This is a genomic window from Bradyrhizobium sp. Crot121 (genome assembly GCF_059512385.1).
The window spans coordinates 1-43937 of sequence record NZ_JCAMOR010000067.1 but is presented as its reverse complement, the minus strand read 5'-3'; the positions used below and the strand labels follow the sequence as shown (position 1 = coordinate 43937).

The window sequence follows — 43937 nt, the reverse complement described above, 5'->3', positions numbered from 1 at the left end:
AGCATCGCCCTGCCGTGCATCTGGACCGCGTGCCGGATCGTAGGGCTCCGGTTGAAAGCGGCGCGAAATCGCGACGCCGGGATTCGCGAGGCGGTGCCCGCTGCACGAACGACCGCGGTAGTGGCCGAAGGTGACGACCCGAGCACCGAAAGAAGGCCAAGTGCCCCCTCGCGCCCGACTACGGCGGTGTCGACCGTCCGCCCGTCCGCCATGTCGATCATCAGCGAGATGGCGCCGCTGCGAGGGAAGAAGACATAGTCGATCTCGTCCCCCGCTCGCGCAAGGATCGCGTCCTGATCGAGCGCGACCGTCTCCAGCGCGGGCCGCAACAGATCGAGATCCGATCCCGGAAGTGTTGCCAGGAGACGGTTAGGCATTCCGCCTGGACGCGTCACTGCAGATGACCCGCGGTGAGGCACTTCATTCCGGGCGGTGCGAATCTGCTGTCGCTACTCGCGCTGAGATCCAACTCACTTGCAAATTCGAATATTCCAACTGGATGTCGGCTCAAGCGTGAGTCCTCATCGACACGAACGGATCAATTTTAGGGGCTTGCGCCGCGACATGAGCACGGCGAGTAAGGGAAGAGAGTCAGTGCAAACGGCAGTCTCGATGCAGTTGCAGCGCGAAAGTACGCAAGCTGCAAAAGGTGCTCTTCTCCACCCGCGCTGCGTAGCACCGATCTTCGGTTCCACCCATGTCGAATATGAAGGTGAGCTGGCCTTCGGCGCATTCCGCGTGTCATACAATTGTTATAATTGGACCGGTGCGTCGATCGATAGGGACGGGCGAATAGTGCTGACGGGTGGTGGACTAGCCCGCTCCCCGCATTGGCACGATGGCGTTCTGATCGCCAAGAGGTAACAGATTTAGCGGCTTCCGGTTATGGGCCCTTGGCTGCCATCACGACCGCCGAAGAGTAGGTCAGCTACCGGGTGGAAAGCGGTCCAAAATGCGCTGGCCCGCCAATTCCGAATCTGGACCCGGAGCGGACTTATAGGGAGGCTCGCCGCCTCAAGCAAATCCAGCAATGAGAACAACGATGCCTGCAAGTACGAGCGAACGCGCCGGTATTCCCAATATGAGCGCATCAATGGCCGTGCGTTGAGGCGGCACCCAGTGGGGAGAACTGCCGAGGTTTGTATACTTCAGCCCGACATCCATTTGGACGATGAAGCATACGATGCCGCTCGCAATAATCAGGACACCAAAAATCCTAATCGTTCTCGACCATCGCTTCATCATCGACCAGCCTCATCAACTCCCGCTTGGCGATCCGACTATACCATTGAAATTTGATGTGTCGCTTATTGGCCCATCGCGACACATTGCGATGCCGCACGAACTTGGTCGTCATAGAGGCAAAGCTGACGTAGTCTTCGTGCATCACGCGGCCGGTTTTATGGGTACAAGGCCATGACAGCGCGCTATCGATGATGAATAAGCTGCACGACGGCCAGATCAACCACCACATCGGGCTCCAGCACGTCGCAGCGAGCCTCGCCAGGCAGGCGCTGGCCAGGATCGATGCGCACGACCACCGCATCGTGATGGAGCTTGGCAAGTTCGCGGCATCCGCGATGGAGCGAATTCCGGTCCAGCACCGCGACGCGGCGATCAAGACCATCGGCCAGATCAACGCCGAGGCCTATGCCGAGCTGATGGAAAGCCTGTGGCGGGAGCTGTTGGCGGTGGCGGAATACGAGGTCGAGTTCTGTACACGGATTCTGGGTGAGAGCGGCATCGAGGCTAAGGCGGGGTTCGATCCGGATGCCTTGAAAGGCCGGCGCTTCATTCGTGGTCAGACTGTGCATCAAGCGTTCGAGAGCCAGCGCGACAACAAGTTCCGTTTCTTGCGCAAGGTGATCGTCGCAGAAGTCGAACCGATGGTCTTGATCCGGAAAGTGCGCGGCACCGAGGCGCGGTGCTTCAAGGACGGCGCGCTGGCGATGGCGCGTCATGCGACTGCCCATCTGGTGCGCTCGGCGGTCAACCACACCGCCAATGCGTCAAGGATGATGCTGTGGCGAGAACTCGGTTGATGGTGACGGCGACGCTGGATTCCGACACCTGCGTCGAATGCGGTGCAAAGGACGGCATCTTCGTCGAGACCGAGGATGATGGGCCGCCGTTCCACAACGGCTGCCGCTGCGCTCTTCTGTTTCTGCTGCCGGGCGAAAAGCCATATCGGCAGACCTTCCGGCAGTGGCTCAAGGCCCAGGATGCTGCGACCCAGGACAAGCTGCTCGGGAAGGCCAAGGGCAAGCTCTATCGCGCCGGCAAGGTCAGCGTGTCCGGCTTTGTCGATGTCCGCGGCAACGAACTCACCCTGGACCAGCTGAAACGCAGGGAGCGACGCAAACCTAAATGACGATCCAGATCGAATCCGACGGCACCCAGCATGGCACCCGGATCAACGTGGGTGATGCCGACATCTCGCCGATCGTCACCTCGATCACGTGGTCGCACGGCGGCGGCGACGGCCCGGTAGCCACCGTGCGCCTCGGCATTCTCGATGCCGCAAGCCTGGGCGCCAGTCAGGTCAAGTACGTCGCCGCCGATGGCCGCAAGATCGTCTCGATCGCCTTTGAGGACGGCCTGTCTTTGATCTCCACCTTCGATCCGCGTGATGTCAGCGCGGTCAAGGTCGAGAAAGACCACATCGAACTGCTCGCGCCGGGGCCGCTCAGGCTGGACGAGGCCGCCGCGATGGCATTGTCGCGACGGCTGTATGCGGCGGCCACGGAGCTTGCGATCCGCAACGACGAGAACCTGTCGAAGTAGGAGAGGTCATGGCCAAGAAGCAACCGAAGTCGGCGGCCACCGTCGTGATCCGCGACGCCTCGGACATGACTGAGCGTGGCCGCAGAGAGGTGGCGCTGTGGCTGCGTCGGCAGGCCCGCTTCCTCGAGAAGCACGCCGACAGCCTGTCACGCCGCTACCGCGCCCGGTATCTGTACCGCTGAAGGGAGGCCCATACGATGGCATTGCTAGGAAAGCCGCGCGAGAGGCGCAGGCGGCGACAGGATGGGCAGGTGAGCGGCGTCTGGCCTGCAGCTCGGTTCGAACTGCTCTATGGCGAGGACGAACAGGACCATGGCGCGCCGCCTCCATCTGCGCCTCCGCGTCCCTTGCTGACCCTCAATTCCCGTTGGGTGGCCGAGGGCGACAGCATCACCGCTGGCTCCAACGGTCCGCAGTGGGCCACCTATGCCGACATCGGCTCGCGCGGCCGCTTCTTCCGCCCGCTCAATTGGAATCAGGCGACCGGCGGCCAGACCGCGGCGCAGATGGCGACGCAGATTGCTCAGGTCACCGCGCTGAACCCGAAGGTCGTCACGTTCCTGGCTGGCACCAACGACCTTGGCAGCACCTCGGACACGCCTGCGGCCATCTACGGCAACATCCGCAGTTGCGTGAAAGGCTACCTCGACGGTGGCGCTCAGTACGTCGTCGTGTCGCGCGTGCTACCGCGCAGTGACACCACGTGGACAAACCTCGGCACGCAGCCGCAGCGCGAGGCCGATCGGAAGGCGCTCAACACGCTGATCGAAGGCCTGCCCGGTGATCCCGCGCTGTCGGCTTACAGTCGCCGGGTGATCGTCACGCCGAGCCTTGAGGCCACATGGAATCCGGCGACCGATACTATCGAAGGCCTGCATCCGAACTATCTCGGTGCGATCAAGCTCGGCAACTCGTTCGCGACCGCGCTCAACAGCATCAGCGACACCTCGCTGTTCTCGGATCTGTATCTGGACCCCAGCAACGCGCTGCTTGCGGCCGACAACCCGCAACTCGCTGGCACCACAGGCGTCTTGACCGGCGCGACTGGAGAGGTCGCCACCGGATGGACCGTGTCGCAGAACGACACCATGACGGTGGCCGCCTCCAAGACCACCATGGGCGCTGCAGCTGCGCAGCGCATCCAGGTTTCGGGCACCAATGCCACCGCAGGCCGCGTGGTCAACTTCTCCAATCCGTGCCAGATCGCCGGCGCGATCGGTGACAGCTTTGAGGCGTGCATCGACTTCATCCTGGCTGCCGGCTCGAAGAATCTGCGTGGCCTCACGCTCGGTTGCGGCTCCACAGGCCTGACGCCGCTTCCCAGTTCGCCTCCGCTGTACGATGGTGCGCCCGCTCTGAACGGCACCCTTCGTACCCCTGTGATCGCCACCTTGGCGGCCGCGGTGACCTCGGTGACCGTGCAGGCAACCCTCACATTCGCTGCCGGCACGGTGGCTGCCGATGTCACCTGGTCTCGCCCGTACTTCCGCAAGGTGCCGGCCGGTTCAGTGAGATAGGAGGAAAGGGGGAGGGAAATCTCCTTCTTCCATGCAGGTGTTGGCCGGATAGAATCGATCCTCGTTGTTTTCTTCGAGGACCACATGACCCATCCGGCGATCTTGAGACAAGAAACGGCGCAGGTGTATCGCGCGCTGCGATTGCGGCCACTTACGGTGAACAGCATCGTGCTGATGACCCGCCTGCATGAGATCAAGGTGATGCGGGCCTTGGTCAGGCTGTTGGAGGATGAGAGCATCACCAGCATCCATGGGCTGTATATTGCCAGCCGCGAGGAGCCGGCCTGGCAGGTACACTGAAGCCCCCCGCCACCTTAAGCCCAACAAATCAAGCCGCCTTCGGGCGGCTTTTTCTTTGAATTGCGTCCGGCTCAATCGGGGCCGGGCGAACGAAGCGGCATGTCCGCAAAAAGCAAAGGCCGTCAATGACGGCACCGGCAATGCCGGACAACGGAGACCACCATGGCACTTAAGGCACTTCTGGAAACCCTCGATGATGTCGCAGAGGTGTTCCACTCGGAATACAAGCAGGTCAAGGTCAAGGGACCGGACGGTCAGGAAAAGGAGATGTTCGCGCTCGACATCGTCGAGCCACAGGCCCATCCCGATGTCCTCGCCCTCAAGACCGCGTTCGATCGGGTCAAGAACGACAAGCAGCGTCTCAACACCGAATTGACCGAGGCGCGCAGGCGGCTCGAGAAAATTCCCGAAGACTTCGATCCGGATGAATATCAGCGACTGCTCGATGAAGAGGTCGAGCGCCAGAAGGACCCCAACTACAAGAAGACCGACGACGAGAAGCTGCAAGCAGCCCGCAATATGTACGAACAGCGCATCAAGACGCTGGAGACCAAGGCCGCGAACGATCTCAAGTCGAAGGACGAAATCCTCGCCAAGAAGGACAAGTTCATCAACGCCCTCCTGGTCGATGACGGCCTGACCCAGGCGCTGGTGGCTGCCGGTGTCGACAAGGCCTACCTCAAGGCGGCCAAGGCGATGCTGCGCGACAACGTCAAGGTCAAGAACGAGGGCGACAAGTATGAGGCCGTGGTCGAAACCGATCTCGGCGAGCAGGACATTCCGAAGTTCGTCATGAAGTGGGTGCAGTCCGATGAGGGCAAGGCCTTCGTGACCAAGCCCTCGGGCGGCGGTGCCAATGGCAACGATTCACGCACTCTCGGCGACAACCCTTGGGACACCAAGGGCGGCAAGGTGAAGCCGAACCTCACCAAACAGCAAGAGCTGATCCGAACCAACCCGGAAAAGGCAAGGCAGCTGGCACAAGCCGCTGGCGTGACCCCGGCCTGGTAAGCCCCAAGCCAACGGCAAGGCGAGCCGATTTTTCCCTCAAGAATGAAAGGACAATCCGATGGCGGTTACTCGCCTTACCGATGTCATCTATGGGCCGTTATTTCTGCCCACCGTGATCCAGCGCATCCAGACCCTGACCACGATCCGCACCTCGGGCATTGCGTCGTCCGACCCGCAAATTCAGACCTTTGCCAATGGTCCCGGCGACATCGTGCAGCTGCCGTTCTGGAACGACCTCACCGGACCGTCCAACGTCTCCAGTGACGATCCGGCGCAGAACGCGACCCCGAACAAGCTGAACCAGGGCCAGGACATCGCCCGCAAGATCCGCCGCAACTACGGTGTCTCGGCGGCCAATCTGGTGTCCGCACTTCTGGCGGAAGATCCGCTCGACGTGGTGGCGCAGCTGATCGCGGAATACTGGGTACGTGAGGAGCAGATCATCCTCGGCTACCAGCTGAACGGCGTGTTCGCATCGCCCTCGATGGCCGATCACGTCCTCCCAGTCGCCTCGGAAGATGCTGCAGGAAGCGGCGTGCTGCTCGATGCCGACGTCTCCTCGAACGCCCACGCACTGCTGGGGGATCAGGGCCAAAGCCTGGTCGCGGCGATGATGCACTCCCGCGTCTATTGGAATCTGCGTGCGCAGCGGGCGATCTACTTCAAGAAGGACCCGGTCACCGGGCTCGACTTCGAGTTCTGGGACGACAAGCGCATCATCGTCAACGACGCCTGCCCGCGCGTTCCCGGCACCACCAACGGCTACAAGTACTCCACGTATTTGTTTGCGCTCGGTGCGCTGGCCTATGCGGAGGCGACCGGTGGCGGTGGTCCGGCCATTCCGATCGAGTTCGACTCGGCACCCGCCGCCGGCAACGGCGAAGGCGTGCAGACCGTCTGGTATCGCAGGCACTGGGTGATGCACCCCCGCGGGGTCAAGTTCACCTCGGCCAGCATCGCCGGCGAAAGCGCCACCAACGATGAACTGGCCAATGGCGCCAACTGGTCGCGGGTCTACGACCCCAAACTGGTGCGCGTCGTCGCGGTGATCACCAACGGCTGAGGGCTGCCCGGCTAAGCCGAGCGCCCTTTCGGGTTCAACAAACAGGAGAAGTCTGATGGCTAGGAAAGCCAAGCCCCTCGATCCGCAGGCTCTGCATGAGCGTATCCGTGATGCCGAGCAGGCCTCGCGTGCCGCCGAATCCCTCGCCAACGCGCTGGGCGATCGCCAGATCCCGGACGGTGCAGTCGAGCGCTCCAAGGAGAAGGGCGATCAATTGAAGAAGCTGATGGAGTTGTCGGCGGTGGTCGACCGCGCCGGCACGCCGCCGCCGCTCGCCGGCGAGATCGACAGCGACGAGAGCGACGAGGAAGAGCCGACCAAGGAAGAGCCGGTCAAGGAAAAGGCGGCCGAAAAGGCCCGCAAGTGACGAAAGCTGCCCGGTCTTGAACTGGGCAGGTTTCTTTTGAGAGGGCCGAGCATGGCGACCGACGAGGAACTGGCGCAATTCCGCCTGCGCTTCAAGGCAATCACCGCCGACATGGCCGATGACGACGAGGTCAGGATGTACATCGACGATGCCCATCGCGTGGTCGATGACGACAGCGCTTGGCGCGAGGCCGATCGTCCGATCGGCGTGCTGTATATGGCAGCCCATCTGGTGATGATGGCGCGTGCTGCCGACACCCAAGCCAAGCAGGGCGGCGTCCAGACCGGCGCGGTGACGTCCATCACGGTGGCCGATCGCACGGTGCAGTTCGACACTTCTTCCCAAGAGACGACCAGCGGCAGCGGTCTTTCGCAGACCATCTACGGTCAGCAGTACCTGATGATGCTGCGGCGCAATCCGGTCTTCATCATGAGGGCGTGATGCCGGGCTTCGATGATTATGCGCTGGTGCTGGAGAACGCGATCGACGGCTTCTACGGCGAGGACATCGAGCTTCGGCCCATGATCACCGGCAGCTATCTGTCGCAGCCGATCGTCGACTCTTCACGCGCGATCGTGCCGGCCAGGGGCGTTGTGGTCTCCAAGGGCGCAATGCTGCGGTCGGACTCCGGCTTCATCGCCAAGCGCCTTGAATCCGATCTGCTCTTGGAGGTGCAACCGAGCTATATGGCGGGCATTCGGGAGGGCGATCGGGTGCTGCTCAAGAAGACCGGTGGCCTGTTCGAGATCTCCTTCATCGAGCCTGCGCATTATGGCCGCCCGGTGCTGCACCTGCTCACGGTGAAAGACAACCCGTGAGCCTGATCCGCATGGTGTCGCGGATGTGTGCGGTTGCCGCCTTGATGGACCGCACCTTCGCCGAAAAACGGGTGTACGATTCCGACAACACCCCGCTGCTCGATGCGATTCAGAACGAGCGCAAGCCGTACATCACGGTCTTCACCGACAACGACACCACGGAAGGCATCTTCGGCCGCGACATCTATTGCGGCGATCACCGTATGTCGGTGGTGTTCGAGTTCGGCATCGCTAGCGCCGCAACGGTCAAGAACAAGGGTACCGTCCTCAACATTCCGCAGACTGATCAGGCGATGGAGGCCTTGGTCGACATTCTGGAAAGCCAGATTGTCGCTGCGGTCGTCTCCGATCCCACTTCGCCGTTCGGCGAGGTGTTCCGGCAGCTGGTCAACAAGATCATTCGCACTCCCTCGGTGCGCGGCGGCTCGCATGACCGCGGCACCCGCTGGGCGGCGCGGCAGTTGACGTTGATCTGTGACACCATTGCTGCTCCCGCGCCGGGCGTGGTGCTGGACGACGATCATCCGATCCGCCAGTTCATCGCCTTCGCACGCCGCGACGAGTTTGCCGCGCTCGGCATGAAGGAGGCGGCCGATCTGGTCGAGCGGGTCCTGAACGAGACCGCTTCGCCCGACTGGCGGCAGCAGCAGGCTTGGCTGGGCCTCACCGAGGCCGGCATTCGCGGCACCGGTGTTGCGCCGATGCCGGATGGCGACGAGGCGGGGCATCCCCTGACTTTGGCAGAGCCGGCGTTCGATGCCGACCTGACCTTCTTTCCGCCGCTTGAGCCGGACGATGGTTAAATGGCCATCAACGTCAGGATCGACAGCGCCGACCTCGTCAAGTTCATGCAGAACACCGAGAAGGCGCCGCAAAACATCAAGGGCATCGCTGCCAGGGCCTTGAACAAGCTCGGCGATCAGCTTCTGGATGACGTGGTCGAGGTGGTCGCGGCACAGACCGGCATGGACGATCGGGTGCTGCGCCGGGACATCGTGGTCACCAGAGCCTCTCCCGGCAACCTGTATTACTCAATCGACGCATCGGCCGCGCTGATCGAGGCGCCGGCCACGCGACCGATGCCGGGCGCCAGACGGTTCAACCGCCGTCCCGACGATTACTTTCACGCCGAGGAATTGGTCAACATCGTCACGATGGGCGACGAGGAGGTCTGCAAGATCTGCGAGGCCTTGGAGGAGGGCGGTCCCTACACGATCGAGGAAGCACGGACCTTGCTTCCTGCCCATCCGCACTGCCGCTGCGTGGTGCAGCCCTATCGCTCACGGCGGGAATTGCCGGTGGCATTTCGGAAGGGCCAGAGCGTCGAGCTCGCCAGCGCGACCTTGGAGCGGCTGAGGGAACGGCTCCGAAACGAGATCAAGTTCAGCTTGCGGGTGTTGTGACATGGCCGCCAATGATGCCATCGACAAGATGATGGCCGAAATTGCCTCGCTGCGTCGCATCGTCGGCAACATGATCCGCCCGGCCACCGTGCATGAGGTCAAGGGCGACAAGATGCGCATGGTGCTGGGCCAGGACAAGAACGGGCAGGATGTGTTCGGGCCGTGGCTGGACACCATCAATCACCGCGGCGGCGCGCGTGAACGGCGCTTCTACAAGAAGGGGCAGAACCTGACGCTGTTCTGCCCCAACGGCGACATGAGCCAGGCGATCGTCGCGCCGTTTGCCCCGAACAAGAATTTCGAGCATCCGGACCACGCCAACAAGTCGGGGCAGAACGAGGAGACCTATCAGCAGGACACCATCCGCTCCAAGACCAAGCCGGATGCGCAGGAGTTCTGGATCGCGCCGGAATCGACCGACGACGATGAGCAGCAAAGCGGATCGGCCTCGACTTCGCAGCAGAAGCAGAAAAAGCAGTTCGACCCGGACAAGGATGCCTTGGTGCTGGTGCGCGCCGGCGAAATCCAGAAGGACGATGATTCCGAGGAGCAGGGCTCCCAGGCTGGGCAGCAGAAGTATCAGTCCAAGCCGAAGGGCATGTACCACGTCCGGGTCAAGAAGAAAGGCGGCCAGCTCTCCGAGGACAAGCCGCAGGAAGGCCACATCCTGTTCGAGGCCTCCGACCAGATCACCTTCAAGGTCGGCAATTCGACCATCACCATGCTCGGCAACAAGATCACCCTGACGTCGGACGAGATCGTCACCGACGGCAAGACCCTGCTCGGCGACCCGGAAGCCGACAAGCTGATCTCGGGCAAGGGCACCAAGGATACCGGCGGCTACGAGGATCAGGGTCCTGTGTCGAAGAACGTCTACATCAAATTCGGGGAATAGCTTGATGAGCATGAAAACCCGGCTCTACTTACGGTTCGCAGCCCGCATCAACATGGTCTTGAGGCCGCTCGGGCTGTTGCTCATGGCGACCTTCGAGGGTGATCCGCCGGAGCCGGTCGAAGTCGTCAGGCTGCATCTGCGCCGTAGCGGGCGCTTGTATCGTTACTAGGGCGTGTACTCATAAACGCCTTGCGTCTGCTTTGAGGCGCAAACCGGAACACATTTGCTCGGTCTGAACCTTACCGCTTTTGACCCGAAGCGGTCCTAATTCGGGATGCCTGCCGAAGTTGCATAGCCGTACTGAGAGCACCCCAATATGTTCATCCGGGGTTTCACGCGCCCAACGGAGGACATGATGAGGGCCACTCACCCTAAATCGTTTGGTGCGGCAATCCTGCTCGTATCGATTGCCTTCGTCGTCTCCGCCCAGGCGCAATCATCGCGCTACAACGAACTGGCCAACGCGCCGTTTACCAACGGTTATCTCTCCAAGGAAGCCATCGCATCGTTGAACGACGAGTTGGTCTTTCAGCGCGCTGTGCAGTCATACTTGTGGGCGCTCCCGGCGCTCAACATGTACGGCATGAAGGACGGCTCGGAAAAAGTGTTCGGCAAGGGCTACAACGTGCTGCCGATCTGGAAGGACAGGCTCAACGCCAGGACGCTGGTCACCACGCCAAATTCCGACGTGATCTACGCGATGGGATATCTCGACCTCAAGGACGATGGGCCGATCGTCATCGAAGCGCCGCCGGGCCTCCAAGGTATTCTCGACGACTTCTTCCAGCGGCCAATTTGTTCAGAAGGCGAAATCGATGGCCGCGTCTGGTGCGGCGACGTGGGACTTCCAGGACCCGACCGGGGCAAGGGCGGCAAGTACCTGCTCTTGCCGCCCGACTACAAGGGCACGCCGCCGGCCGGATACTTCACCCTGCGGTCGCGCACCTACGGAGTGTTTGTCTTTTGGCGTGGCTTCTTCAAGGACCCGAAGCACCTCGAAGAACCCGTCCGCGTCATGGAGCAGACGCGCATCTATCCGCTCGGCAAGGAGGACAGCGCGAAGCCGATGCAGTTTCCGAATGCCTCGGCCGTTCCCGCCAACATGCTGTATGCGACCGACGGCAGCGCCTTCGATGTGATCGCGCGTTTCATCGAGCACGAATATGTCGATCCCTCCGACATGGAAATGCGCGGCATGCTGGCGACGCTCGGTATCGAAAAAGGAAAGCCCTTCAATCCCGACCAGCACCTGCGCGAATTGCTCGACCTGGGCGCGAAAACCGCGTTTCGCATCGGCCATGTGGATGCCTATGAACGTTTCGGGCTCTATTACAAGGACCGCCGGTGGCGCAACGTCTTTCCAGAAAACGCAACATTCACCGCTGCCACATTCAATTATAGCGACTTTCGCGAGGCCTTTTTCACAGTCGCTTATTCAACGAGCCCGGGCATGGCGGTCAACATGGTCAACGTCGGCGCAAAATATCCGACGACTTTCGTTGATGCGAACGGCGATTTCCTGCGTGGCGCAGCCAGCTACAGGCTCCATCTCCCGAAAGACATTCCGGCCGCGCTGTTCTGGTCAGCAACTGTGTATGATTCGGTCACAGCTTCCGGCCTCGACAACGGACAACCGTTCCCGTCGATCAACGCGATGGACAAGCCCGCCACGAATGCCGACGGTTCGACCGACATCTATTTCGGTCCGACCACACCAGGTGACGGCAAGAACTGGCTGAGAACGCTGCCGGAAAAGGGCTTCTTCGTGGTCTTGCGCATCTACGGTCCGACGCAGGCATTCTTCGACCAGACATGGAAACCGGGGGACGTCGAGAAGATCAACTGAATTAAGGAGGCGACGCTATGCCATGCAGCTGCGATAGAAGCATGCGCTCTTTGGTCTCGTTCGTAGTAGTGGCACTTGCCATGCTGCTCGGAGAGGCCCAGGCGCAGCAGGTCCCGCTTCCAAAATCCTCCGCCGAAGTGCCGGGCCCGGCGCCAGGCACAGCGATGACCAAAGCCTACGTGCAGACGGTGGGCCGCATGGCTTACCTGTGGGGGTGGACGCTGGTCAACACGACCAATCGCGCCGCAGCCTTCGCCAAAGCGTCCGAACCGGCCCTGCTGGGCGGCGTGCTGCCGGTCGCCTACAACCGAATAGCGATGCTGACCGGCTACATCGCACCGGACCAGAGCTTCATCGCTTGCCCGAACCAGGATGTGGTGTACGGCGCCGGATTTTTCGGGCTGGACAAGGAGCCTATCGTCATTCAGGTCCCGGACTTCGGCGAACGCTTCTGGATTTATGCGCTCTGGGACGCGCGCACCGACGAGGTCTCGAAGATCGGGAAGCCATATGGCACCAAGCCCGGCTTCTATCTGTTGGTCGGTCCGAATTGGACCGGCAGTCCGCCGACCGGCATCAATGCGGTCGTGCGCTCGTCCACGAACGCGGTGTTTGCCGTCCCGCGCATCTTCATGGACGACACGCCGGAGGATCACCAGGCCGTCCAGCCGCTACTCCGCCAGATCAGCTTCTACCCGCTGTCTCAGTTCGATGGGAAAACGAAGACGACCGATTGGAGCAAGCTGCCGCACATCCCGGCTCCGCCCTCCAGTGGCAAGGGCGAGACCGCGTGGGTGAACCCGGACACATTCTTCGACGAGTTGCCGGCCGTAATGAAGCAGGTGCCGCCGCTGCCGGGCGAGGAATCCCTTTATAACTGGATAGGTAGCGTGCTGGACGCCGCCGCAAAGGACCCGGAAATCAAACAGACGCTGAAGGAAACCGCAGTCGCGGCCGAGAGCGAAATGATCACGCCGCTGTTTCAGTGGCGCTACAACGGGCGAAGCGCTGGCAACGGCTGGAACTCGCCAGTGAACAATGGCGAATGGGGCACGGACTACCTCAATCGCACCGGCACCGCCAAGACGAACATGTATGACAACAGGCCCGAGGAAACCAAATACATCTACACCGACGACGACAGCCAGGGCCAACAACTCAACGGCCAGAACACCTACATGATCACCTTTGCCAAGGGCCAGGTGCCGCCGGTCAAGGGTTTCTGGTCGCTCACGTTATACGATGAGCAGCACTTCTTCCATCCGAACCTGCTCAACCGCTATTCGCTGGGCACCAAGAACAAGGCTCTCAAATACAACGGCGACGGTTCGCTGACGCTCTATGCTGGCGTCAAATCGCCAGGTGCCGACAAGGAAAGCAATTGGCTGCCTGCGCCGGACAGGAAGTTCTCGCTATATCTCCGCGCGTACTGGCCCGACCAAGCCATCATCGACGGCACATGGACGCCGCCGGCGGTGCAGAAGGTGGACGCTGGTGGTGTCGGCCGCCAGCAATGAGGCGAACGCCATGAGCGGCATTTTTGTCGCCTCTTGGCCCGAATGCGAAGTCCGCGCGGGATCGGAAATCGTCTGCTTATCGGGGTAGATCGGAAGTGACTGGTCGACCTTCCAATCGGCGCTTTCCCCATTTGTGACATCGACCAGCATCTCATATTGCACCCGCGAAGGCGCTTTCAGCCCCTGGCAAAACGCTGGTTCGAGCTGTTACGATGTTGCGGTGCCGTCTCCTGAGCTTAGGGGCGACGATAAAGCGGCCCAATTCGATACTAGTGTGCATTGCGGTGGTTCGCCCGCCCCAATGCGCTCTCGCGTCGAGCCGGAGGTGGCGCATCCGCTTGCTCATGTACGTTCAAGAATGGACATGAGTTGGATCGAGGAACATGGCCGACCTTACATTCGCCGCGAGCGGCAAAGATCTGTGTCCACTCACTCGGACAGTGCTTGGGAATATTGATCACAGAATAGAATTGAGGAGGAGCATCATGATCTCTGATCAGAAAAGCGTCCACTCTTCGGATGATCTAGAGCCAGTGGCAGGAAACGGGCTCCTCCATCGGCGCGTTTTTTTGACTGGGGGCATTGGTCTTGCTGCAATAGCGCTGACAGAACCAGCTTCCGCAGAACCATTGCCCATTGAGTCCTGGATGAAGGTGCCAGGGGCAGGATTCGACGGCTATGGGAAGCCATCAAAATACGAAGAGAAGTTGGCCAGGACTTGGAATACTGCACCTGGCACAACCGGCACCGGCGCGGCCCGAACGCCGCTGCATTTGCTCGATGGAATGATCACGCCGAACGGCATACATTTTGAGCGCTCTCACAGCGGAATTCCTGACATCAACCCAGATACCCACCGGCTCCTGATCCACGGCCTCGTAAAGCGTTCGCTGATATTCACGTTAGAAGACCTCGAGCGGTATCCGCGCGAATCGCGAATTGCGTTTCTTGAGTGTGGAGGCAACGGCCAGTTGCTATACCAGAAGGAGCCCGTCGCAGCGGGCGTTCAGGCAATTCATGGTCTTGCGTCGTGCGCTGAGTGGACCGGCGTGAAACTCTCTGTCGTGCTTCAGGAAGCCGGCGTTGATCCTAAGGCAAAATGGATATTGGCTGAAGGCGCAGATGCCGCCGGTATGAGCCGAAGTATTCCGTTAGCAAAAGCAATGGATGACGCATTGATCGCGCTCTACCAAAACGGCGAGCGAGTGCGGCCATCTAACGGTTATCCAATGCGGCTTCTGCTGCCGGGGTATGAAGGCAATATGAACGTGAAATGGCTCCGGCGGATCAAGCTGACCGAAGGGCCGACCATGACCAAAGACGAAACGTCGAAATACACCGTCACATTGCCTGACGGCAAATCACTGCAGTTTGTTCTTCCTCAGGAAGGGAAGTCAGTGATTACTCGACCATCGCCGGGGCTGACTTTGAAACAGTCCGGCCTTTACGAAATCTCGGGTCTTGCATGGTCGGGATATGGGAAGATCACTCAAGTCGAGGTCTCTGCTGATGGTGGCAAGAGCTGGGCAAAGGCCGCGCTTCAGTCACCGGTGTTGTCAAAGGCGCTGACGCGATTCCGAATTCCATGGCGGTGGAATGGCGGACCGGCTGTTTTAAAAAGCAGGGCGACCGATGAGACCGGTTATGTGCAGCCGACCCGAGACAAACTAATTGCCATGCGCGGCAGTCGAGCGATTTATCACTGCAACGCCATTACGACCTGGGCCGTCTCTGAGAAGGGCGAGGTCAAGCATGTTTATGCGTAACATTCCAGCTTTCGCGGCTTTCGGCCTCGCTTTAGCATCGGGTCTCGTCTTCGCGGCTGATAGCCCAAACCTCGGTCGTGTGGCATCACCGGACGAAATTGCGTCCTGGGACATCAGCATTGCGCCGGATGGGGTCGGCTTGCCGCTTGGCAGCGGAACACCCAAGCAGGGAGAGACTGTATACGCGACCAAATGTGTCGCCTGCCACGGCGATAAAGGCGCCGGCAAGCCCAACGATCAGCTTGTGGGCGGTCAAGGAACGCTTCCTGGCGATAAGCCTGCAGTCAAAACGGTGGGGAGCTTCTGGCCCTACGCCACGACTATCTTCGACTATGTGCGGCGAGCAATGCCACATAATGAATCGAAGTCACTTACTAACGACGAGGTATATGCGGTCGTTGCCTATATCCTGAACCTGAACGGCATCGTCGCTGAAAATGAGATCATGGATGCCCGCACCCTGCCAAAAGTCAAAATGCCGAACCGCGATGGATTTGTACCGTTTTCGCGCGGGAAATGAACACAAGAAATCCGAGCGGAGTTTAACCCCTCAAGCAATTAACGCCGGACGTTCGAGCCTATCCTTTCGATTCATCGGCGGCACGCCTAGCACTTGCTCGCGGTAGCTTGTGGCCCGTAGTCGTTCCTCCGGCCCTCTTTGCTCAAGCTGACGAAGTGATCGAATAGCAATGTCCGCCTGTGCTCTGCAGTGGTCTGACGCTGCGAGCCGAGAGTCAGCTTTCCTGTGTTGAACTGACGAGAGTATGGTGGGGTCGGGGTTTCGGGTTTGGACCCACTTCGGACATTCGGTCGCAGCGTCGGAAGCCAATTGTTCGCCCTTTCTCACGCGGCGCCCTCGCAAAGTGCTAGGCTTTAGACATCGATGAGGCTTCCTCTGGGGGGCTCGATGCGATGGCGCGAGTTCATCACGCTTTTTGGTGGCGCGGCGGCAACGTGGCCGTTTGCCGTGCGTGCGCAGAAATCGCTGCCCCGGATTGGGTGGCTAGTATTTGGCGACGCCAAATTGGGTCCGATCGATCGGTCGTTGAAGGACGCACTCGCACAAGCGGGACTCTTTGATGGCCGCAATATCGAAATCGCCTTCCGCTATGCCAACGGCAGATCGGATCGACTAGGGGAATTGTCGGCCGAACTTATCGCACAAAAGCCTAACCTGCTGCTCGGCGTTGGCAGTCCTGTTGTCATGCCGCTGTTCGAGGCAAGTAAAGGCGGCGTACCCATCGTTGGTGGCATTAGCGAAAGTCCTATGCGGGCGGGAATCGCGGTGTCTCTTGCTCGGCCAGGTAAGAATTTCACCGGGGTTACGTTTCTCACGGATGAAATGGCAGCCAAGCGGATAGAACTTCTGAAGGAAGTGGCTCTCAACGCAAAACGGGTTGCGGTGATATTTAACCCCCAGCATTTCGACGACGAGGTGACGTTTGCTCGCCGCGGTGCGGAATCGCTCGGCATCGAGCTAACCACCCACCCGATAAATGACGTCACCGATCTCGATGCAGCCTCGCGGTAAGTGCGAGCGGGGCGGATAGCCTCCTCGTTATCTCGTCACGGCTGACCGGCATTGTGCAGCCAATATTGCCCAATACGGCCAGGAGCATCGGCTCCCCGTGATTGCTTCGTGGCGCGAATTCGTAGCCAGCGGCGCTTTGTTGTCCTACGGACCGAGTCGGATTTTCGAGGCCAAACGCTTGGCCGGCTATGTGCAAAAGGTTTTAAACGGCGAAAAGCCCGCAGATTTGCCTATCGAGCAACCCGTTAAATTCGAACTTGTTATCAATCTCAAAACCGCCAAGGCCCTGGGGCTCAAGGTACCGCCTTCATTACTCGGTCGCGCCGACGAGGTGATTGAATGAAGCTGCTGTGTGCTGCAACGCATGAGTCCGGAAGTGGCCCAAAGCGGCAGTCCCGGATGTCTAAGCGGACATCAACCCCGCTCTAGATTTATGAGTACACGCCCTAGACTAGTGAGGAGCACGACCATGGTGCAAAGGAAACCGGTCAACGAGTATCACGTCTACGATGACAGCTTGAGGCGGATCGCGGGCGTCGACATCATCGAGCGGGATGGGGCGCGCGTGGTGCGCCTGTCCGCCGGGCAGGCTGCTTACCTGACCGACCAGGGCACCATCGGCGTGACGCCGAAGGCGCAACTGTCGGCCGCCGCAAGTAGCCTGATCAAGCAGTTCCACGGCGCGAAGGCTTAAGCCTTGGCCAAGGTCAGCGAACTGTACGATCCGCGCTATGATGCGTGGCCGGAACTGCGGCAGGAGACGCGCATCCTGGCGCCGGTGCGCGTCGGGATTGATCGTTCGACCGGCAAGATGATCGTCGGCTGGAAGCACGTCCGCCAGAGCATGGCGATGATCTTCATGACGCGCTTTCACGAGCGGGTGCTGCGGCGCTGGGTCGGCTCTTTCGTGCCGCATCTGCTCGGCGAGAACGCGGTGGAGCGGACCATCACCCGTTTCTATTGGGCGATCGCCGCCTCGATCGACTTGTGGGAGCCGAACTATTCGATCACCCGCATCAGGGTCTCCAAGCGCGCCGACGGCTCCGAATTGACCTCGTCCGACGAGCTTCGGACCGGCCAACTCCAGACCCGGAACGAAGGCATCTACAAGCCGCGCGGTCACCTCGGCGATCCGACCCCGGAGACCCGTCAGCCTTTCGGGCTGGTCGGCTCGGCGAGCGGCGGCTGGGAGCAAGCCTAAATGACGGCGCGCTATTCGGTCATTGACCTGTCGCAGCTCGGCACGATGTCCGTGCTCGAGACCATCGATACCGAGGCCATCATCGCCTCGCGCATGACCCGCTTCAAGCAGGTGTGGGCCGAGAACGATCCGCCGGCAGCCGCGCAGTACGATGTCGGCGACCTCGAATTCGATCCGATCAAGATCAATCAGGAAAACTCGACCTATTTCGAGTTGATGCTGCGCGACCGGGTCAATCAGGCGGCGCGCGCCACCACGCTGGCGTTTGCGACCGGGACCGATCTCGATGCCATCGCCTCGCGCTACCCCGATGGGGTGCCGCGGCTCACAGGCGAGGACGACGACCGCTACCGGCATCGCATCTGGGCGTCCCCGAATCCACTCTCGCCCCACGGCGTTGCGGAGAGCTACGAGTTCTGGGCCTTGAGCGCGCTTGGCGGCGCCTTGCGCGATGCGACGGTGGTCAAGATCAGGCCATCGCTCGCCGAAGATCCGGTCGTCGTCGTCACCTGCATGCTGGAGGGCGACAATCCGGTGCCCTCCACAGCGCAGCTGCTGCAAATCCGCAGCTACATCATCGACGAGAAACGGGCAGGGACCACCGACGTGATCTCGATCCGCGCGCCGATCATGCGCGACATCGCCTATCGCATTGGGCTGTATCTGTATCCGGGGCCGGATGCGCCGACCATCGTTGCTGCGGTCAAGGACAGCCTGAACGCGCTGGTTGAAAACCTGCGCTGGCTCGGCGAGGACCACACCTTGATGCAGATCAACAAGGCGATTGCGCTCACCGGCGTGCATAGCGCGGTGATCGAGTCTCCAACCGAGGACGTCCGGGTCGATCCGACCGGACTGGTGCGGGTGACCTCAGTCGACGTCGAATATCGGGGCCGGCGTGAGTGACGGCTTTGGGGCGCAGCTGCTCTATCGGGCGGCCACCGGCTTTGAGCGCGCCATGGCGGATGCCGATGCTGAGCGGTTGCTTGGCATCAACGCTGAACTGACTATCGAGAACTGGGACCCGTACCTCGTTCAGACCAAGAACCTGCCTTTTCTCGCTTACGCCATGGGCGTGACGCTGTGGGAAGATGACTATTGGAGCGAGGGGCAGAAGCGGGAATGGGTCGCCAACCAGTGGCTGTTCAAGAGCCTGCGCGGCACCGTCAGCGGCATCCGCATGGCGCTCGATGCCTCGAACTATGTGCTCGACCAGCACGTGACGCCGCCGCAGGGCTTCTATGCCTCGCCGGACCTGACGCCGGCGCAGTGGAACGCCTGGATCAAGCAGATGCCGGAGCTGCGGCTGACTTACGCGCAGCGCCAAGGCACGCGGGGGCTGGACGAATTCTTCCTCGATTGGGGATTTGCTGACCAGGACGCCTGTTCGATCGACGATGGCTTTGCGCTCGGTGGCCGCTACGCGGTGCTGCGGCATCTGGGAGCAGATACCCCGCTCGCGTTCGTCGATTACCGGCCCGGCTTCAAGGATGCAGAGGCGGTCGATTACGAGCGGCTGTCGACCGCAGGGAAATCCTCGCTCGGCCTGATCGTCGAGGAGGATTATTCCGACGATGATCGTTACGTCTGTTTCGAAGAGGTCACGCCAGATCTGTACACGCTGCGCCTCGATCGCAGCTACAGCGTCGATGCTTCAGAGGTGACGCTGACCATCGTGACGCCGAGCCAGGAGCCGATCACGCCGAGCTACGAGATCAACTCGGATGTCGGCAATGGCAACGGGATGGTGTTCACCGAGGATTATTCCGACGATCGCTATGCCGACCAGCCGGATGGCGGCGACAAGTTGCTCGCGCAGCGCATCTATCTGCTCGATCCTGCTGTTGCGGAGCCGATGACCATGGGCATCAGCTTCTCCGACGCCACCCGCGTCGGGATGCCGTCCTATACCGCCGAATTGATGGTTGATCTCTTCACCAGCGAACCGTTGCCGGTGCAGTTCATCGAGGAGACCGAGGTTGGTGAGGGCTTCGCCATCGACGAGGACCCCACGCATATCGATCGAGCGCTGCGCGCCATCAACGCCGGCAAGGCCTTGCGCGACACCGCGCTGGTGACGTTTGCCGTCAAACGACCGGTCGCCATGGGCGACTACCTCGCCGACACGACCGCGGCCACCGATTGGGTTGCGGATATACTGTAGGAGAACGCTGTGGAGAAACGAGTCCTTATCGACACGTGGCAGAAGGTCGTCCGCGATGACTTTCTGAAGTTCGGCACCTTTCCGCGTGACAGCTTCGACACGATCGTCGGCAAGCTCCTGATCCCCGATCGCGCCTTCGAAGGCTTCAACGTCGTCCAGTCCGGTCCGGCCGAGGTTACGGTCGGCTCTGGCCATCTGTTCAACAATGGCGCGGTGTACTTCAATGACACCGAAGGCGGGACCACGATCGACCTCTTGTCGCGCCTGCCTGCGGTCACCCGCCGCATCGTCGCCATTACAGTGTGGGGCCAGGAGATTAACTCCAAACTGGAGCCGCGCACCTTCCTGACCGATGCCGAGACCCGCGCCACGGTCGCGCGCGCGACCGCAACCGAGCACTGGCGCTGGGCCAACATCGGGCCAGTGAGCGGCGTCGAAGGGCCGGACCCACAGCCGCCGGCGGTCTCGGCTGACGTGGTGACGGTGGCCTATGTGACGCTGTCGACCACCGGCATCGAGTCCATCATTCGGGCCGATGAGAACCTGACGCCGACCTTGCGCGAGGCCGACAACCGGCTCAACGAGTATGACATCTGGCGTAAGGTCATCGGCACGCTGGTCGACACGCTGCGTTCTGACCTGTTGGCACTGGCTGCCAAGCTGTTCGGGCTGGCGCCCTGGGAATTCGTTCGCGCGGTGACCGCCGACGTTGCCCGCATCAAGGACAAGATCAGGCTGCCGTCGACCTATACCGCATGGGCGGCCGACCATTTCCTGACCACGGACTATTCCGACACGGCGCATCCGGACTGGCTGGCTTCGATCGAGGAAGGCGTGCGCTTCCCGGCGGCGGCTGGCTTCGACGCGCAGCTTGGCCTGCTCAATCCGCTCGATTCGTTGGTGACCAACACCAACAACGTGATCCTGCCGGCCTGGGACCCGGCGATCCGCATTTCCAATGTCGGCTTCGACGACGAATGCGCGATCGCGCAATACAACTACCAGACCGTCGACATGGTGCAGAAGATGATGGCGCGGCAGGTGACGCGCTACGGCACCCCGTTCACGGTCTGCTCCAACAGCCAGTTCTGGCAGACCGGCACCTTCGACTACGCCAACTGGACTTTCAACCGCGGCGGCGAGGTGTTCCAGGTCGAGGGCGCGGTGACGCTGGACGTCATCGGGACCGCGTGGGGCGGCTTTGCCCATAACGTCGTTCGCCTGCAGCAGGTCTGGCAGGACACGGTGATGGAGCCGTATTGGGACCGCGTGGTCACCAACTATTCCGTCAACGGCGCGGTGATCGCCGAGACCTTCCCCAATTCGCAGGATGGCTGGCTGTGCCATATCAACCTGTTCTTCTCGCGCGTGGCGGCCACCGGCGACGTGACGGTGCTGATCTGCCAGTTGACCAACGAGAGCCCGGACCCGAGCAAGATCATTGCGCGCTCGACCTTGCCGGCCGGCAGCTTGAAGACGGCCACCGCCGCCAATCCGACCGGGACCACGTTCCGGTTCCAGCCGACCTTCCTCGGCAAGGGCCGCTACGGCATCATCGTCATGACCGCCGGCAACCATTATGTGTGGCGGCTCAAGAACACCAACTACATCGCCGGCACGTTCTTCTATTCGACCGACGGCCACTGGTTTCAGGGCGACCTGACCGAAGACCTCGCTTTCGAGGCCTACTTCTGCAAGTTCCGCTCCAACCTCACCAAGGTGCAGCTCAACCCGGTACAGCTGCAGAACGGTATCGCGGCGATCGACATCAATGCCGACACCATCGTGCCAGACGGCACCAGCCTCTGGTATGAGGTGCAAAAGGACGGAGTGTGGGCCGCGCTCACCGGCGAGGGGCAGGCTGCCTCGCTGTTTGCTGGCTTGCCGCCGCTGTTGCCGTTCAGGGCCTGCTTCCAGGGTTCGGACTCGACCCAGCCCGCACTCGGCGTCTCCTCTAACTCGCGCGTCACCACCTGGCGCCCGCGCTCGGACTTCCGTCACATCTCGGCGGTGCGTGGTCCGATGTCCACGATCAACAAGATCACGCTCGACGTGCGGCTGGAGTCCTGGCGCGATGCAGCCGACTATGTCGCCGCCTCGAACTTCTCCAGCAACAACCACCATCACTTCCGGTGCTTCCTGCTGCATGGCAACAACTACGCGACCATGCGGCCGGCAGACGTGGCCACCGCGGAGGTGGCGCCGGACGATCCCAACGCGGTGATCTTCCATCTGACTTACTACGGGATGGGAAACCTCACGTCCTACCGCTTCCGGATGGAGGGCACCACCGACAACGTCCTGACGACCTATCACGTCGCCGAGCGGCTCGACGTGGCGTTCGTTTATTCCGGTTCATAACCAGCAATCGCTCATCAGGAGCACAGCAATGGCAGATTTTGTCGACGACAAATACTACAGGGTCGAGCTTTTGCGAGCGGTCGACTTCGGCGGGACCATCTTCCGTCCCGAGATGTCGGGCACCGTGATGCGGGGTGGCGTCATCAATCTGTTGATGCAGGACCCGAAGAACGAAGGTGCCTTCGGCGCGACCACCGAGGTCAAGGACTATGGCGCAGAAGCCGCTCAGTGAGCAATTTGCCTTTGGTCGGGACACCCCGATCATCGGGAACTTGACCAAGTTGGTGGCGGCGATCGACGCGAGGTTCGCGGCGCTCGCGCAGATGGAAGAGAAGGTCAATGCCACGCTTGACGGCGTTGTCAGCCTGGCATTGCAGCGGCTGAACGAGACCTTCACGCCACTGATCGTCGAGGCGCAGCAGCGGCTGGAGCAGTTCGGGGCCGCCTTTGGGGCGACTTCGCAGTCCACTCTCGACGTGTCGCTGGGCGTCAAGACGCTCGTGATCGATGAAGATCGTCGGGTCGGCTTCATCTATTCCGACTATGTGGCCTTGCGCGCGATCGAGAACGACGCGATCAGCATGCTGGCTCATGTCACAGATTACCAGCGCGACTCCGGCGAGTTGTCGGTCGATGTTGTGCAAATCCCGGAAAACGCTGGCGCCTCCTACACCGGATGGAAGGTCAACATCTCGGCAGCGCCCGACCTTGCGCACGCCGGCCGCACCGACAACCCGCACCATACCACGGCCGAACAGGTGGGGGCCTACACCACCACCGAGACCGATGCCGTGGTTGCCAATGCCGTGGCCGGCGCGCAGGACGCGATCAACAACTACATCAACGGCCTCGGCTTCATGCGCCAGTCGCTCAACCTGAGCGATCTGGTCGACAAGGCGGCGGCGCGCGCCAATCTTGGTGCGCAAGTGGCCGGCAACTATCAGGCAGCGCTCGGTTATACTCCGGTGAACAAGGCCGGCGACATGATGTCCGGCAGCCTCACGGTCAACGGCGATCTCGCTTCGCGCCGTGCCGGCTCACCGGGCACCGGCATCTTGTATCTGGGCAACTCCGGCGCGCGCTATCTGTATTTTGACGGCGCCAACTACAGTCTCCCCGGTGCTCACGTCTACTCGGCCGCCGGGCGGTTGTTGGGCACCGGCTCTGATGCCGGCCTCGTCATCAATGGACGCCTGGCCTATGCCGCCGACACTTCCGTCAACGCCAACGGCATGAGCGAGCCTTACGGCGGCGCGGTGATGACCGGCTTCGGTTGGGTCAGCGGCGTCGCGACGCAAGCACGCTTCCGTTACATGCAGCTTCAGAATCTGGCCGGCGGCTGGTGGACGATTGGATACGCATGACGACAATCATCAATCACGGCTCATGGGAACGCTACGTCCCTGACGAGTTTCCGTCGGGCGCTCCTGCGAGCACAATGTTCTGCAAGAGAGCCGATGACGGGATGGACTGGTACGCCTACACGCACCCGCCGGCCACAAACTTCGCGCCGACGTCCGTCAAGGCGACGGTCTACGACAACAGGCTCGTCGCCGTGGCCCGCGATGTGTCGCTGCTGTTTCCCCAAGGGGCGACCGTCATCGAGATCACCGACGACACCGCCACGGAAGACGTGCTGGCGGTCTATGGCGGGCAGATTTACGACCCAGTGGCCAACACGTTGTCACCACCGCCGCCGCAGGAGCCGGCGCCGTTCACCAATCGCAGGCCGACGATCGTGGCGGCGGCTTTCAACATCCATGTCGCGGATTTTGACATCCCATCGATCGACGGCCTGTTCAACATCGCCGCCGCCGTCTACCTCGACGTCGGCAGCTACATGGTGTTCTTCGTCCAGCCGCAGCCCGATGCGGCCTATTACGCCGTCATCACCGGCGATGCGCCGGCCGCGCGATTGAGCGATCAGGCGCCCGAATACTTCACCATCGAAACCAAAGACGGGCCGGGAGGCAACCCGATCGATCCGGCCGTCCTGTCTGTCCAGATCATGAGGATCGACCAATGACGGAGCCGACTATGGGAAGACTCGTGTGTTTTTTGAATGCGCTTGGCGAGGATCGTGTGCGGGTGATCACCACCATGCCGGGCACTGCTCCCTATCTCATTCGCAACATCTTGAGCGACGGCAAGCCGTACTGGTACTGGGAGACGATCCCGCTCGGCACGGTGGTGGGTGCCGACTTCTCCAATGCGCCGCTCGGCACGGCGAACATCCAGATCAACCAGCAGAACATCAACGCGATTAGGGTAAAGCCCGAGGACGTACTGATCTACGATCCCCCTTTGGGGTCCACGGCGCCGTCCGCCGCTTGATCGCGTGGCTTCGAGGCCTGACATGGGCAGCATTGCAACGCTCACGCAAACGCTCGAAGTCTCTGATGTCGGCGACATCGTGATCACGACCATCGAGCAGGACGCTGACGCCGGGGACTATGTCCGGGAAATCCGCGTGTTCGGGACGGCCACGACCGGCAAGGCGCCGTCGCTGGTAACGCTTCGCCTTCGCTCGACGACCCGCCAGTCGTTGGAAGTGACGGCGCCGGCGAGCGGGTTCTGATCCAACACCCACATACTTTCCACGCAAGGAGACCATCACGATGGGAGATCCAGTCTTTGGCGTCGTCATCCGGCCGGTTGACGAAGAAAGCAGGCCGATCATCGGCGCCGACCTGTCCACGATCGGCATTATCGGCCCGGCCGCGGACGCGGACGCCTCGGTGTATCCGCTCGACACCCCGGTGCTGGTCTACAGCAACGACACCACCAAGACCAAGAAGCTCGGCACCAAGGGCTATCTTGCGGACGGCATCACCGGCATCAACGACCAGCTTGGCGAGATGCAGTTTGCCGCCCGCGTGGTGGTGGTGCGTACCGCGGACGGCGTCGATGTCGATCCGGCCATCAAGCTGCAGAAGACCATCAACAACATCGTCGGCTCCTCGCTGGACAATACCGGCATTCATGCTTTCCTGAAGTCGGTCGGCATGCTGGGGGTGACGCCGAGGCTGATTTGCGCGCCGGGCTACACCGGCCAGTTGGCCAACTCGGTCAATACGCTCGAACTCGAGAGCGGTGGCGAGGGCTATGTTGAGGGCCAGGTCTATCCGCTCACATTCTCGGGTGGCGGGGGCAATGCCGTGCAGGCGGTTGCAACTGCGACTGGCCAGGCTGATGGCACGCTCGGGGAGGTGATCCTGAGCCAGCCGGGCGCGTGGTATTCGACGCCGCCCGATGTGGTTGCGCCCTCGGCCGGCAAGCGCGTCACCGCGGTAGAGGTTGAGGGTGGCGGCTCGGGCTATGCGGTCAACGACATTGTCACGCTGCCGGGTGGCGCGTCGGTGGCGGTGACGACCATTGACAATGCCGGTGCCATCACCGCGGCGGTCCTCGCGAGCCCCGGCCTGATCGCTGCGGACGCGGCGGCGCCGGCAAACCCGGCGAGAGACGTCTCCAGCACCGGCTCCGGCCATGGAGCGACGTTCGAACTGACCTGGACTGCTTATGTGGCTGCGACCTATACCGCGACGGTGGCACAGGGCGCCAATCCGGTGTGCGTGGCGCTCAATTCGGTGCTCGATCAGCTGCTTGGGCACGCGGTGGTCGAGTCCAAGGGCGTCTCGCAGGTTGACGACGAGAACTGGCGCGAGACCATCTCTTCAAAGCGTCTGATCCCGATCTCGGGCGGTTGCAAGGTGCTCGATCCTGTGACTTCGGATGTGGTGTACCGGCCCTTGGCGCCGCGCATCATCGGGGTTGGGGTGCGGCGCGATCAGGAAAAGGGCGCACCGTTCCACTCCTGGGCCAACCAGCCGATCCAGGGTCGTCGTCGGACCGGCCCGCGACATTACCTATGCGCTCACCGACGACGCCAATGAGGCGCAACAGCTGCTCAAGAACAACATCGGCGTCATGGTGCGTGGTGAACTCGGCAACGAGTTTGCGATCGCCTCGGGCGGTTTCATCTTCATCGGCACCGACAATGCCGGCGAGGACGAGTTGTGGCGGTTCTACAACATGGTTCGCGGCCGCGATTACATCCACCTCTCGCTGCTGCGTTCGATGCGGTACTACCTCGGCCGCTTCAACATCACGATCCAGACCGTGCAGGCGGTCATGAACGGCATGAAGATGCTGCTGCGTGACCTCGCTGCCGATGGCCACATTCTCGGCTACACGGTCAACTTCTCCGCCGCCAAGAACTCGTCCGACGAGATTCGCATGGGCCATCTCACCGTCGGCTTCAAGGCGGAGGAGGCGGCGCCCTTGCGCAAATTGACGATCGAGTCCGCGCGCTACCGTGAGGCGGTGGACGCGATGATCGCCGAGCTTGCCGCCCAGATGCAGCTGCAGGGCTAATTCGCCGCCGTAGCGCCTCACATCTTTCCAAGGAGAACAGCCCATGTATGTCTACACGATGGAGAGCGTCAATCTGGTCTGCGGCGACAACGACGCCGGTCAGAACCAGCCGGGCACCGCGACCTTTCTCACCTTGCGGCAACTCAAATTGCCGAACCTGGAGGAGAACTATGTCGAGCACGTCGCCGGCGGCGCGATCGCGGCGATCGAGGTGTTCACCCACATCAACCGCCTGGAAGCGACCTTCACGCTGGCCGGCTGGCAGCCGCGCGTGATGGGGCTATTGGCTCGCGGCAACGCCTCGCGTCAGGCCCAGCGCTATACCGCTCATGGCGTGATTCGCGAGCAGCGCACCGGCAAGCCGATGAAGGCGACGGGAATTCTGTGGGGCGGCTCGGCGCCGTGAACCCGACCGCGTTCCGTCGCGGCGACCTGATGGAGCACGAGTTCTCCATCAAGGGCATCACCCACTATGAGTTGTGGATGGAGGAGAACGCATCGGCGGACGGCTCGCAGAGTTCTGTCACCCAGCTGTACTACTGGGATTTCTTCGAGAACGTGCTGATCGTCGACGGCTACAACGTGTTTGCCCAGGAGAACGCGATGATGGGCATCACCACTGATCTGACGGGTCAGGCTGAAGCCGGTTAATGACTGTGATCGACCGGACGGGCGGGCGCAGGATTTTCCTGCTGCTGCCCTTCAAGCATGAGGGCAAGTGGATCAGGTCGATCTATCTGCGCCCTATGGCGTGGGATCATGCCCTGAAATGGCAGGACGGCGATTACGCCAGCGCGATGGATTTGCTGTTCGACATCGTCGAGCAGTCGGCTGAGGTCGTCAGGCAAATCCGCTACCCAGATGTCGACCGGGTGATGAACCAGTTCTTCGAGATGCTGCCGCCGGACATCCGCGACCAGATCGCCGCCGGCCAGATCCCGCAGAAGGTGGTGCCGCTTCAGCACGATCCGGAAGAGTCGACGGCACCCGATCCAGAACTCGAGCCCGAGTTGCCGTTTGACGAGCCCTACGATCCGTACCGGATGCCGACCAAGGAGGAGATCGAGGCGGACATGAAGGCGCATCCGGTGCCGCCTGAATTGCAGCAGCCGTTCCCGCCGAAGCAATCGGACAGTCAAGGCAGCGGTCTCGGCTTTGAGGTCAACTGATGGCGAACGACGAATATAAGATCGTCCTGCAGGGCGAGGACCGCACCGCCCCCGCCTTCAAGTCGGCGGCGAAGAACGCGGCCGACCTGAACAAGGTGCTCCGGACCGGAGCTGCGGCTCAGGGCAAATACGGGCTCGATTTTCCGACGATTGCCGAGATGGAGCGCCGCGCGGCAACAACGCGTAGACAGGCGCGCGAGCAGGAGGCCCTGAACCGCACGGTGGATCGCGGCTCGACGTCGCTGCGCGGCATGGCCTCGCGCTACACCGCGCTCGGGTTCGCTGCGCACTCGGCCTATCAGGGCGTGATGGAGTTCGCCAAGAACGAGGAGCAGCTGCGCGTCCTGCAGGCGCGGACCGGCGCCGTGGCTACCGATATGGCCAGGCTGAGGGCAACGATGCGCGACGCCTCGCAGCAGTTCGGTGTGTCGCAAGAGCAGGTTGGCAAGACCTTCCAAGCGATCCGCGACGCCGGCTATATGAGCGAGGAGCAGGCGCGGGCGCTGGCCCCGGACGTCACCTCAATGGCCCGGCAGTTCGGCGTGGCCGGCGATGCGCTGGGCAAGAGCCTCGGCGAGTTCATGCAGGGACTTAAGATTGCGCCGGATCAGGGCGAGCAGGCGCTGAACATCATCGGCCGCGCTGCCAAGGAATTGCGGCTCGATCTCGATCAGCTTGGCCGCTCGGCGCCCGAACTCGGTCACCAGATGGCCGACCTTGGTGTCACCGGCGTGGAGGGCTTGAGCAAGATCCTGTCCACGATCGGCCTGTTGCGCGAGAAGGGCTTTGGTGACACCGCGCAGGCGGCGCGGACGCTGGTGCAGTCCATGCAGGAGATTCATCGCGGCGGCGGCGTCGCCGGGGCGCTTGGTCTGGACGAAGAACAATGGTCCGGCATGATGAACCGCAACATCGCGGCCGGCGGCAACTTCTTCGATTTCTACATCTCGCGCATTGTTGAGGCGCGCAAGCGCGGCACGGAATGGGGCAAGCTGTTCTCCGATCCACAGCAGCAGAAGTTCTGGAAGATGATGCTGGACTCCTCGGGCCGGTATAGGGAGCTGCAGGCCAGGGTTCGCGACGGGATGAACGACTTCTCCAATCGCTTTGTGGGCTCGGCCAACGATGCCCAGCTGGCGCTGGACAGGCTGACGACCTCGTTCGATGAACTGAAAACGACATTCGCCTCTCTCGCTGCCAGCGGGGGAGGCTTGAGCTTTCTGCGGGATGTGTCGGCCGAGCTGAAGAACATCAGCGACAGCCTTGGCAAGGCGCGGGACCTCATCGACCGGATCAACCGCGGCGAGACCTCGCTGTGGGGCGCGGTCAAGGAGATCGTCAGCGGCATGCACTTCCCGACGCCGCAATCGGTTGCGCAGGGCCTGATCAACGGCCCTGGTGGCATCATGGGCAATCCGAACTGGCAAGGTCCTCCGGTGCCGCCCGGCTTTACGCCGCCGACCTCGGTCCCGCCGCAACGCGCGACCGGCGGCCCGGTCAACCGCGGCCAGACTTATCAGGTCGGCGAGCACGGTATTGAACTGTTCACCCCATCCACCTCGGGACAGATCACGCCGCTGGATGCGGTCTCCACCACGCGCACCCTGGGCGACGTCGAACTCAACACCGAACGCTCGCTCGCGGTCCTGACCCAGATTCGCGACATGATGCGCAAGCAGGAGCAGGAGAATGAGGGTAGAGGCGGCGGTGGCGCCAGTCTGACAGGCGGCTACGGTGGCGGTGGTGGTCCGGGTTCGCGGCCGGGCGGCGGCTATAACCCGCCGGATGGCGGCATCCCGGGCGGCGCGCGCGGCGGCGAAAGCGTTGGCGGGCAGGTGCCGCGCGCATTACGGCGTCGCGGCGCCGGTGGCAGCAGCGCGGCTGGCAGCAGCGATCTCGGGATTGGCGGCGATGTCGGCGGTGACGTCGGCGGGAATGCCAGCCTGGCCGAGCAGCGCGCGCCGCTGTGGGCCGACGTCGAGCGCGATCCCGCCACCAAGCACTTGATGTACCAGATGATGGCCACCGAGGGCGGCGGCTCCGCGACCGTCGAGGCGCTGTTCAACCGCGTGGCCATGATCAGGAAGAAGGTGCCGGGCTACAGCATCAGCGACGAACTGCGCAGCGGCTTCTACGGCCCGATCAATACCGGTAAGGCGCAGCGCACCGCCATCACGCCGGCGATGCGCCAGCGCTATGACCGAGAGATCGCAAGGGTTCTCGGCGGCAGCAACATCATCCAGGGCCGCACCGATCAGGGGACGTTCGGCGATCCAAATGCGAACGGTCCGGGCCGCGTGTTCTTCCCCGGCATGAGCCGGCGCGAAATCTACAATTTCTGGAAAGGATCGCGCCGCGGCCGGCAGTTCACCTATCAGGACTCCGCGCGCTTCGCCGAAGAGCAGAATGCGAGGGCGCCTGCCAGCGACGGTTTGAACCAGCCTGCGCTGACCCAGCGTCCGGAGATGCCGACTGAACCCCCGGCTGAACTGAATGCCGATTTGCAGAAGATCAAGGATCAGCGCGCCGAACTCGAGAAGCCGATCACCATTCGCGCCCAGCTGGACCGCGGCCAGGACAACCAGTTCCGCCGCGCCTCGATGCGCCGCGAGGTCAATCGCGAGGTCCGGGAAGCCGCGTATAATTCCTACAACGACATCGGTGCCGCATGAACACGACGCTGTATCAGTTCGGCCTGATCCAGTGGCAGGTGTGGCCGTTCAACGTCTCGGAAGTGATGCACTCGACCGCGACTGACTGGTCGCGCAAGGAGATTGCAGGCGCTCCGATCTTCCGCGAGTGGGTCGGCGAGGGCGACGAGGAAATCGAGATGCGCGGCCGGGTGTTCCCGCACTTCTTTGCCACCACCGGCCTGAAGCAGGGTTCGGGCATGGGCCATCTCGACGTGCTCGACGAGATGCGCCGCTACGGCAAGTCCAACATCCTGATGCGCGGCGACGGCCTCAATCTCGGCTGGTACGTGATCGAGCATCTGTCGCGCGGTCATTCGTCGCTCGATCGCTACGGCATCGGTCGGCAGATCGAGTTCGATGCGCGTTTTCAACGGGTGCCGGTGCCGTCGGCCGATACGTTCTATCGCGATACCACTTTCTTTGCGACGAACTAAATGGCGGTGACATCCTACGAACTGGTGACGGTGACGGGAGATTTCGTCACCGCCGACCTTCTGGTGTGGCGGCGCTACAAGACGCCAGCCTATGGGATCGTTGAAAAGCTGCTCGATGCCAACCCGCATTTGGCGAGGCTGCACAAGCAATCGCCATTCCTGCCGGTCGGCACGCAGGTGCGCATCCCGATCGACAGCGACATTCTGCGCGGGCGTCCGCAGCCGCAGCAGATTCGCAACGTGACGCCGATCATCTGAAAGCATCGATCTTAAGGGACGACTCATGCCGCAGCAGTGGCAGCCGGCGCTCGCGCCGACCTATCGCCGCCGAGCTAACGTCAAGATCGTGATCGCCGGCATGGACATCACGGATGCGATGGCGCCGTACCTGATCTCGGTGCAGGTGTTGCTTAAGGATTGGGGACCAGACACCGCGAACATCGAACTCGACGATCGCAACGCGGAGTTACCGATCCCGCGCGACGACGAGCCGGTGAAAATCTACATGGGCTGGGCCGGCAGTGGCCCGTCTTTGCCGCTCAACCAGCATGTCGAGCGCATCTACAAGCTCATCATTCCTGACCAGTATGTCGACGGCTCGCCGATCAAGGAAGTGCCGTATCAGGCCTCGGGCTATCAGATGGTGTTCGGCGGCATCGTCAAGTCGGTCGAGAGCGGCTTTGCGCGCGCCGGCGGCGGCCGCAGGCTTTGGGTCGAGTGCATCTCCTACAACGAGAAGGGAGACGCCAAGGCGCCATCCCTGATGACGGTCGGGCAGGGGGATTCGCCTGACGGCGACGGCCAGGACGTCAGCCTCAAGGACTTCCTCGGCAACGTCATGCAGAAAAACGGGCTGACGCTGTATGCCTACGGCGTCGACGACATCAAGCGCAAGTTCTGGATTCAGGACAATGAGAGCCCGATGTCGCTCGGCCAGAGGATCGCCACTGAACTGGGGCTCAGCTTCAAGATCATCGGCAACAGCGCGCTGATCGGCCCGCGCGAGCAACTGCCGAACGGCGATCTTGCCCCCACCGTGGAGGCGGTCTGGGGCGTCAACCTGATCTCGTGGCGCATCAAGCCATTCTCCGGCCGCCCGCAATGGGCCGGCGCCAAGCAGCGCTTCTTCGACATCTGGAACGGGATGTGGAAGTCGGTCACGAAAAGCATCGGCGGATCTGTGCCGTTCGGCAGCGCCACCGCTGTTGCGATGATGCACGGCGCTGCACCCAATGAGCAGGCCGGTCAGCAGTACAATGAAGGGATGGCCGCCGACAGCCAGGAGAGCCGCGGCACCGGATGGGTCATCATCAACGGTGAGCCGGCGGCCCAACCCAACGGCAATGTCGTGATCTCGGGGGCGCGGCCCGGCGTCGATGGCCGCTACGCGATCTCGGAAGCCGAGCACAACTACACCCGTGGTGGCGGCTACACCACGCGCTGCAATCTCAAACGTCCGCAGTTGATCAGCGACGATTACTGGTCGTGGAGCAGCAAGACCCCGGAGCAGATGGTCAAGCAGCAGCTTCGCGATTTCCCGTCCGAATTGTGGGGCGACATGACCCCGGTTGAGCCGCAGTTTCCGCCAGAGGTCAGCAACCCTCCGACCTCGCCCTAGCCGCTTTCCTCAAAAACCCAAAACCGAACGTCGTTCACGCGGGAGCACCGTCGATGAAAACAGCCATCTTTGTCTTCCTTACGACCGTTGCGCTTCTGATCCTCTATCGCATGGTGAAATACTACTACCTTGCCGAGGGCTCGGTGTGGGATCGCCTGCTCGCCACCGCCAAGTATAGCGCCACCGTGCTCTGGAGCATGATCGTCGCGCTCGGTGCCTCGATCCTCGCGGGCATTTCCTATCTCGCTGAAGCACTCAACCTCCCAGACGTCAAAGCCTGGGTGACCATGCTGCCGGCGGAGTGGGTCGGCTTCGTGGTCGCCGCGATCATGGGGCTGACCGTGGTGTCGCGCCTGAGAAGCCTTCCCAACCAGCCCAATCCCGGACAGGGGGCTTGAACGATGGCGGATCGATTTCGCAGCCTGACAGGCGGCTACTTCTCGGCCAATCCGGACGACAAGTCGCTGCCGGTGACCATCCGCTTCAACAATCCCGGCGCGATCAACGGCGCATCGTGGCAGCACTCCTATCCCGGCTATGTCGGCGAGAAGGAAACCACCCCCGGCAATCGCTCGACCATCGTGGCCTCGCCCGAGGAGGGTGTGGCGATGTGGTGGGAGTTGATGCGGCGCTACCGCTCCTCGAACGTCGTCACCATGGCGCAAATCATCAACCGCTATGGCGGCGGGCAGGACTATTCGAGGTATCTCGCGCAAGTCCGTGTCTGGACCAAGTTGCCGACGTCGACCGAGATCAAGCTCTATGGCGATGACGATGTGCTCCTGGGCTTCGCCAAGGCGATGTTCCGCTACGAGGCGGGACGAACGCTGCCGTGGTCGGACGAGCAGATCCGGTTCGGCTTCGATCTGGCGCGCAACCACGCTGCCGGCAAACCGCAGGCGGCCCCGGCACCGGCGACAGTCCCGCCGCCGTCCTCGCATCCTTCCGTGCTGCAGACGATTCTGTCGGCCATCGGCTCCTACTTCCTCCCGAAGGCCGCGGCCGCAGCCGAGCCGCCGCTGAAGCTCACGCGGGTCATCAAGTTCGGCTCCAGCGGCGATGACGTCAAAGCGGTGCAGCGGCGGCTCATTGCGCTGGGCTACAACGATGTCGTGGTCGACGGCATCTTTGGCCCGGTCTGTCAGGCAGCGGTGCGGAAGTTTCAGACCGCCTGCAACCTCGATCCGGACGGTGAGGTCGGCGACCTGACGGTGATGGAGTTGAACAAGGGCAAGCGGCTCGGCACCCTCGACCCGCCGCTCAACCAGCCGCCCGCCACCGCGACCAAGCCCGCTTGGTACGCGCAGGCCGAGAAGTGGATCGGCTGGCACGAGACCGGCGAGAACCGTGGACTCGAGACCTTCATCAAGGGCGCGCATTGCGGTCAGGAGGGCGATCCGTGGTGCGCGATCTTCGCCAACTACTGCCTGGAGACCTCCGGCTTCAAGGGCACGAAGTCAGCTGCCGCGAGGAGTTTCGAGACCCATCCCGAGTTCACCAAGCTCAAGCTCCCGGCGCTGGGCTGCATCGTGACGATGTGGCGCGGCTCCAAGAGTTCAGGTCAGGGGCATGTGTTCCTGTACGACGGCGAGAACTCAAGCGGCGTGCGCGGCATCGGCGCCAATGAGGACGATCAGGTCAAGCGGTCGATCCATGATCGCAGCAGGATCGTCGGCTACTACTGGCCGAAGTCCGCGCCGGCGCCAAAGGAAGCGGTAATCGCGGTCGGCGACAATGCAGGGCGGGCGACTTCCGAGTTCTGACATGATCAACGACATCATCACCAGCATCGAGGATCGCTTCACCGCGTCCTTCGAGTGGCTGTTCGATCCTTTGGTCTACTGGTTCGGCATCGCGCTCCTGATCTTGATCGCGTGCATCGTCATCAGCTACTTCGCCCCGTTCAAGTGGATCAGGGCGGCACTCGGCGGGGTGCTCGTCATCGTCGGCGCCTTCCTGGCCGGTGGGGTCGAGATGCACAAGATCATGAACAGGAAGCTGCAGGAGGAGAAGGAGAAGCAGAAGCAGCGCGAAGCCGAAGCCAGGGCGAAAGACGGTGGTGGGTGGTTTAAGTGGTGACAAGCAGGAAAAGGGTGATCAAGCGCGTGCTGTTCGCGATCTGGAACACGGTGGCGCTGATCGCGCTCTCTCTTGATGCCGGCTATCTCATTCTCCTCGCCTTTGCCGGCAGCGGCCCGGTTTGGGTGGCATCCAATCTTCGTGTCGGCTCGACCCGCGTGCCGGTTCACGGAAGCATCACCTATACGATCGATATAGAGGCGCGGGAAAGCTGCCCCGGCCAGGTGGTCCAGGTGATGGTCCTGCTCGACAGCGATCCGCCAGCAACCGTGACCTTCCGCCGTCCGGTGGTGCTTCCCGGCGTTTCGCGAGACGACGTTGCCGTAAGCATTCAGCTGCCCGATGCCGTGCATCCGGGTCGCTGGCGCTTCACCGCCAGCATCGAGAGCAACTGCGCGACCCGCCAGCAGCTTGATGACCTCGCAGCGTTCGACGTGGAGGTCTATTGATGGGTTTTTGGGTACAACTCGCCGATGCGCTCGGAGCGGACCGCTACAGTCAGCACGCGATCTGCCTGACCAACGATCCGGTGATCGTTTTTCTGTCGGTCTCGGCCGACCTTGTGACCGCCGGATCCTACTTCGCCATCGGCTTGTCGCTGCTCTACCACCGGACCCGCACGGTTGAGTTCTCGGCGCTGGCACGGGGCCTATATGGTGCCTTCATCTTTTTGTGCGGTCTCTCTCATGCCTCGGAGGTGTTGACCATGTTCAGCGGCGTCTACAGACTCGACGTGGCGATCTCGGCGGCCATGGCGATCGTATCTGCTCTGACAGCGGTGCTGACATTGGGAGAAGCCCGCGGCACCTCACTGTCGGAATCAGAAACTTGATTGCATTTTATATCGACAAGCCGACCCTATTTATGGTGGCAGCCGTGATCACGATTGCGGCCATCAGCGCGGTGCTGGTGGTGCGCTACGCGCAATCGAGCCTCGTGTATCAGATCAAAGGCGACATCGACACCGAGGTGCGGGTTCGCCGGTCTCGTCTGCACGAGGAGCATGAGCAGTCCATGAAGGACTCGAAGGTGGGTCGCCACCGCAATAACCCGCCCGAGACCAGCAATAATGGATACTTCTAATGCCCTGTCCTCGCTCGGGACGGCCGTGGCCACGGTCACCGTCACCATCATTTCCGGGGCGTTCATGTACTTTGCCGGCCGGCCCAAGGCGAGGGCGGACGTGCAGGCGATGTTGAACGATGGCTTCAACAAGCTGATCACCGACCTGCAGGACGAGCGCAATCAGCTGCGCGAGATCATCAAGCAACAGGGTGAGCACATCACCTTGCTTGAGGGCGACGTGCGCAATCTGCAGCAGGCGAACGATAGCCTGAAGCACTTCATCGAAGCGCACGGGCTGACACCGCCTCGCGGCAGGATCAGATCATCATATTAGAAGGGTCTCAGAACAGCCCTTTGTCGAGGCTCCCCGAAAGGGACCTTTCACCCCGTCGGTCCAGTGGGCCGGCGGGGTCTTTTTTGCGTTTTTGGGCTGTGTACCCATAAATGATCACGTCGGCTTACCCCCGAAGAGCGGCGCAAAAGCGGACATGCCACTTTTGACGAGATGGGCCAACAGGCGACATAAGACGAAACCCGAAGTGCGAACCGCTTAATGCGTCAACTCATTTCGATATGTGGAGCTGCGGTCGTACGGGGCGGTAACATTTAACATTACGTGTCGGATCGACTTTCGACTTTTGCGCCCTTGGCGGCGTTGCCTTTCGCACCATTTTAAGTGGGCTGGGAACCACATGCATATGGAGCATGCTGATGGCCACTTGCAACGAGAAACACCATGAGAACCACCCTCATCGCCATGGCTCGAATTGCGGACACACTGCGGTTCGCCATGACGGCCATGTGGACTATCTTCACGATGGTCATCTTCACCATATGCACGAGGATCATGTGGACGAACATGTCATCGCGATCGATGCGGCAAATCCCGTGAACTGCACCCCTCACGTCCACTGCTCACATACTCACGGTCCAGGCTGCGGACATGAACAGGTGCCGCATGGAGACCATGTCGATTACCTCGTAGACGGCAGGTTGCACCATCCACACGGTGATCATTGCGATGATCATGGGCCTCTGCAGTTAGCCTGAGGACGCCAAGGACTACCCATCGGCCGCATGAGCGCAATCGGCGATCTGCCCAAAACGACCTGACCGGGGCCCGCCGGGGAGCCGGGGATCGGTATGTCTCAGTTGCGGCCTACGTTTCCGCTTTACCTCCGGAAGCTGACAGTTTGAAAGCCGCGGTGGACTTCGCATATGGGCCCAGTAGGCGACATCGCGGCGACGCGCTGAGAGGCCGACACTGGGGTGGCCTCAAGCGTGATCCTGCCGAGGGAACGGCGGGTCCGAGTATTTGGGCCCTAAAAATCCCGACATGAGAATCAAATAGGTACCAAGCCGGACCTAAACTTTTTAGAGCGGTCGGAACGAACTCGTTCTGAGGCGGTTTAGCGCGAATGATGCGTCGCTTCAGAGGAGCTGAGCATGAAGAAAAGCATTCTTGTTGGTCTTGCTATCCTCACTGTCTCCACTTCTGCCGCTTCGGCATGGACTCATCAAAGCTACCGGAATAGCCACCGGCCTCACTATGGTTCCGCCTACGGCGCGACCAGGGCCGCCCAACGCGAAGCCATGACCAACCGCGCTTACAACGCTTACAACGCTTACAACAACGGCTATTATGGTCCGAGTTATGCGCGTTCAGGCCTCTGGCCGGCCGATGCAGCCGGCGCAGCGATTGGAACGGCCGGCGCCATCGCTGCTGGCGCGGTCAATACCGCAGGCGCCATTGCAACGGCACCATTCCGGCCGGCCAATTCCTACGGCTATTACCCGGCTAATTCCTACGCCATGGCTCCGGGCGGTGTGAGCAGCAAGGACCACGCGCAGTACATGAAAAATCTGCGCGAGTCGGGGTATGATCGGAAGAGCGACTTCAACGCGAACGGGACCATAAAGACGCAATAGCGCCAAGTCTCGTCGAGCACCGAAACTAGCGATGCCAAGAATAAAAAGCCCGGAGGCGGAAGGCCTCCGGGCAGCGGGCTTTGCGTGCGCAAAGCCTTTGCCGATGCTGCGCCTTGTCATAGGCGCGACTGGCGGCAAGAAACGGCAACAGGCTCAAAGCGTCGGCAGCTATCGGTGACCTCACAAGCAACTGGCTCCCGTATCCTCGGCTGGTACGTAGCACTTCAAGCAATCGATGTCTCTTGGGTCAAAATGCGACTTTGCCTCGGCCGCCGAGCATGTCCATTTCGAACTTGGAATCAGACATACGGCCAACCCTAAAGTGGTCTTGACGTCACAGATCGGATTACCGAAGAGATCGAAGCCAAAGCGCGAGATGGCGATCGGTCTCGTCGGCAACAATCTGCTCAACGAGAACATCCGCAACTCCGTCTCCTACACCAAGGACCAGGTGCTGCTACCGGACATCGGCGTGCGCGCGTTCGCGAACCTGAAGTTTTGAGCCGAAAGGCCGAAAGGAGAACTATCGCTCACAGCCGGAAGACTCTCAAGATGAGTGGCAGAGGTGGCGCAGCAATGGCCGGTGGCTTGCCCGGTATCGGCGCCGAGACCGGGCCCCCGAATGCTGCGGAACTCGCGAACTGCGGCTGGCTTGTCGAGGTTCACTTGGTCGGAGAACGCGAATCCGATCCCAGGTTCTTCGCTGTTGGAACACACGACGCCGGTGAGGCGGAAGAGGCGATCCTGCGCTTTCCGGGTCTCGTGCGCGAAGACAAGAGAATCGCGCGGCGACGCCTTACCGATGAGGAGATCGCGTGTCTCGGACTGAGAGCGGGTGGCGTGAGGCCGTATATTCTAGGGCCTAGCTGGGAATGATCACCGCAAGGCAGTCGCCAAAGCGGGCTTCCGGCAGTGGGGGGCATCGAACGCTGAGTAGAAATCCGCTACTCAATGGATTTCCGGGAAATGCCACCTCCCGAGGTGACGCAAATGACGATTGCGATCAGTCGTCGTCGTGGCCGTAATAACTTCTCTGGAGCCGGTAATGTTTACCCGTAGAGATGAACTCCTGTCGCAGGCAACTGGTACCGGTGCAAAACCGTGCCTGCTTGTCACAATGCAGATGTTCGAAGTGCAGCTTGATCAGCCGTGAATTGTCGAAAAAGGTTGCAAAGTAATGAGCGGCCGTCGCATTCCCGCACATGCGGGTGATGGCACTTCGAACCTCGGGCGGCAAACGATCGATACGTTCCGAATTCCAGGGATCTTCGTGCCCTACGGGACTGCCGCGAGCGAACGTCAGTGGCTGATTGGCAAGCAAGGGCAGCAGAATTACGGCCGCGATTGGCGAACGGCGTAGGTAACGCACCGACATGCCAGCAACCCCATCCATAGTGGAAGATTTGGCATTGCAGTCGCCGAGGCAAAGAGTATCAGAAGTGCCAGCCAGCGCCAGTGGTGATGAATTGTTCAGAGTATGTGCGGCGCATTAAATTGATCAACTTCCTTGACGTTCGAGGTCAGTTCTGGGGTCAGATTCGGAATTGGCGGGCCAGCGCATTTTGGGCCGATTTCCGCCCGTTAGCTGACCTACTCTTCGGCGGTCGCGATGGCAGCCAAGGGCCAGTTTCGGAAGCCGACACTCGTTCGATCACACGATCGGAAAGCGAGATCGATTTAAGACGTGATCTCGGCTTTTCGAGCTGTGCGCAACATAGGAGCGATGGCCGACACGGATCGATCCAAAGCAGCCAAGCGGCAGCCCAACTATTTGTGGTGGCCGCCCGGCAGTGCCGAGGGTCCCGTTCAGCGCGGCGTCGGCTTCTTGTCGCTCTTCTTGCCGTAGTTGGGCGAATTGATGCCCCTGCAAACGCGATCAGAGCACCCATAGAACTTGCCGTCCATTTTGCTCGCGTATGAGCTAGACGAAAGCATTGGTGCTGAAATCGAAAGAGCAAAGATTGCCAGAGCTATCGGCGCTAAAAGACTTAATGAAATCCACTTCATTTGATTTCCCCGGTTGGTTGAGACCATCGGCCAGAATACGACCGCGAAAGCATCCTAAGGCACAATGATGGGTTGTTGGAAGCGGTCAGAATTCGTTTCGGCGGCAAGCCGCTCCTCGGACTTGTTTGGCCAGCGATGGACCAATAGCACCAAGGAGCCTCAAACGCGCGATCAGGCTTGATGTCTCAGTTGGGTCAGATTCGGAATTGGCGGACCAGCACATCTTGGACCGCTTTCGACCCGGTAGCTGACCTACTCCTCGCGTTCGCGATGGCAGCCAAGGGCCCAATTCAGAAGTCTTCGTGTGCAGGGCCGGACCCGTGCTTGTTCTCCGAGGAACCACTGCGTAACTCTTTCGTTGTGCTGGTCTTCCGCACAGCAAAAGGAACACGGCCATGGATCGCGAACATGTGAAGGGCGCTGCCGACAAGGCAAAAGGCGCCATCAAAGAAGGTGCCGGTAAGCTCACTGGCGACAAGGAGATGGAAACCGAAGGCAAGATCGACAAGGCGAAGGGATCCGCACACAACGCCGCCGGAGATGTGAAGGATGCAGCGCGGGACGCCGCTGGCGCCCTCAAAAAATAAGCACAAGAGGGAAGACCAGGAACTCGCCGCCTCCGGGCGGCCTTTTCTTTTGCCACAAGGCGGTCGGGCTGAGTGACGAAGGCTGCCTTACCTCTAAGAACCGACCTTTAGCTTGGACGTGCCGCTATGCCCTTTTCAAGGCAGGAAGTGGCATTCCAAACGAAAGACGCCGCCAACTGCGGAAAGATCGGTAGATGAACGGCTCGGGAAACCGACGGATGCGACTGGAGGCGGCGAGGTATGTCGCCTTTAGGGCCATTAACGGAAGTGCACTTCAACGGTCTGAGTTTAGCCGCCCCTGTCGCGCATTGCTTTGAACCGCGTCTCAACCCGCGACGTCAAACCCTCGGCTTATAAAGGAGCTCGACGTAGTCCGGTCTACCTTCCACATCGGACGTTGCAGCGCTCGCGGCAGATCGACGCAAAGGGCCAACACCGGTCATTCCGCAACCGCGTAGATGAGTGCTGCCCTCACCAGGAAGCGAGGCGGCGCATCGGGTGGAGGTACAAACGCCGCAAGCCATTTGAAGCGCCTCGCCTTTAACGTTTTCGGTACATAGGCTTGACCTTGACGCCCGCGCGTCGCGGGTTTCGGGGCGCCGCGCGCGGCTCGCGCGCCCAACAGGCAGGTCGATCTCTCATGGCATTCGTGCAGTTCACGCAACCGGACGATCAGCCCATCGTCATCAACACGGATAGGATCGTGACCGCCACACCACTGCCCGACGGACAAGGCACGCGCATCACCCTTCAACAACGGTGGCCATCAGGACGTGAAGCAACTCATCGCTGACGTGCTGCGGCAGTTGAACATAAGCGCGTAGGCTCAGGACATCGCCGCCTGGGCGAACCATTCCGCCGATCAAGTGAGATCGTGCACTTTCTTGAGTGCTGCCCAATGTCGCAGATGGGTCATCGAACAAAGCAAAACGGCCTCAGTGTGCGCACATCTGAGGCCGTTTGAGACCTCCCGCCGGGCATTGGGCAAAATGTCGACCGGTCGGTGGCTTGGCTTTCGAAGATAGAATCGCCGATTGCTGAGGATCAAGACCAGCCCAAGGTGAATCGTTCCGTCCCAATCTGAAATCTTTAGCGTCCTGATCGCACCGCGGATGGCGCGCAGGCTCCTGTTTTGGCCCTTGAATCGCTCTGTAACCACTAATTCGGGCAACCGAACACGAATTAACTGGCTATTTGGTTCGATCGGGATCCACATAGCTCGATCACCGTCGCGCCAACGGGCATCCACCGGTGACAGAGAGTGTTGCGCTCCCGCCTATTCGAGGGGAGGCATCATATGCCCCAATCTCAACGCATGTCGTCCGCCATTCCGCCGGTTGCATTTGGGCGCCCCGCCTGTCCGAAGTGCAAGGCCGAGATGATGCTTACCAGCATCGAGCCAGCACGCCCAGGCGTCGACTTGCATACGTTTAAATGTGCTGTCTGCAATCACGTAGTTACGGCCCTGGCCGCGTATGAAGATCCTATGAAGTCCAAGGCTCTTGGACGCTGGCTTCAAGGCGATTTGCACTCGCCGACGTAACACAAAAGGGCAAATTAGGCCTCGAATTCCTGGGAAACTCCGATGCGACTTTCGACCCGCCGACAAAAAATTGCGTAGTGAGCAAACGCAAAAGGAGGAGGAAATGAGGGATTACACATACGAACGTCAGGTGCCCACCGCTGCCGTGCGTAAGGCACGAAAGGCCTTCAAGGAGGCGGACGTCAAGGTAGCGATGGCCGAGTATGAACGCACGCAAAAGGCGTTCCATGCAATCCGCGAGCGGTTAAAGGCGGAGCGATTGGCTCGCGACGCCGAAGCAGCGCGGAAGCTCAAAACCTGATGGGAGCCTTTCGGTCAAATCTGAGTAGCTCCTCGAACCTGTTAGGCTGAAATATCTTGCCGTACTCGTCGGTGATCTGCACCTGCCATCCGGCCCTAACTAGGTGCGAGCTTTCGCAACCGCCAGCATTGGACTGACGTGGCTCGCAACGAGGTTTCCCGTCCTCGCCTCGCATGAATGCTGAACGTCATCGCATCCTCAAAAGAGAAAGGCCGGCGGGCGTTACGCCGCTCTGCGGGACTATTAGCTGCAAGCACTGATGACCCGGCACCGCCTGGTCATACGTTGGTCGGTATCTGCCCCTCAGCGAAAGCCAGCATAGATGCGTGCGCTCGACACCCGTCCCTCTCACCATCGCGTCACTTTGACCGTGCGCCGGTGACTTCCGGTCTTCCCCCAATAAGCGGACAATCCAGGAGCCGGTCGGCATGTCTCAAAGGTGCCAGATCCCGAGCTGCGCCCCGTGTAGAGGCGTAAACGACGGCCGGATTGAACCGCCAGGAGCGGGGGGTTACGACGCTTTGCGTAAGGGCCTAAAAATAGCTGACTACGAGCGCCGTCCCATGCGCCAATCGCAGGTAAAGTGCGTTATAATAGCTTTAGGGACGACGGGAGGCCGCTGCTTCAATGACATCGTGGCTACTTCTTAACGTCCCGCTCTTTCTCCTGACCGCCATCGCTACGCATTTGATTATGTCATTTGCGCAGACGGTGATGCATTATAAACTCGGCCACCATCCCATGGGCGGCCGATTCTTTCATACTCACATCGACTTCCATCACACCTATTATTCCAAAGATCATCTCGTCTCACGAACCTACCTCGGTGACGAGGGCAACAACACACCGTTTTTCTTTATCCCTTTGTTTCTCGTCGGCGGATGCGCTTATTTCCTGCTGCCGCTCGGTCTTTTTGTGACGATGGTCATTGGAAGCGCGGCATCGTTTTATGCGCACGTCTTTTTTGATAAAGAATACCACGTGAGGGATCGCGGCTTCAGCGATTTGCGTGGTTCAGACGGATGCAGGAGCTGCACTTCATTCATCACCGGCACGCGAACAAAAATTTTGCCGTGATCCACTTCTTCTGGGATAGGCTTCTCGGCACCTATCGAGGGCCGGATGCCAGTGCATAGCATCAGACGACTCAAATATTTCAGTTCAACAGGACCCTAAAGGGCGGGAATTCTACGTGACGCATGTCCGTTGTGGGTCAAAAGCGCCGCTTGGAAGGTCGACCAGTCACTTCCGCTCTACCTCGATAAGCAGACCATTTCAGAACCTGCGCGGACTTCGCATTAGGGCTAAAACCGGAACAGCACCGAGAGCCACATGCCGACGCAGTTGACCGTCATTTCGGCAGCCCCGCCTTGCGTAGGCCATCCAGAAAAGTGTTCATCAGCTTCGCGTCAAAAATGGGCATGCGTCGGCGGAGGGTCGAAATCGTCAAGCCGGGCTCCAGCCGGAGCAGATGCGCTACTGTTTCACGCGCCTCGCTCAGTCGACCGAGCTTGAAGTTCTGTGCGTCAAGTTCAGCAAAATTGATCATGGGGTCCGGCCAAGCCATCCCCTCGGAGCCGCCGTCGCTCGC

56 protein-coding genes and 1 pseudogene are annotated in these 43937 nt (G+C 61.1%); 52 read left to right on the top strand and 5 right to left on the bottom strand.

The features are described 5' to 3' along the window. Both AC5ZGW_RS35895 and AC5ZGW_RS35890 read right to left on the bottom strand, forming a co-directional pair. Window positions 1-377, bottom strand: a 377-nt coding sequence (locus tag AC5ZGW_RS35895; RefSeq protein WP_496114038.1) for a Crp/Fnr family transcriptional regulator, incomplete at its 3' end; no start/stop codon positions are given. 637 nt (window positions 378-1014) lie between these two features. Then, window positions 1015-1245: a hypothetical protein gene (locus AC5ZGW_RS35890; protein ID WP_130228286.1), complete on the bottom strand. Its 231-nt coding sequence runs from the start codon at window positions 1243-1245 to the stop codon at window positions 1015-1017. A gap of 188 nt (window positions 1246-1433) precedes the next feature. Here AC5ZGW_RS35890 and AC5ZGW_RS35885 point away from each other — a divergent pair, with 188 nt between their 5' ends. The 49 genes from AC5ZGW_RS35885 (at window position 1434) to AC5ZGW_RS35645 (ending at window position 38410) form a co-directional block, all read left to right on the top strand. Continuing rightward, on the top strand, window positions 1434-2042 hold the full coding sequence (locus tag AC5ZGW_RS35885) for a hypothetical protein (RefSeq protein WP_130228285.1): 609 nt from the start codon (window positions 1434-1436) through the stop codon (window positions 2040-2042). Next, window positions 2024-2371, top strand: coding sequence for a putative phage head morphogenesis protein (locus AC5ZGW_RS35880; protein WP_130228284.1), 348 nt, complete (start codon window positions 2024-2026; stop codon window positions 2369-2371). The genes AC5ZGW_RS35885 and AC5ZGW_RS35880 overlap by 19 nt, the downstream gene beginning before the upstream one ends. Next, entirely contained in the window at window positions 2368-2784 is a 417-nt protein-coding gene (locus AC5ZGW_RS35875) for a hypothetical protein (RefSeq protein WP_130228283.1), read from the top strand. Before AC5ZGW_RS35880 ends, AC5ZGW_RS35875 begins: the two co-directional genes overlap by 4 nt. Window positions 2785-2792: 8 nt before the next feature. Next, window positions 2793-2966 carry a hypothetical protein gene (locus tag AC5ZGW_RS35870; protein ID WP_165435410.1) on the top strand — a complete coding sequence of 58 codons (174 nt, stop codon included), beginning with the start codon at window positions 2793-2795 and terminating at the stop codon, window positions 2964-2966. A 69-nt stretch (window positions 2967-3035) separates the two neighbouring features. Continuing rightward, entirely contained in the window at window positions 3036-4301 is a 1266-nt protein-coding gene (locus AC5ZGW_RS35865) for an SGNH/GDSL hydrolase family protein (protein ID WP_165435409.1), read from the top strand. Window positions 4302-4385: 84 nt separating this feature from the next. Next, complete coding sequence (locus AC5ZGW_RS35860; RefSeq protein ID WP_130228281.1) at window positions 4386-4601, top strand: hypothetical protein; 216 nt, start codon at window positions 4386-4388, stop codon at window positions 4599-4601. Window positions 4602-4763: 162 nt separating this feature from the next. Continuing rightward, window positions 4764-5612, top strand: a complete 849-nt coding sequence (locus tag AC5ZGW_RS35855; RefSeq protein WP_130228280.1) for a hypothetical protein — start codon at window positions 4764-4766, stop codon at window positions 5610-5612. A 58-nt stretch (window positions 5613-5670) separates the two neighbouring features. After that, the gene (locus AC5ZGW_RS35850; RefSeq protein ID WP_463327531.1) at window positions 5671-6675 is read left to right on the top strand and encodes a hypothetical protein; all 1005 of its coding nucleotides are present in this window, start codon (window positions 5671-5673) and stop codon (window positions 6673-6675) included. Window positions 6676-6730: 55 nt separating this feature from the next. Continuing rightward, window positions 6731-7042 (top strand): hypothetical protein, encoded by a 312-nt coding sequence (locus AC5ZGW_RS35845; protein WP_130228278.1) that lies wholly within the window; start codon window positions 6731-6733, stop codon window positions 7040-7042. Between the two features lie 51 nt (window positions 7043-7093). After that, a complete protein-coding gene (locus AC5ZGW_RS35840) occupies window positions 7094-7483 on the top strand; it encodes a DUF4054 domain-containing protein (RefSeq protein ID WP_130228277.1) in 390 nt (129 codons plus the stop codon). Next, window positions 7483-7860 (top strand): hypothetical protein, encoded by a 378-nt coding sequence (locus tag AC5ZGW_RS35835; protein WP_130228276.1) that lies wholly within the window; start codon window positions 7483-7485, stop codon window positions 7858-7860. The genes AC5ZGW_RS35840 and AC5ZGW_RS35835 overlap by 1 nt, the downstream gene beginning before the upstream one ends. Next, complete coding sequence (locus AC5ZGW_RS35830; RefSeq protein ID WP_130228275.1) at window positions 7857-8663, top strand: hypothetical protein; 807 nt, start codon at window positions 7857-7859, stop codon at window positions 8661-8663. Before AC5ZGW_RS35835 ends, AC5ZGW_RS35830 begins: the two co-directional genes overlap by 4 nt. Continuing rightward, the gene (locus tag AC5ZGW_RS35825) at window positions 8664-9263 is read left to right on the top strand and encodes an HK97 gp10 family phage protein (RefSeq protein WP_130228274.1); all 600 of its coding nucleotides are present in this window, start codon (window positions 8664-8666) and stop codon (window positions 9261-9263) included. It abuts the gene before it with no gap. 1 nt (window position 9264) lies between these two features. Next, on the top strand, window positions 9265-10158 hold the full coding sequence (locus tag AC5ZGW_RS35820) for a phage baseplate assembly protein V (RefSeq protein ID WP_130228273.1): 894 nt from the start codon (window positions 9265-9267) through the stop codon (window positions 10156-10158). A gap of 4 nt (window positions 10159-10162) precedes the next feature. Continuing rightward, window positions 10163-10327: a hypothetical protein gene (locus AC5ZGW_RS35815; protein ID WP_165435408.1), complete on the top strand. Its 165-nt coding sequence runs from the start codon at window positions 10163-10165 to the stop codon at window positions 10325-10327. 186 nt (window positions 10328-10513) lie between these two features. After that, the gene (locus AC5ZGW_RS35810; RefSeq protein WP_130228272.1) at window positions 10514-12004 is read left to right on the top strand and encodes a DUF1254 domain-containing protein; all 1491 of its coding nucleotides are present in this window, start codon (window positions 10514-10516) and stop codon (window positions 12002-12004) included. A gap of 41 nt (window positions 12005-12045) precedes the next feature. Beyond that, a complete protein-coding gene (locus tag AC5ZGW_RS35805; protein ID WP_165435407.1) occupies window positions 12046-13521 on the top strand; it encodes a DUF1254 domain-containing protein in 1476 nt (491 codons plus the stop codon). Between the two features lie 485 nt (window positions 13522-14006). Then, the gene (gene soxC / locus AC5ZGW_RS35800; RefSeq protein WP_130228270.1) at window positions 14007-15287 is read left to right on the top strand and encodes a sulfite dehydrogenase; all 1281 of its coding nucleotides are present in this window, start codon (window positions 14007-14009) and stop codon (window positions 15285-15287) included. Then, window positions 15274-15807 (top strand): c-type cytochrome, encoded by a 534-nt coding sequence (locus tag AC5ZGW_RS35795; RefSeq protein ID WP_130228269.1) that lies wholly within the window; start codon window positions 15274-15276, stop codon window positions 15805-15807. The genes soxC and AC5ZGW_RS35795 overlap by 14 nt, the downstream gene beginning before the upstream one ends. 387 nt (window positions 15808-16194) lie before the next feature. Continuing rightward, window positions 16195-16818 (top strand): ABC transporter substrate binding protein, encoded by a 624-nt coding sequence (locus AC5ZGW_RS35790; RefSeq protein ID WP_165435406.1) that lies wholly within the window; start codon window positions 16195-16197, stop codon window positions 16816-16818. A 64-nt stretch (window positions 16819-16882) separates the two neighbouring features. Next, window positions 16883-17161 carry an ABC transporter substrate binding protein gene (locus AC5ZGW_RS35785; RefSeq protein WP_130228267.1) on the top strand — a complete coding sequence of 93 codons (279 nt, stop codon included), beginning with the start codon at window positions 16883-16885 and terminating at the stop codon, window positions 17159-17161. A 126-nt stretch (window positions 17162-17287) separates the two neighbouring features. Further along, window positions 17288-17512, top strand: a complete 225-nt coding sequence (locus tag AC5ZGW_RS35780; protein ID WP_130228266.1) for a hypothetical protein — start codon at window positions 17288-17290, stop codon at window positions 17510-17512. Between the two features lie 3 nt (window positions 17513-17515). Continuing rightward, window positions 17516-18019: a GPW/gp25 family protein gene (locus AC5ZGW_RS35775; RefSeq protein WP_245474915.1), complete on the top strand. Its 504-nt coding sequence runs from the start codon at window positions 17516-17518 to the stop codon at window positions 18017-18019. Further along, complete coding sequence (locus tag AC5ZGW_RS35770) at window positions 18020-18925, top strand: baseplate J/gp47 family protein (RefSeq protein ID WP_130228265.1); 906 nt, start codon at window positions 18020-18022, stop codon at window positions 18923-18925. After that, window positions 18918-20183, top strand: a complete 1266-nt coding sequence (locus tag AC5ZGW_RS35765; protein ID WP_130228264.1) for a phage tail protein I — start codon at window positions 18918-18920, stop codon at window positions 20181-20183. Before AC5ZGW_RS35770 ends, AC5ZGW_RS35765 begins: the two co-directional genes overlap by 8 nt. A gap of 9 nt (window positions 20184-20192) precedes the next feature. After that, window positions 20193-22544, top strand: coding sequence for a hypothetical protein (locus tag AC5ZGW_RS35760; protein WP_130228263.1), 2352 nt, complete (start codon window positions 20193-20195; stop codon window positions 22542-22544). A gap of 28 nt (window positions 22545-22572) precedes the next feature. Beyond that, entirely contained in the window at window positions 22573-22776 is a 204-nt protein-coding gene (locus tag AC5ZGW_RS35755; protein WP_130228262.1) for a hypothetical protein, read from the top strand. Then, window positions 22754-23908, top strand: a complete 1155-nt coding sequence (locus AC5ZGW_RS35750; RefSeq protein ID WP_130228261.1) for a hypothetical protein — start codon at window positions 22754-22756, stop codon at window positions 23906-23908. The genes AC5ZGW_RS35755 and AC5ZGW_RS35750 overlap by 23 nt, the downstream gene beginning before the upstream one ends. Beyond that, on the top strand, window positions 23905-24570 hold the full coding sequence (locus AC5ZGW_RS35745) for a hypothetical protein (protein ID WP_496114037.1): 666 nt from the start codon (window positions 23905-23907) through the stop codon (window positions 24568-24570). Before AC5ZGW_RS35750 ends, AC5ZGW_RS35745 begins: the two co-directional genes overlap by 4 nt. Window positions 24571-24581: 11 nt before the next feature. Beyond that, the gene (locus AC5ZGW_RS35740) at window positions 24582-24878 is read left to right on the top strand and encodes a hypothetical protein (RefSeq protein ID WP_130228259.1); all 297 of its coding nucleotides are present in this window, start codon (window positions 24582-24584) and stop codon (window positions 24876-24878) included. Window positions 24879-24900: 22 nt separating this feature from the next. Beyond that, window positions 24901-25122: a hypothetical protein gene (locus AC5ZGW_RS35735; protein WP_130228258.1), complete on the top strand. Its 222-nt coding sequence runs from the start codon at window positions 24901-24903 to the stop codon at window positions 25120-25122. A 40-nt stretch (window positions 25123-25162) separates the two neighbouring features. Continuing rightward, window positions 25163-26440 carry a phage tail sheath protein gene (locus AC5ZGW_RS35730; RefSeq protein ID WP_130228257.1) on the top strand — a complete coding sequence of 426 codons (1278 nt, stop codon included), beginning with the start codon at window positions 25163-25165 and terminating at the stop codon, window positions 26438-26440. A 34-nt stretch (window positions 26441-26474) separates the two neighbouring features. Next, window positions 26475-26921, top strand: a complete 447-nt coding sequence (locus AC5ZGW_RS35725; RefSeq protein ID WP_130228256.1) for a phage tail sheath C-terminal domain-containing protein — start codon at window positions 26475-26477, stop codon at window positions 26919-26921. A gap of 43 nt (window positions 26922-26964) precedes the next feature. Then, window positions 26965-27327, top strand: a complete 363-nt coding sequence (locus tag AC5ZGW_RS35720; RefSeq protein WP_130228255.1) for a phage major tail tube protein — start codon at window positions 26965-26967, stop codon at window positions 27325-27327. Beyond that, window positions 27324-27572 (top strand): hypothetical protein, encoded by a 249-nt coding sequence (locus AC5ZGW_RS35715; protein WP_130228254.1) that lies wholly within the window; start codon window positions 27324-27326, stop codon window positions 27570-27572. Before AC5ZGW_RS35720 ends, AC5ZGW_RS35715 begins: the two co-directional genes overlap by 4 nt. After that, complete coding sequence (locus tag AC5ZGW_RS35710; protein ID WP_130228253.1) at window positions 27572-28090, top strand: hypothetical protein; 519 nt, start codon at window positions 27572-27574, stop codon at window positions 28088-28090. The genes AC5ZGW_RS35715 and AC5ZGW_RS35710 overlap by 1 nt, the downstream gene beginning before the upstream one ends. Continuing rightward, entirely contained in the window at window positions 28090-30762 is a 2673-nt protein-coding gene (locus AC5ZGW_RS35705; RefSeq protein WP_496114036.1) for a phage tail tape measure protein, read from the top strand. The genes AC5ZGW_RS35710 and AC5ZGW_RS35705 overlap by 1 nt, the downstream gene beginning before the upstream one ends. After that, window positions 30759-31217, top strand: a complete 459-nt coding sequence (locus AC5ZGW_RS35700; RefSeq protein WP_130231235.1) for a phage tail protein — start codon at window positions 30759-30761, stop codon at window positions 31215-31217. The genes AC5ZGW_RS35705 and AC5ZGW_RS35700 overlap by 4 nt, the downstream gene beginning before the upstream one ends. Next, window positions 31218-31475 carry a tail protein X gene (locus AC5ZGW_RS35695; protein ID WP_130231237.1) on the top strand — a complete coding sequence of 86 codons (258 nt, stop codon included), beginning with the start codon at window positions 31218-31220 and terminating at the stop codon, window positions 31473-31475. A 25-nt stretch (window positions 31476-31500) separates the two neighbouring features. After that, on the top strand, window positions 31501-32835 hold the full coding sequence (locus tag AC5ZGW_RS35690) for a phage late control D family protein (RefSeq protein ID WP_130231239.1): 1335 nt from the start codon (window positions 31501-31503) through the stop codon (window positions 32833-32835). A gap of 53 nt (window positions 32836-32888) precedes the next feature. Then, on the top strand, window positions 32889-33233 hold the full coding sequence (locus AC5ZGW_RS35685; RefSeq protein WP_130231241.1) for a hypothetical protein: 345 nt from the start codon (window positions 32889-32891) through the stop codon (window positions 33231-33233). Between the two features lie 3 nt (window positions 33234-33236). Continuing rightward, entirely contained in the window at window positions 33237-34598 is a 1362-nt protein-coding gene (locus AC5ZGW_RS35680; RefSeq protein ID WP_130231243.1) for an NlpC/P60 family protein, read from the top strand. A 1-nt stretch (window position 34599) separates the two neighbouring features. Continuing rightward, window positions 34600-34914 (top strand): hypothetical protein, encoded by a 315-nt coding sequence (locus AC5ZGW_RS35675; protein ID WP_130231245.1) that lies wholly within the window; start codon window positions 34600-34602, stop codon window positions 34912-34914. Beyond that, the gene (locus tag AC5ZGW_RS35670; RefSeq protein ID WP_130231247.1) at window positions 34911-35363 is read left to right on the top strand and encodes a hypothetical protein; all 453 of its coding nucleotides are present in this window, start codon (window positions 34911-34913) and stop codon (window positions 35361-35363) included. The genes AC5ZGW_RS35675 and AC5ZGW_RS35670 overlap by 4 nt, the downstream gene beginning before the upstream one ends. After that, complete coding sequence (locus AC5ZGW_RS35665) at window positions 35363-35746, top strand: hypothetical protein (protein WP_130231249.1); 384 nt, start codon at window positions 35363-35365, stop codon at window positions 35744-35746. The genes AC5ZGW_RS35670 and AC5ZGW_RS35665 overlap by 1 nt, the downstream gene beginning before the upstream one ends. Continuing rightward, a complete protein-coding gene (locus tag AC5ZGW_RS35660) occupies window positions 35743-35997 on the top strand; it encodes a hypothetical protein (RefSeq protein WP_130231251.1) in 255 nt (84 codons plus the stop codon). Before AC5ZGW_RS35665 ends, AC5ZGW_RS35660 begins: the two co-directional genes overlap by 4 nt. After that, the gene (locus tag AC5ZGW_RS35655) at window positions 35984-36313 is read left to right on the top strand and encodes a Rossmann-fold NAD(P)-binding domain-containing protein (protein ID WP_130231253.1); all 330 of its coding nucleotides are present in this window, start codon (window positions 35984-35986) and stop codon (window positions 36311-36313) included. The genes AC5ZGW_RS35660 and AC5ZGW_RS35655 overlap by 14 nt, the downstream gene beginning before the upstream one ends. A gap of 1112 nt (window positions 36314-37425) precedes the next feature. After that, window positions 37426-37908: a hypothetical protein gene (locus AC5ZGW_RS35650; RefSeq protein WP_130231267.1), complete on the top strand. Its 483-nt coding sequence runs from the start codon at window positions 37426-37428 to the stop codon at window positions 37906-37908. Window positions 37909-38284: 376 nt separating this feature from the next. Next, window positions 38285-38410, top strand: a complete 126-nt coding sequence (locus AC5ZGW_RS35645; RefSeq protein ID WP_283813347.1) for a hypothetical protein — start codon at window positions 38285-38287, stop codon at window positions 38408-38410. Window positions 38411-38911: 501 nt separating this feature from the next. Here AC5ZGW_RS35645 and AC5ZGW_RS35640 read toward each other — a convergent pair. Together AC5ZGW_RS35640 and AC5ZGW_RS35635 are read right to left on the bottom strand one after the other, a co-directional pair. Further along, window positions 38912-39283, bottom strand: coding sequence for a hypothetical protein (locus tag AC5ZGW_RS35640; protein ID WP_130231265.1), 372 nt, complete (start codon window positions 39281-39283; stop codon window positions 38912-38914). A gap of 431 nt (window positions 39284-39714) precedes the next feature. After that, window positions 39715-39915, bottom strand: a complete 201-nt coding sequence (locus AC5ZGW_RS35635; protein ID WP_130231263.1) for a hypothetical protein — start codon at window positions 39913-39915, stop codon at window positions 39715-39717. Window positions 39916-40310: 395 nt separating this feature from the next. On the opposite strand from AC5ZGW_RS35635, the gene AC5ZGW_RS35630 reads away from it, so the two are divergent. The 3 genes from AC5ZGW_RS35630 to AC5ZGW_RS35620 all read left to right on the top strand — a co-directional run bounded on the left by AC5ZGW_RS35630 (window position 40311) and on the right by AC5ZGW_RS35620 (window position 43423). Further along, a complete protein-coding gene (locus AC5ZGW_RS35630) occupies window positions 40311-40502 on the top strand; it encodes a CsbD family protein (protein ID WP_130231261.1) in 192 nt (63 codons plus the stop codon). Window positions 40503-42148: 1646 nt separating this feature from the next. Then, window positions 42149-42346, top strand: a complete 198-nt coding sequence (locus AC5ZGW_RS35625; RefSeq protein ID WP_130231259.1) for a hypothetical protein — start codon at window positions 42149-42151, stop codon at window positions 42344-42346. Between the two features lie 627 nt (window positions 42347-42973). Then, window positions 42974-43423, top strand: coding sequence for a hypothetical protein (locus tag AC5ZGW_RS35620; RefSeq protein ID WP_130231257.1), 450 nt, complete (start codon window positions 42974-42976; stop codon window positions 43421-43423). Window positions 43424-43697: 274 nt separating this feature from the next. Here the strand turns inward: AC5ZGW_RS35620 and AC5ZGW_RS35615 are convergent. After that, window positions 43698-43937 (bottom strand): annotated as a pseudogene (locus tag AC5ZGW_RS35615) (hypothetical protein); the annotation flags it as partial.

Bases quoted from the DNA above. Each gene is read 5' to 3' on its own strand.
- AC5ZGW_RS35890 (WP_130228286.1), bottom strand. From the start codon at position 1,245: ATGATGAAGCGATGGTCGAGAACGATTAGGATTTTTGGTGTCCTGATT.
- AC5ZGW_RS35885 (WP_130228285.1), top strand. From the start codon at position 1,434: ATGATGAATAAGCTGCACGACGGCCAGATCAACCACCACATCGGGCTC.
- AC5ZGW_RS35875 (WP_130228283.1), top strand. From the start codon at position 2,368: ATGACGATCCAGATCGAATCCGACGGCACCCAGCATGGCACCCGGATC.
- AC5ZGW_RS35870 (WP_165435410.1), top strand. From the start codon at position 2,793: ATGGCCAAGAAGCAACCGAAGTCGGCGGCCACCGTCGTGATCCGCGAC.
- AC5ZGW_RS35860 (WP_130228281.1), top strand. From the start codon at position 4,386: ATGACCCATCCGGCGATCTTGAGACAAGAAACGGCGCAGGTGTATCGC.
- AC5ZGW_RS35855 (WP_130228280.1), top strand. From the start codon at position 4,764: ATGGCACTTAAGGCACTTCTGGAAACCCTCGATGATGTCGCAGAGGTG.
- AC5ZGW_RS35850 (WP_463327531.1), top strand. From the start codon at position 5,671: ATGGCGGTTACTCGCCTTACCGATGTCATCTATGGGCCGTTATTTCTG.
- AC5ZGW_RS35845 (WP_130228278.1), top strand. From the start codon at position 6,731: ATGGCTAGGAAAGCCAAGCCCCTCGATCCGCAGGCTCTGCATGAGCGT.
- AC5ZGW_RS35840 (WP_130228277.1), top strand. From the start codon at position 7,094: ATGGCGACCGACGAGGAACTGGCGCAATTCCGCCTGCGCTTCAAGGCA.
- AC5ZGW_RS35835 (WP_130228276.1), top strand. From the start codon at position 7,483: ATGCCGGGCTTCGATGATTATGCGCTGGTGCTGGAGAACGCGATCGAC.
- AC5ZGW_RS35825 (WP_130228274.1), top strand. From the start codon at position 8,664: ATGGCCATCAACGTCAGGATCGACAGCGCCGACCTCGTCAAGTTCATG.
- AC5ZGW_RS35820 (WP_130228273.1), top strand. From the start codon at position 9,265: ATGGCCGCCAATGATGCCATCGACAAGATGATGGCCGAAATTGCCTCG.
- AC5ZGW_RS35815 (WP_165435408.1), top strand. From the start codon at position 10,163: ATGAGCATGAAAACCCGGCTCTACTTACGGTTCGCAGCCCGCATCAAC.
- AC5ZGW_RS35810 (WP_130228272.1), top strand. From the start codon at position 10,514: ATGAGGGCCACTCACCCTAAATCGTTTGGTGCGGCAATCCTGCTCGTA.
- AC5ZGW_RS35805 (WP_165435407.1), top strand. From the start codon at position 12,046: ATGCGCTCTTTGGTCTCGTTCGTAGTAGTGGCACTTGCCATGCTGCTC.
- soxC (WP_130228270.1), top strand. From the start codon at position 14,007: ATGATCTCTGATCAGAAAAGCGTCCACTCTTCGGATGATCTAGAGCCA.
- AC5ZGW_RS35795 (WP_130228269.1), top strand. From the start codon at position 15,274: ATGTTTATGCGTAACATTCCAGCTTTCGCGGCTTTCGGCCTCGCTTTA.
- AC5ZGW_RS35790 (WP_165435406.1), top strand. From the start codon at position 16,195: ATGCGATGGCGCGAGTTCATCACGCTTTTTGGTGGCGCGGCGGCAACG.
- AC5ZGW_RS35780 (WP_130228266.1), top strand. From the start codon at position 17,288: ATGGTGCAAAGGAAACCGGTCAACGAGTATCACGTCTACGATGACAGC.
- AC5ZGW_RS35770 (WP_130228265.1), top strand. From the start codon at position 18,020: ATGACGGCGCGCTATTCGGTCATTGACCTGTCGCAGCTCGGCACGATG.
- AC5ZGW_RS35755 (WP_130228262.1), top strand. From the start codon at position 22,573: ATGGCAGATTTTGTCGACGACAAATACTACAGGGTCGAGCTTTTGCGA.
- AC5ZGW_RS35750 (WP_130228261.1), top strand. From the start codon at position 22,754: ATGGCGCAGAAGCCGCTCAGTGAGCAATTTGCCTTTGGTCGGGACACC.
- AC5ZGW_RS35745 (WP_496114037.1), top strand. From the start codon at position 23,905: ATGACGACAATCATCAATCACGGCTCATGGGAACGCTACGTCCCTGAC.
- AC5ZGW_RS35740 (WP_130228259.1), top strand. From the start codon at position 24,582: ATGGGAAGACTCGTGTGTTTTTTGAATGCGCTTGGCGAGGATCGTGTG.
- AC5ZGW_RS35735 (WP_130228258.1), top strand. From the start codon at position 24,901: ATGGGCAGCATTGCAACGCTCACGCAAACGCTCGAAGTCTCTGATGTC.
- AC5ZGW_RS35730 (WP_130228257.1), top strand. From the start codon at position 25,163: ATGGGAGATCCAGTCTTTGGCGTCGTCATCCGGCCGGTTGACGAAGAA.
- AC5ZGW_RS35725 (WP_130228256.1), top strand. From the start codon at position 26,475: ATGGTGCGTGGTGAACTCGGCAACGAGTTTGCGATCGCCTCGGGCGGT.
- AC5ZGW_RS35720 (WP_130228255.1), top strand. From the start codon at position 26,965: ATGTATGTCTACACGATGGAGAGCGTCAATCTGGTCTGCGGCGACAAC.
- AC5ZGW_RS35710 (WP_130228253.1), top strand. From the start codon at position 27,572: ATGACTGTGATCGACCGGACGGGCGGGCGCAGGATTTTCCTGCTGCTG.
- AC5ZGW_RS35705 (WP_496114036.1), top strand. From the start codon at position 28,090: ATGGCGAACGACGAATATAAGATCGTCCTGCAGGGCGAGGACCGCACC.
- AC5ZGW_RS35700 (WP_130231235.1), top strand. From the start codon at position 30,759: ATGAACACGACGCTGTATCAGTTCGGCCTGATCCAGTGGCAGGTGTGG.
- AC5ZGW_RS35695 (WP_130231237.1), top strand. From the start codon at position 31,218: ATGGCGGTGACATCCTACGAACTGGTGACGGTGACGGGAGATTTCGTC.
- AC5ZGW_RS35690 (WP_130231239.1), top strand. From the start codon at position 31,501: ATGCCGCAGCAGTGGCAGCCGGCGCTCGCGCCGACCTATCGCCGCCGA.
- AC5ZGW_RS35685 (WP_130231241.1), top strand. From the start codon at position 32,889: ATGAAAACAGCCATCTTTGTCTTCCTTACGACCGTTGCGCTTCTGATC.
- AC5ZGW_RS35680 (WP_130231243.1), top strand. From the start codon at position 33,237: ATGGCGGATCGATTTCGCAGCCTGACAGGCGGCTACTTCTCGGCCAAT.
- AC5ZGW_RS35675 (WP_130231245.1), top strand. From the start codon at position 34,600: ATGATCAACGACATCATCACCAGCATCGAGGATCGCTTCACCGCGTCC.
- AC5ZGW_RS35665 (WP_130231249.1), top strand. From the start codon at position 35,363: ATGGGTTTTTGGGTACAACTCGCCGATGCGCTCGGAGCGGACCGCTAC.
- AC5ZGW_RS35655 (WP_130231253.1), top strand. From the start codon at position 35,984: ATGGATACTTCTAATGCCCTGTCCTCGCTCGGGACGGCCGTGGCCACG.
- AC5ZGW_RS35650 (WP_130231267.1), top strand. From the start codon at position 37,426: ATGAAGAAAAGCATTCTTGTTGGTCTTGCTATCCTCACTGTCTCCACT.
- AC5ZGW_RS35645 (WP_283813347.1), top strand. From the start codon at position 38,285: ATGGCGATCGGTCTCGTCGGCAACAATCTGCTCAACGAGAACATCCGC.
- AC5ZGW_RS35640 (WP_130231265.1), bottom strand. From the start codon at position 39,283: ATGTCGGTGCGTTACCTACGCCGTTCGCCAATCGCGGCCGTAATTCTG.
- AC5ZGW_RS35635 (WP_130231263.1), bottom strand. From the start codon at position 39,915: ATGAAGTGGATTTCATTAAGTCTTTTAGCGCCGATAGCTCTGGCAATC.
- AC5ZGW_RS35630 (WP_130231261.1), top strand. From the start codon at position 40,311: ATGGATCGCGAACATGTGAAGGGCGCTGCCGACAAGGCAAAAGGCGCC.
- AC5ZGW_RS35625 (WP_130231259.1), top strand. From the start codon at position 42,149: ATGAGGGATTACACATACGAACGTCAGGTGCCCACCGCTGCCGTGCGT.
- AC5ZGW_RS35620 (WP_130231257.1), top strand. From the start codon at position 42,974: ATGACATCGTGGCTACTTCTTAACGTCCCGCTCTTTCTCCTGACCGCC.